Origin of the sequence: Rhizobium mongolense USDA 1844 (assembly GCF_000419765.1) — a bacterium.
GTDB classification, from domain to species: Bacteria; Pseudomonadota; Alphaproteobacteria; order Rhizobiales; family Rhizobiaceae; genus Rhizobium; species Rhizobium mongolense.
Window position 1 is genome coordinate 282,711 of the sequence record NZ_ATTQ01000008.1, and the last position, 57,130, is coordinate 339,840.

Here is a 57,130-nt window from a genome sequence, read left to right on the forward strand (position 1 = left end):
GCCAAGGAAGGCATCCTCACCTGGATATTCGCCAAATTGCATCTCTCGTGGCTGCTCGACGCCATTCTTACGCTGCCGGTCGTCGGCGGCAATTCCCTTTCGGTGAGCTATCTCGGCACTTTCGTCGTTTTCGTCTATATCTGGCTGCCCTACATGATCCTGCCGACGCAGGCCGCTCTCGAGCGCGTGCCTGCAAACCTGATCGAGGCCGCCTCCGATCTCGGCGCCACGCCGGGCCAGACCTTCCGCACGGTGCTGTTCCCGCTGGCGCTGCCCGGCATCGTCGCCGGCTCCATCTTCACCTTCTCGCTGACCCTCGGCGATTACATTATCCCGCAGATCATCGGTTCTTCCCGCCTCTTCATCGGCCAGGCGGTCTATGCGCAGCAGGGCACCGCCGGTAACGTGCCGCTCGCCGCCGCCTTCTCCGTCGTGCCGATCGCCATCATGGCCATCTATCTCTGGCTTGCAAAAAAACAGGGGGCTTTCGATGCGCTCTGACCGTGGACACGGCTCCCCTCTCGCCCTGAAGATCGCAGCCGCGAGCGGCCTGCTTTTCCTGCATCTGCCGATCCTGCTGATCTTCGTCTATGCCTTCACCACCGAGGAGAAGAGCTACCAGTGGCCGCCGCCGGGGCTGACGACGCAGTGGTTCAACGTGGCCTGGAACCGACCTGATGTCTGGGCAGCCCTCGGCCTTTCTGTGCAAGTCGCCTGCATCGCCACTGCTATCGCCCTGGTGCTCGGCACGCTTTGTGCTGCCGCCGTCAGCCAGACGAAGTTCTTCGGCCGCGAGGTCATCTCTTTGCTCGTCATTCTGCCGATCGCCCTTCCCGGTATCATCACCGGCATTGCGCTGCGCTCGGCCTTCAGCCTGTTCGACATCCCGTTCTCGGTCTGGACGATCGTGCTTGGCCACGCCACCTTCTGCGTCGTGGTCGTCTACAACAATGCGGTCGCCCGCTTCCGCCGTACCTCCGGCTCACTGATCGAAGCTTCGATGGACCTCGGCGCCGACGGCTTCCAGACTTTCCGGCACGTCATCCTGCCGAATATCGGCACTGCGCTACTTGCCGGCGGCATGCTTGCCTTCGCGCTCTCCTTCGACGAAGTCATCGTCACCACCTTCACCGGCGGCCAGCAATCGACGCTGCCGATCTGGATGCTCGAAGAACTCATCCGCCCGCGCCAGCGCCCGGTGACCAACGTGGTCGCCATGGCCGTCGTGCTCGTCACCTTCCTGCCAATCCTGGCAGCCTACTACCTCACCCGCGACGGCGACCAAATCGCCGGAGCCGGCAAATAAAAGGGAGAACGTCATGGACACCCAGATGCTGATTGGATCCCGCTTCGAAACGGGCACGGAAACGGAAGAGCGCATCCTGAACCCGAAGACGGGTGAGACGGTGCTGAATCTGCCGGAAGCCTCATTCGGCCAGATCGATGCCGCTGTGGAAGCCGCCGGGAAGGCTTTCAAGAGCTGGTCGCAGACGACACCTTCCGAACGCTCCGGCTATCTGCTGAGGATCGCCGATGCCATAGAGAAAGACGGTCAGGGCTTTGCCACGCTCGAAGCATTGAACTGCGGCAAGCCGATCAACGCCGTGCTCAACGATGAAATCCCGGCGATCGTCGATTGCTACCGTTTCTTCGCGGGCGCTGTCCGCAACCTGCACGGTCCGGTCTCCGGCGAATACCTGCCTGGTCACACCTCGATGATCCGCCGCGACGCAATCGGCATCGTCGGCTCGATCGCGCCTTGGAATTATCCACTAATGATGATGGCCTGGAAGCTGGCACCCGCGATCGCCGGCGGCAACACCGTCGTCTTCAAGCCTTCCGAACAAACGCCGCTGACGGCTCTGAAGATGGCGAAACTGCTCGCTGACATCCTGCCCGAGGGCGTCGTCAACGTCATCCTCGGTCGCGGAGAAAGTGTCGGCAATGCGCTGATCAACCACCCGAAGATCGCCATGGTCTCGATCACCGGCGATGTCGCGACCGGCAAGAAGGTGCTGCAGGCGGCCGCCAAGTCCGTCAAGCGCACGCATCTGGAACTTGGCGGCAAGGCCCCCGTCATCGTCTTCGACGACGCCGATATCGATGCAGTCGTCTCAGGCATCCGCACCTTTGGTTACTACAACGCCGGCCAGGACTGCACCGCCGCCTGCCGTATCTATGCTGACGCCAAGGTCTACGACAGGTTCGTCGCCGATCTCTCCTCGGCGGTTTCCTCGATTAAGTTCAACCAGGCCGAGGACACTGAAAACGAGATCGGCCCGTTGATCTCCAAGCGCCAGCGCGACCGCGTCGAAAGCTTCGTCACCCGCGCTGCCGAGCACAAGCACATGGAAATTACGACCGGCGGCAAGACCTCAGGCGACAAGGGTTTCTTCTTCACGCCAACCGTCATCGCCGGTGCCACGCAGGATGACGAGATCGTCCGCCGCGAAGTCTTCGGCCCGGTCGTCTCCGTGACGCGCTTCACCGACGTCGAGGATGCCGTCGCTTGGGCGAACGACAGCGACTATGGCCTTGCCTCCTCCGTGTGGACCAAGGACATCAGCTGCGGCATGAAGACGGCCGCGCGCCTGCAATATGGCTGCACTTGGATCAACACGCATTTCATGCTGGTCAACGAAATGCCGCATGGCGGTCTCAAGCAATCCGGCTACGGCAAGGATATGTCGGTCTATGCGCTTGAGGATTACACCGCCGTCCGGCACGTGATGATCAATCATGGTTGAGTAATTCCGACCAGCATCAGTTGTGATCAAGACCGTCGCAGACACCTGCGGCGGAACAATTTGGTGTTTCCTGCGTCCTCTTGTGTATCCAACGCAGAGGAAACATCCATGCTCAAATGGGCTCTCATATTTCTCGTCATTTCGCTGGTTGCCGGGTTCTTCGGTTTTTCCGGCATCTCAGCCGCCACCGCAACGATCGCGCGTGTTCTCTTCGGCATCGCCCTCGTCATCTTCCTGATCTTCCTGATCCTGGCGCTGATCGCCGGCCAAGCGGTTCTCTAACAACAGCGTGGCTTGCCTAGAGCAGGCTCGCTCCGACATTGATCGCGAGTGCCAGGATCGTCGTATTGAAGAGAAACGACAGCACTGCATGAAGCAGCGCGATCTTGCGCATCGTCATCGTGGAGACGGCAACATCAGCGGTCTGCGCCGCGACGCCGATCGTGAATGAGAAGTAGAGGAAGTCCCAATAGACAGGTTCTTCGATCCTGTCCGGAAAAATCAGGCCTTCGCCCTTGTCAGGTCCACCGTAAAATCGATGGGCGTAGTGGATGGTGAAGAGCGTGTGGAGGAAAACCCAGGAAACCAGGATCGTGACCACTGCCGCGCAGGCTCTGGCGAAGGCGACATTGGGTGGCGCTTCTTTCACGGAATGCAGCTCGAGCCCAATGCCAGCGATGCTTGCGAGCGCCGCCGCGATCGACAGGAAGAGTACGAACGTGTCGGAAAAATCCAGATCTTCCGCTCGCTTCCTGATATCCGCGACTGTCGCCCGAAGCATCCTTCGCCAACTGACACACGTAAAGACGATGGCCGTCACGTTCCAGCCGACCAGCACATTCTTGGCGTTCACATCCCGGGAGGTGAGAAGCAGGAAAACGACCAAGCCCGCGATGAAAGCAATGATGATGCTCATATGCCGGACGGCATAGGTCATTATCGAACTGCGCTGATCGTCACCCGCCATGTCTTTCCTCAGGCTTTATGCCATTGATATCAGCACGAAAAAGGCGCGGCCGCCATTGGCAACCGCGCCTTTCAACCGTTTCTATGAAGACGTCAGGCAGCAGCGAGCTGCAATTCCTTCTGGACCATCGTGCGAAGCGCCGTCAGGTCCTTGGCGAAGGCGCGAATGCCTTCGGCAAGCTTTTCGGTTGCCATCGCATCTTCGTTCATCATCCAGCGGAAGGTCTTCTCGTCGATTTCGATCCTCGGCTCGGCTTTCTTCGTCTCCGGCGAGAGCTTGCGGACCAGTGTGCCCTGATCGTTGGCGAGTTCGTCGAGCAGCGCCGGGCTGATGGTCAGGCGGTCGCAACCGGCCAGCGCTTCGATTTCACCGGCGTTGCGGAACGAGGCGCCCATGACGATCGTGTTGATGTCATGCGCCTTGTAGTAATTGTAGATGTCACGGACAGACTGAACGCCCGGATCCTCTTCCGCAGTGTAATCCTTGCCGGTCGACTTCTTGTACCAGTCGAGGATGCGGCCGACGAAGGGCGAGATCAGAAAAGCCTTCGCATCGGCGCAGGCAATGGCCTGGGCCTTGGAAAAGAGAAGCGTCAGGTTGCAGTCGATGCCCTCCTTCTGCAGTACTTCCGCGGCGCGGATGCCTTCCCAGGTCGAGGCGAGCTTGATCAGAATGCGGTCGCGCTCGATGCCGCGCTCCTTGTAGGAGGCGATGATGCCGCGCGCCTTGCCGATTGATGCTTCAGTGTCGAAAGAAAGGTCAGCATCGACCTCGGTCGATACGCGACCCGGCACGAGCTTCGACAAGGCGGCGCCAACGGAAATCGCAAGACGATCGGCAACAGCTGCGGCAACCGCATCGCTGTTTCCGCCCTGTTTCTTGCCCCAGGAGACGGCTTCCTTGATTGCATCGGCAAACATCGGCGTTCCGAGCGCCTTCAAAACGATGGTCGGATTGGTCGTGCAATCCACCGGCTTCAGGCGGGCGACAGCCTCGATATCGCCGGTATCGGCGACGACCGTGGTCATGTCGCGGAGTTGGTCAAGCTTGGTTGTCATTGGTCAAAATCCCTTGTGAACTCGAACTGCTAACTTGAGCTGCGGACCGGCGCGAGCTCCGCCCGGCAATGAGGTAGTCTACAGACAGATGAGTTTGCTGCAGGCGAAAACGCGTGCCTTCCCATGTACCCGCACATTGTCCTCCTCGGACAAACGACTGTGTCGGAAATGACTATCGCCATCCCGAAAAGAGAAAGTCAAGGACATTTGTGCATTTCAATTGACATAAGTGTCACGCCCGTCATTATCGCTAGGAACAAGGAAAGTTGCCCTGCTTTTTCCGCCTCCGGATGCAAGTAGGGTGAAACTCAAGCAGGAGAAGATGTGGTCAAGCTGAAACGCGGCACGCACACGGCTTATTCAGAAGCCTCGTCGCTGAGGCTACGCGCCGCGTGGCTCTACTACAATCAGGGCCTGACGCAGAAGGACGTCGCCGAGCAGCTCGGCATAAGCCGCACGACGGTCATCCGCTTGCTCGACGAGGCCATGAAGCGCAGCGAGGTGCAGATCTGGATCAACGATTCGATCGGCGACTGCGTCGAGCTTTCCGTGAAGCTGGAGCGCGCCTACGGGCTCGACGAGGCAATCGTTGTCCCCGCTCCCGTCAGTTCCGACGTCGATAGTCTCGCAAAGAGCGTCGGGCTCGCGCTCGGCCAGTTCCTGTCCGAGGCGATCCCCGACGACTATACGATCGGCGTCGGCTGGGGGCGCACGATGACGGCTTCGCTTTCGAGCTTCCGGCCGCCCCGCCGCACCAATTGTAAGGTCGTCTCGCTGCTCGGCGGCATCGTCGCCGTGCACCAGACAAACCCCATCGACTATACGTGGCGGCTGGCAAGCCAGCTTGGCGCCGAGTGCTACATGTTCCTCTCGCCCCTGCTCGTGGATTCGGTCGAGACGAAGCGCAATCTGATCGAGAAATGCGGACTGGACACGATCTACCGGCTGGCGGAAGACCTTGATCTTGCGATCGTCAGCTGCGGCGACATCGGCCCGCATTCGACATCTTTGTCGGAAGGCTGGATTTCCAAGGCGGAGTTGCAGCAGCTGATCGAGGCCGGCTGCGTCTGCGACACGATGTTCAATTTTCTGGACAAGGAAGGCAACACCGTCGATCACTCGATCAACAGCCGCGTGATGTCGGTCGATCTGGACACCCTGACGAAGGCACGGCACATCGTGCTCTCTTCAGGGGGCGCACACCGCGCCGTCGCGATCCGTGCCACCATCCGGCGCATCGGCTGCAACACGCTGATCACCGACGAGAGCGCCGCAAAGGCGCTGCTCGAACTAGCTGAAACTCATGCCTGACCGGCTTCCCACCCCAGTATCGCCCGTTTGCGGGTGAGACCCCAATGGTAGCCCGTCAAGTCGCCATTTTTCCCGAGCGCACGGTGGCATGGCACAACGAAGGAGATCGGATTGCGTCCAATCGCAGCACCGACTGCGCGCGATGCCGTCGGCTGGCCGATATCTTTAGCGATGTCCGAATATGTCATCGCTTTGCCCAGCGGAATCTTCAAAAGGCTCTCCCAGACGCGGACCTGAAAATCCGTGCCGATGAGCACGACGCGCAACGGCTGGTCTGCAGACCACTTTCCGGGCTCGAAAATGCGCTCTGCGTAAGGCGTGGTTGCCTGCCGATCTTCGACATATTGGGCATTCGGCCAGCGGCAGGTCATGTCTTCGAAACAGGCGGCCTCGTCACCGAGATCGCTGAAGGCAAGGCCTGCAAGGCCGCGATCGGTGGCCATGACCAGCGCGACGCCGAAGGGCGACTGGTGGAAGCCGTAGCGGATCGTCAGGCCGCCGCCCTTTGCCTTCCACTCACCGGGTGACATGGCCTCATGGGTGACGAAGAGATCGTGAAGACGGCTTGGACCGGAAAGACCCACCTCGATCGAAGTTTCAAGCAGCGGCATGTCTTCCTTGCGCAGCAACCGCTTGGCATGATCGAGCGTGACTGCCTGCAGGAAGGCCTTGGGCGAAAGTCCGGCCCAGCGGGTAAACGTCTTCTGGAGCTGCGTCGGCGACTGGTTGAGCCGCGCGGCAATCGCCTCCAGCGACGGCTGGTCGCGATAGTCCTCGGTGATAAGTTCGATGACCTGACGGACGGTCTCGTAGTCCGGACCCTCCGGCGTGGTGTCTCTGTTCAGATTGGCGATCATATTCATCGTTCTTCTCCTTGTAACAAGGAGATAGTCAAGGGGAGGACCGCAAGCCACCCGTTTCTTGCGCAACGTTTAAATACGCTGCTTGACTGTCGCAAGCGCGCCTTTGAAGGCCTTGGCAAAGCTTTCGCGATCATTCGGATTGAGGAAGGAGCCGATATCCGTCCGCCGGCCCTCGCCAAAAATATGCATGGAAAGAATGCCGATTTCCTGGTGGCGGCGGACGAGGAAACGCGCCCAGAAGGGATTGAAGTGATGCTCTACCATGCGTCCGGAAGGCGCGAACTTGCGGATCGCGACATCGGTGCGCGAAACGGTCACTTCCTCGCGCGCCCTGCCGGAGCGGTAGTTGAGCCAGAAGGCACCGTAGAGCAACGCGAAATCCAGCCCGAAGAAGAAGCCGATCGGCCAAGCGCCGGTAACGACGAAGAATATCCCATAGAGGAAACAGACGGCACCGGAAATCAGCAGCAGCACCCTGAAACCCTTGCGGCCGAGCGACCGGTAAGGGAAAAGTTCGGCTGCAAAAACAGGCTGTTCGTTCGCCCGCCCGGCGTTGCTTTCCGTCATGGCTGATGAGTATAGATTGTCGATGCCCGAACCGAAACTCAAATCCGTCCGCAAATCACCGCAAAACTCGAAAGTGATCACCCGCCGCAAGGCCGTCCCGGTGCGCACCGCGTATTCGCAAGCCGAGCGCGAGGAGATATTCCGCCGCTTCTCGATCCAGCGGCCGGAACCCAGAGGCGAACTGGCACACACCAATCCATTCACGCTCGTCGTTGCCGTGGCACTCTCCGCCCAGGCGACGGATGCCGGTGTCAACAAGGCGACGCGGGCGCTTTTCAAGGTGGCAGATACGCCGGAGAAGATGTTGGCGCTCGGCGAGGAACGCCTTCGCGACTACATCAGGACGATCGGCCTTTACCGCAACAAGGCGAAGAACGTCATGGCGCTTTCGCAAATGCTGGTCGATGAATTCGGCGGCGAGGTTCCGCAAAAGCGTGAGGAACTCGTGCGCCTGCCGGGCGTCGGCCGCAAAACAGCGAACGTGGTTCTATCAATGGCCTTCGGCCAGGCGACGATGGCGGTTGACACGCACATCTTCCGCATCGCCAATCGCATCAAGCTGGCGCCGGGAAAGACACCGGACGAGGTCGAGGACCGCCTGATGAAGGTGATCCCCAGTCACTACCTTTATCATGCCCACCACTGGCTGATCCTGCACGGCCGCTACACGTGCAAGGCGCGCCGCCCGGAATGCGAGCGCTGCGTGATCGCCGATCTCTGCAAATCGCCGGAAAAGAGCTGCGATATACCGGCGCCGCTGGTCGAGCTACCACCGCAGGTGATGGGCGAGGCCGTCGAATAGGCAAACCATCGGCCTCCTCAAACTGATTTACCGGTGAAAACCGAGATCCCGTTGGGAAATCAGCTTGTAGAGATGAACCATCATGCCCGCCGCAAAAAGCGGCGTCAGCAGATTGAGGAAGGGGATGGCCAGGAAAGCGGCGATCACCAAACCGCCGAGAAAGACGGTAGAAGCGTGCTTTGCCCTGAAGAGCCGGGCCTCCTCCGGCGAACGGAAGCGCATGGCGGCGAATTCGAAGAATTCCCGGCCAAGCAGATAACCGTTCACCAGGAAGAAGGCGATCAGGTTCACGCCCGGGATGAAGAGCAGGAGGAGGGCGACAATATTGCCGGCGATCACCACGCCCAGGAACTTGAGTGAACTCACGATTGCCGGGCCGATCGGCATTGCCGTTCCCGGGGTATCCTCGGGATAATCCCGCTTCTCCACCACGTCTGCCACGTCATCGAGAAAAAGCCCGGCAATCAGCGCCGTCACGGGCGACAGCATCAGCGCCAGGCCCAAGGCAAGACCGATGCTTGCGAGGATGACAAAGACGAAGCTCAGCCAGCCGGCCCAATCCGGAATTTCCGGAAAGAAGCCCGCGATCCACGGAAACAGCAAAGCCATGAACAGGCTTCGCAGCACGAACCAGAGCCCAATGAGAACCAGGATCGTAAGCCCCAGCACCTTCCAGAAAACCGACCGGGTTTCCCGTGCAAACAGGTTGAAAAACGCAAGGCGCGCGGCATCGAGGATCATTCTTCGCATCTCCAGGTTATATCTGCGCATGTAGGAATCTCAACGCCCGACGGCAAGTCGAAATAAAACTACATGCAACGATGGAAAACTTGTCTAAAATAACACACTAATATATAGTCTATAGTATTCGATATAAACTTGAGCCTAGGACGCAGCTTCCGGAAATAGTTGCAACGGCAAGTCTCGCCAATAGCGCATCCGCGAATTGCCTCTGGGAAGTCAGGGAGGCTGATGTGGAAGACTTTGTTCAGAAGCTCAGACACTATGTGAAGTCAGGCACGCCGGCCGAGCGCAGAATTGCGAAGTATTTTACCGAGCACCTGAACGACCTTCCCTTCGAGACCGCTGCCTCCGTGGCCGACAGGCTCGATCTAAGCCCGATGACGGTTGGCCGTTTTCTGCGCGCCCTCGGCTATCAGGGTCTCGACAGCGTCAAAGTCCATTTCCGTGAAACCGCAGTCACCTCTCCTGTCCAACTTCAAAATTCGCTCAACGAGTTGCAGACCGATGCCTCGGAAGGAAAATCGCTTGCCTTGCTCGTCACCGAGCAGATCCAGGCGCTGCACCACATCTACCATCTGACCGCACAGACGCACTGGGCCGAAGCCGTCGCGATGATTGGCATGGCGCGCGAAGTTTTCATTGCAACCCATGTACGGCTCGCGGGCTTCGCAACGCATTTCGCCCACCGGCTGACACGGTCCCGCGATGGCGTCCACGCACTGGACGGTTCGGCAAACCGCTTTGCCGAACTCTTCGCTCGCCCGAGCGGCGAAGGCGCCCTCCTGATCATCATCGATTGCCGACGCTTCGGCAAAGCGCGTCTGTTGGCGCGAACCGCGCGGCGCTATGGCTACAAGGTCGTGCTGATCACAACGGAAAACAGCGACTGGCTGCCCGACCAATCCAACGTCATGCTGGCGCTTCCGCCTGCCCGCTCGCCCGACGAGGACAACCTTCCTCCGTTGATCGCTCTTCTCGACTGTCTGTCGGAATCCGTCATTGCCGCCGCAGGCGAAGAGGCGCTCGAACGCCGGCGGCGAATGTCGGAATTCGGCACCATTCTCGGAGAAAGCGGCAATCGCTAGCTTATCGCGTCCAGTTCGGCGCGATGGCGATACATCGCGAGGAACCGCCGGTATTCGCGATCATACAGAGCCTGCTTCGTCGCGTCCGGCGCACGCTCTTCACCCCCGGGATACATTGCCACGCCGGCCGTCGGGAGATCCTTATGTAAGCCACAGGCAACAGAAGCTCCGATCGCAGTGCCCAGCAACACCGCCTCGTTCATCTTCGGAACGACGACCCTGCAGCCTGTCGCATCCGAATAAAGCTCCATCAGCACCGGGTTCTTCACATGCCCGCCCGCAACATGCAGCGTGTCCGGCACATAACCGAATTCCTTCATCTTTTCGAGAATATGCCGGATGCCGAGCGCAATGCCGACGGCCGTACGCCAGTAGAGCGCGCAAAGTCCGTCGAATGACGTATCGAGCGTCAGCCCGCTGATAGTGCCGACGGCGTGCGGATCGGCAAGAGGCGACCGGTTGCCGTGGAAATCCGGCAGCACGAAGATGCGCGAGCCGAGCGCGTCGCCTTCTTCGGCACGCAATTGCGCAATGCGGGAGACGATCTTCTGGTGCAATGCGGCGGTGGGCTCGCCCCCGGCAGCATGCATGCGCACGATATGCTCAAGCAACGCACCCGTCGCCGATTGACCGGCTTCAACAAGCCACGAATCCTGAAAGACGACCTCGTAGTAAGGTCCCCACATGCCATGACTTGGCTTTCGATCGCGGGAGAACGAAATGATGCAGCTCGAGGTTCCGGCAATGAGCGCCAACTGACGCTCAAGTTGCGCTGGGTCGGCCGCATAGCCGGCAAGCGTGCCGAGCGCGCCTGCATAGGCGTCGATCAGGCCCGCCGAAACGTGGCAATCCGTCGTCAGCCCGAGTGCCGATGCGGCCTCCTGGGTGAGCGTGCCGACGCTCGTGCCGACCTGTGCTGTCTCGTCGGGCAGACGGCCGCGCTCCTGGAGGTCTTCCAGGCCGATCTGCGCGAGAAAATCCCTCTGCCAGCCCTTTTCCTTGTGCGCCAGATAATTCCACTTCGCCGTCAGCGTGCTGCGCGAACGGGCAAGCGAGCCCGTCGCCTTCCATGTCATGAAGTCGGCAAGATCGAAGAAATAACCGGCATTCATCCAGGTGCCAGGCAGTTTCTTCTTCAGCCACATCAGCTTTGGCATCTCCATTTCCGGCGACATGAAATGCCCGCAATGATCGAGAACCGCATGGCCGGTTGCCGTGCAGAAATCAGCTTCGTTGAGCGCCCTGTGGTCGAGCCAGACGATCGTGTCGAAGCGCCTCTCGCCCCCCGTCGAGACGCTGATCTGCCCACCATCGACATCGCGGACGACGAGCGAGCATGTGCCGTCGAAGCCGATCGCACCGACAGACGCAGGAGCTGCACCCGATTGTTCCATCGCCTTTCGAACGACGATGCAGACCGCAGACCAGATATTTTCGGAATCATGTTCGGCATGATTTTCACGCGGTCTATTCATGATGATCGGATGTTCGGCCTTTCCGAGCAGGCGACCGCGGGCATCGAACACACCGGCACGCGCGCTGCCGGTGCCGACATCCACCGCAACCACATGATCATGCATCAAGGGTGAGCCCCATCCAGCTTTTGTTTCTGGATAAGGTGTATCAAATCCGGCATTGCGTCAAACACGCGTTCCGGCGAAAGCCGCTGAAGTTCTGCACGATAACCTGCAAAATTGGCATGTGAGCCGCCGGTAAAGGCAAAGACCGTCATGCCTGCGGCCTTGGCTGCCTCGATTCCTGCAGGGCTGTCTTCGATTACGACGCAGTTCTTCGGATCGACGTGCATTTCGCGGGCCGCATGCAGGAAGAGGTCTGGCGCCGGCTTTCCATTCTTCACCATCGAGGCGCTGAAGATGTTCGGTAGCTTGTCGATAAGGCCGGTGACGGTGAGCGACAGCCTGATGCGCTCGACCTGGCTCGACGAAGCGACGCAGCAAGGGATATCGAGCGCATCGATCGTCGCACCTATGCCTTCGATCGGTCTCAGTTCTTTCCTGAACCGCGCATAGAGATTGGTGCGGATGCGCTCGAGAAACTCGTCGCCGGCATGCACCTGATATTCGCTCTTCATCGTTTCGATGACGGTCGCGAGGCTCTTGCCGAGGAAGCGCCCATAGACCTCTTCCTCGGTGATCGGCACTCCGAGGTCGTTCATCGCCTCGACGAGCACGCTGACGGAGATCGGCTCGCTATCGACGAGGACACCGTCACAATCGAAAATGACCAGGCGTGTTTCAGAATCAGCCATGAAGACCAACCGGAGTTCGGTTCGGGGGGCGTTATCGGCTCGCGTATGGGCAAGCCGGATCAATGGCGGCAGGAATTGCCGCCATGTTGATTTCCTACACTGCAAGCTTGCCGTCGAGATAGAGCTGCAAGGTCGCGCGGGTCCCCTTTTCCCACAGTGTTTTCAGGGCATGTGCAAAACGCTTGCGGAACAACTCGGATTGCGACACCTCGCCGAAAATGTCGTCGAAGACGAGGAACGCCGCCGGATCGTCCTTTGCCTTCAGCGCGGCGGCATGGAGCCGGTCGGCACTAGCATCGTTGAAAACGATCTCCTTGCCGCTGTCGGTCGTGCCCGCGAAGTAACGGCACCAGAGAGCCGAAACCAGCGAAAGGCCGACGACATCCTTGCCCTGGCGCAGATTGTCGAGCGTGGATGGCAGGATGAATTTCGGCTGACGGTTCGAACCGTCCTGCGCCAGGCGCGGGATCGTGTCGGCGATCTTCGGGTTCAGAAGACGGTGTTCGATCAGCGCGAAATAATCCTTGAGCGACGTATTCGGCACCGGCGGCACGATCGGGATGATCTCGTCGTTTTCGAGCTTGGCGAGGAAGGCGCGGATCAGCGGCTCTTCCATCGCGTCATGCACGAAATGGATGTCCATCAACGCCGCCGGATACGCGATCGCCGCATGGCCGCCATTGAGGATGCGTATCTTCATATGCTCGTAAGGCGTGACATCCGGCACAAAGGTGACGCCGACTTTATCGAGCGCTGGCCGTCCGGCAGTAAACTTGTCTTCCAGCACCCACTGCTTGAACTCTTCACAATAGACGGGCCAGTTGTCTTCAATACCGAAAGTATCCGTCAGCAAATCGATCTCGCGCTGGCCCGTTGCCGGCGTAATGCGATCGACCATGGCATTCGGGAAGGCGACATTCGCCTTGATCCACACGGCAAACGCCGGATCGGAAAGCTCCGCCATACCCAAGACGGCGTTTCTGGTGACGGCACCGTTATGCGGAATGTTGTCGCAGGACATAACGGTGAAGGGCACGATGCCCTTTTCCTTGCGTGCCTTGAGACCGGCAACGATAAGGCCGAAAACGGTTTTCGGCTCGGACGGGTTTTTTCCGTCCGCAGCAATCGCCGGATGCGATGGATTGAATTTGCCGGACGCGTCGATGAAGTACCCGCCCTCGGTGATCGTCAGCGAGACAATGCGGATTGCAGGATCGGAGAGCTTGGCGACGATGGCTCCGGAATCGCCGACCGGCAGGATGTCGACCATCGGCCCCGTGACACGCGCCGCCGTCTTGTTGTTGTCCTGCTCCACGACCGTCGTCAGGAAGTCCTGCGCGGCAAGCTTCTCGCGCATTGCGGCGTCGGAAGGCAGCATGCCTGCGCCGATGATGGCCCAGTCGTGATCCTTTCCTTGATTGAAAAGATCATCGAGGTAGATGGCCTGGTGGGCGCGGTGGAAATTGCCAACGCCGAAGTGCACGATGCCGGCCGTAAGCGACGCTCGGTCATAAGCCGGGATTTCGGCCGTTTTAGCCGCATCGGTAAGCGTTGCCAGCGATAATTTGCACGTCATGTTTCAGTCCTCTTGAGGTCTTGCGAAGCGGATCGGCCGCTCTGCGCTCAGCAAACCGGACGCTTTGCCCGGCCTGCATTCTCACCCCGCCCGGCATTTGTCTCAGATGGCGAGACCGCCCTCGTTGAATTTATGGATACGCGTCTTGTCGGGCGTCAGGTAGACGGTGTCCCCGGCCTTGGCCGGGAAATCGCCGCCACCGCGTGCAGTAACCGAGCCGATACCATCGACGTCGATATGCAGGAACGTGTCGGAGCCGAGATGCTCGGCGACGATCACCCTGCCCTTCCAGTCGCCGCTTTCGGTCGAAAGCAGCACATGCTCCGGACGCACGCCGATCGTATGCGCATTCAGCGCAGCCGCATTCTGACCGGTGATGAAATTCATCTTCGGCGAGCCGATGAAACCGGCAACGAAGAGATTGCGCGGGCTCTTGTAGAGCTCCAGCGGCGAGCCCACCTGCTCGATGTTGCCGCGGTTCAGCACGACGATCTTGTCGGCCATTGTCATGGCTTCCACCTGGTCGTGGGTGACGTAGACCATCGTCGTCTTCAATTGCTGGTGCAGTTCGCTGATTTCGATGCGCATGTTGACGCGAAGTGCGGCATCGAGGTTCGATAACGGCTCGTCGAAGAGGAAGGCCGATGGCTGGCGCACGATGGCGCGACCGATCGCGACACGCTGCCGCTGGCCACCGGAAAGCTGGCGCGGCTTGCGCTCCAGGTAATCCGTCAGGTTCAGGACGCGTGCGGCATCGCTTACCTTCCTGTCGATCTCGGTCTTGTCCATGCCCGCCATCTTCAATGGGAAGGCGATATTGTTGCGCACGCTCATATGCGGATAAAGCGCATAGGATTGGAACACCATCGCAAGCCCGCGCTCGGATGGCGCCTTTTCGGTCGCGTCCTTGCCGTCGATGACGATCTTGCCGCCGGAAACGTCCTCCAGCCCGGCGATCAGCCTGAGCAACGTGGACTTGCCGCAGCCCGACGGGCCGACGAAGACGACGAATTCGCCGTCCCGGATGTCGAGATCGATCGAAGGGATGACCTTGGCTTCGCCGAAGACCTTCGAAACGCTCTGAAGGGTAATGCTGCCCATGTTTCTCTCCCTGATGTCTTATTTCACCGCGCCGAAGGTCAGGCCGCGGACGAGTTGTTTTTGTGAGAACCAGCCGAGGATCAGGATCGGCGCGATTGCCATTGTCGATGCTGCCGAAAGCTTGGCGTAGAACAGACCTTCGGGGCTGGAGTAGGAGGCGATGAATGCCGTCAGCGGCGCGGCTTTCGAGGCGCTGAGGTTCAGCGTCCAGAAGGCTTCGTTCCAGGCCAGTATGATGTTGAGGAGGAGCGTCGAGGCAATGCCCGGTATCGCCATCGGCGTCAGCACGTAGATGATTTCCTTGGCGAGCGATGCGCCGTCCATGCGCGCCGCCTCGAGGATTTCGCCAGGGATTTCCTTGAAGTAGGTGTAGAGCATCCAGACGATGATCGGCAAGTTGATCAGCGTCAGCACGATCACCAGTCCCATCCGGCTGTCGAGCAGGCCGAAATTGCGGAACATCAGGTAGATCGGAATCAGCGCGCCGACCGGCGGCATCATCTTCGTCGACAGCATCCACATCAGCACGTCCTTGGTCCGCTTGGTCGGCGAGAATGCCATGGCCCAGGCGGCAGGGATCGCGATGATGAGGCCGATCAGCGTCGAGCCGAAGGAAATGATCACCGAATTCATGAAGTGGCCGAGATAGTTCGACCGGCTCTGCACCTCCGCATAACTTTCCGTCGTCCAGTGGAAGAACAGGAACTGCGGCGGCGAGGCAATCGCGTCGGCCTCCGACTTGAAGCTCGTAAGAAACGTCCACAGGATCGGGAAGAAGATCAGGATTGCCAGCGTCCAGGCGATCGCCGTCATGATCACCTTGCGTTGCGTTGTGACTTTTCTAGCCATCTCAAGCCTCCAGATTCTTGCCGACAAGGCGGACAAGGAAGATCGCGACGATGTTGGCGAGGATGACCGCAATGATACCGCCCGCCGAAGCGCCGCCGATATCGAACTGAAGAAGCGCCTGCGCATAGACGAGGTAGGTCAGGTTCGTGCTCTGCGTGCCCGGGCCGCCATTGGTGGTAACCAGGATTTCGGCAAAGACCGAGAGCAGGAAGATCGTCTGGATCAGGATCACCACCGTGATGGCGCGCGCCATATGCGGCAGAATGATATAGATGAATCTCGATATCGCGCCGGCGCCATCCATTTCGGCAGCTTCCTTCTGCTCCTCGTCCAGCGACTGCAGAGACGTGAGCAGGATCAGCGTCGCAAACGGCAGCCACTGCCAGGCGACGATCAGAATGATCGAGAACAACGGTGCGTTTGCCAGCCAGTCATAGGGCTGCAGTCCGAGCGCCTTGGCAAGATGCGCAAAGAGCCCGTTGACCGGGTTCATGAACATGTTCTTCCAGACAAGCGCTGCCACCGTCGGCATGACGAAGAACGGTGCAATCACCAGGATGCGCACGATGCCCTGGCCATAGATGTCCTGGTCGAGCAGCAAGGCGAAGGCGATACCGCCGACCACGGTGATGATCAGCACGCCGAGCACCAAAAGCAGCGTATTGGTGAGCGCTGCGAAAAAGGCCGGATCGGACAGGAAGTAGCTGTAGTTCAAAAAGCCGACGAAGCTCTCCATTCCCGGGCTGAGAAGGTTGTAGTTCAACAGTGAGAAGTAGATCGTCATCGCAAGCGGGACGATCATCCAGGCGAAGAGAAGCACGACGGACGGTGCGATCATCATTCGCGCTGCGGAGCGGGTGTGTAACGTTGCCATGGCGATGACCGATCCTGTTTCGAGGGGCGTCTGGCTGCAGGGCAGCTAAGAAAAAGGGGCCGCCGACGCTATTCGGGCATTCGGCGGCCCAGAGGGGTGGGAGGTCAACAATCCCACCGTCTCAGGAGGTTATTATTTGATGTAACCAGCCTTGGTCATTTCGCGGGTCGTCAGTTGCTGCGCGCTCTGCAGCGCTTGGTCGACCGAGACCTGGCCGGCGAGAGCCGCGGAGAACTGCTGGCCGACGGCCGTGCCGATGCCCTGGAATTCCGGGATCGCCACAAACTGGACGCCGACATAGGGAACCGGCTTTACGGTGGGCTTTGTCGGGTCAGCCGCATTGATGGAGTCCAGCGTCATCTTCGCGAAAGCCGCAGCCTTCTGGTATTCCGCGTTCTCATAGAGCGAGGTACGCGTGCCGGGAGGTGCGTTCAGCCAGCCTTCCTTCTCGGCGACGAGCTTGGTGTAATCCTTGCTCGTTGCCCAGGCGACGAACTTCTCAGCTGCTTCGACCTTCTGCGAGCTCGCCGGGATGGCAAGGCTCCAGGCCCACAACCAGTTGCCACGCTTGCCGAGACCCTTGTCGGGCGCCAGTGCAAAACCGACCTTGTCGGCAACCTTCGATTCCTTCGGGTTGCTGACGAAGGAGGCCGCAACGGTGGCGTCGATCCACATGCCGCACTTGCCGGTCTGGAAGAGCGCCAGGTTTTCGTTGAAGCCGTTCGATGAAGCGCCGGGAGGGCCGGCTTCCTTCATCAGGTCGACGTAGAAGGTGAGCGTGTCCTTCCACTCCGGCTGGTCGAACTGGGGTTTCCAGCTCTCATCAAACCAGCGGGCGCCGAAGGAGTTCGACATCGCCGTCAGGAAGGCCATGTTTTCGCCCCAGCCGGCTTTGCCGCGCAGGCAGATGCCGTAGATTTCCTTATCCTTGTCGGTGATCTTCTTCGCAGCGTCGGCGATGAAGTCCCAGGTCGGCGCGTCGGGCATCTTCAAACCGGCGGCGTCGAAGAGGTCCTTCCGATACATGACCATCGAGCTTTCACCGTAAAACGGCGCCGCATAGAGCTTGCCGTCTACAGTCAGGCCGCTGCGAATGGCCGGCAGCAGGTCATCGGCGTCATAGTCGGCGCCCAGGTTGTCGAGCGGCTGGAGCCAGCTCTGCTTTGCCCAGATCGGGACCTCATAAGTGCCGATCGTCAGAACGTCGTACTGGCCGCCCTTGGTCGCGATGTCAGTCGTGACCTTCTGACGCAGAACGTTCTCTTCGAGGGTAACCCATTCAAGGTCGATGTCGGGATTCTTCGCCTTGAAGTCATCCGTCAGCTTCTGCATCCGGATCATGTCGCCGTTGTTGACGGTCGCGATCGTCAGCGTTTCCGCCGAAGCCATGCCCGCAAACGCCAATGCTGAGCAGGCGCCCAGCAGAATAGTTCTCAATGTCATATCTTCCTCCCAGAAGATGGGTATGAGCATTCGCTTTGCTCGTGAGCAATTACTCACGACAGAGCATGGAATGTCAATTAGAATCGTTGCTGCGATTGCGAAACGACAAGCTATCTCATTGATTTTAAATTTGATATTTTTTGCTCAAGACGTGAGCAAAAAATCGGCAGTCTGTTCATCTGTGATCAGACTGTTGATTTGACGGCCAACAATTGCGGCCCTTATCGCCTTGAATTTGCGCTTGCCTTTGGCGATTCCAATGACTGTCGAGGTTTCGCGTGAAGGAATCGAGGCCGACGCGACGCGCTCGTTGATCGGATTATCGAGAAGCCTGCCCTGCTCGTCGAAAATCCAGCCGCAGATTTCGCCGACGGCCCCCTCGCGCATCAGCTCCATCATCTCGTCCTTCTCCAGGAAGCCGTCGACGCAGAGTGGGCCGTCGATGCCCAGTTCGCCAATACCGACAAAGGTCACATCGGCTTGTGCGCTGATTGCAAGCGTGTAGCGCACCAGTTGCTGGCCATGGAGCAATTCACGCTCCTTGGCCGAAGTGACGAGCACCGGCAGCGGCATCGGGAAGTGCCGCGCCTTCACCGCATCCGCCATGCTGAAGATGACATTGTAATAGGCGGCTGATCCGTCCGGCGTGATGTTGCCCGTCAGCGAAACGATGCGATGATTCGGACATTCGATCGTCGGCAGCTGATCGACGGCAGCTTTCAGCGTGCGGCCGGTTCCAACCGCGAGCACGATCGGATCCGGCCGCTTGAGCCATCGCTCGATCTCAGCAGCCGCCGCTTCGGCGATGCCGACCGTCCTCGATGAAGACCCCGGATCGCTCGGCACGACCTCGACATGCTTGAGGTCGAATTTCTTGCGCAGCTGGTTGGCGAGCTCGAGGCAGGCAGCAATTGGATGATCGAGCCGCACTTTGATGAGTTTTTCGGCGACCGCCAGCGACACCAGGCGCTGAGCTGATTGCCGCGAGATACCCATCGCAGAGGCGATCTCGTCCTGCGTGCGCCCAGCCACGTAATAAAGCCAGCCCGCACGCGCTGCGTCGTCCAGCCGTCCAGGTGTCTCGGTTCTTTTCGCCATTGAGGTCTACCGCGCGTAAAATGGGCCGGCTTTCTGCCGGACGAATATCTTTGAGTCTGTGCCGCGCCAGATCAGAACAAAATTGAGCAAAAGTCGAGTGCATTGAGAAAATGCAACGCCGTATGAGCGAAAATTCGCTCAGGCGAACCAGTTTGTGACGAAGAAGATCGCAGCCTTGATAAGGCCGTAGATCACACCGCCAACGACGGTCAGTGAAATACCGGCCATGACCATTCCAAACGCCGAAAAGAGACCGTCCTTGCCCAATATGCCGAAGGAAAACAGGCAGATGGTAAAAGCCGGCAGGATGTTGCCGAGCGGGATCGGCAGCGTCAGGATGACCGCAAGAACTAGGCAGAGAAAGCCCACAAGGTATTCGGCAGGTGGCTCGACGAGGAAAGAAAGCCGCGGCTGCAGCATGCGCTCGGCAAAGGTGAGCCAACGGTGGATGCGCGAGACGATCGCTTCGAAATCCTCGCGCTTCATCGAGCGGCCGGCAATGACCTTCGGTAACCATGGCTTCAGCCCGAATGTCAGCTGCGCTGCGAGAAAGAGTAGTGGCGCACCGAGGATTGCGGAGGTTCCCGGCGGCGTCGGCACCAGATTGGGAATGGCAAAGACCAGCATGAGCGCACCGGTCGCACGGTCGCCCATCACCTCGAAAAGATCGCCGATCGAAATGCGCTCACGGCTCCTGTCGCCCGCAAGCTGCCTCAGGATGGCCGAGAGCCGTCGCCCCCTCGGGCGCGAACTCCTGATAAAACGCCTGCGTGATGTCTCCATTTCCTCGATTGTCATAGCGTCCCGGATCGTCGGCTTGCGACTAATACCATCCCAGTGTGAATCTTCTCTGTCGAATGCGCCGCCATCATGGCCGTGGGGGTTCTGGATCACGGCCATTACATGGCGATTTTTCGCCGGCACCCCTCGCTTGACCCTCAGCAAAAAGCAGCGCTACTGCTCTTGGCAAGGAGACATTGCGTGCGCATTCTTTTGGTTGAAGACGACGGGATGATTGGGGAAGCGGTGCGCGATCACGTTGCAGCGGCCGGTCATGCGATCGACTGGATGTGTACGATCGGCGATGCTGAAGCCGCTGCAGGCTCCGTCGACTACGGTCTGATCCTGCTTGATCTGCAGCTTCCCGACGGCAGAGGCATCGATTTCCTGAAACGGTTGCGTGACAACGGCATGGCAATGCCGGTGATAATCCTCACTGCGCGCGACCAGATTTCCGATCGCATCGAGGGACTGAACGCCGGCGCCGACGACTACCTCGTCAAGCCGTTCGATCTCGGAGAATTGCAGGCCCGCATCATGGCTGTCGCGCGCCGCTACGACGCCAATCCAAGGACTATCATCCGCATTGCCGATATCGAGATCGACCGGCCGCAGCACAGGCTTGCCATCGCCGGCGAGCCGGTCGTGCTGACGAGCCGCGAATGGGCTGTGCTCGATCTGCTCATCGCCCGTCCGGGCGCAATTGTGCCGAAGGACCGGATCGAGGAAGCCCTTTATGCCTTCGGCTCGGAGATCGAAAGCAATACGGTTGAGGTCTATGTCAGCCGGCTGCGCAAGAAGATCGGTCGCGACAGGATCAAGACCGCCCGCGGCATCGGCTACACGCTGGCGGAAGCATGAAACGCGAACCGAGCATCACGCGCCGGCTCATCCTGGCGCTCACAAGTGCCATGGTGATCTTCTGGCTCGCCGCGATCGGGCTCGGCATCCAGGTAATGCAGCACGAATTCGACGAGCTTTTCGACAGCGCCCAGCAGGAGACGGCCCAGCGCCTTTTGGCGCTGATCGTCGACGACCTGAACCCTCGCGCCGAAACGGACCCTTCCGGCGTCGCAATTTTGAATACGCCAGCCAGCCGCGAATATCTGACCTATCAGGTACGCGACAAGGACGGAAACGTCGTTCTGCGGTCCAATAACGCTTCGCCTGAACCTTTCGATGCGCCACTCGTCCGCGGTTTCCACAACAACGATCGCCAGCGCATCTATACCGAAGCGACCGCTGACGGCGCCCTGTTCATGCAGGTCGCCGATCGCCTCGGCAATCGCCGCGAAGCCGTGCGCGAAAGCGCCGTCACGCTGCTGCTTCCACTGATCGTGCTGATCCCGGCGAGTATCTTGGCCATCTGGCTCATCCTTGGTCGGGCGCTGAGACCGATCGAAATGCTACGCCGGGACATCGCCACCAAGGACAGCGGCAATATGGCAGCGGTTGAAGGCGACGAGTTGCCGAAAGAAATCAAGCCGATCGCTCGCTCGGTCAATCTTCTGCTCGCCCGTCTCCGGTCGGCCCTCGAAGCGGAACGCGAATTTACCGCTAACAGCGCTCACGAGCTCCGCACGCCGATTGCCGGCGCGCTGGCACAGACGCAGCGCTTGGCCGAAGAACTGTCGGCCGGTGCCGCCAGGACGCGGGCGCGGCAGGTCGAAAGCTCGCTCGTCGATCTCGGCCGCCTTGCCGAAAAACTGCTGCAGCTTTCACGCGCCGAAGCCGGCATCGGTGCCAGCGACAAAGCCGCCGACCTCAGCAAAGTGCTGGAGATGATCGTCAGCGACTACGAGCGCGACAGCCGCACCAAGGGGCGTATCAACTATATGCCCGACGCCGGAGCAACGCTTGTCCGTTATGCAGACATGGATGCCTTCGGCATCGTCATGCGCAACCTCATCGAAAACGCGCTGCTTCATGGCGACCAGGATCGGCCCGCCACGGTCAGCCTGGATAAGGCCGGGACCATCCGTGTCGTCAATGGCGGCCCTGCAATCCCGGAGGCCGATCTTACTGGTCTCAAGAAGCGCTTCCGGCGCGGCGCGACCAGCGCATCCGGTTCCGGCCTGGGCCTTGCGATCGCCGACCGCATTGTCTCCCAGATGGGCGGCACGCTGGAACTCCTCTCCCCGGCAAGCGACGAGACTTCCGGCTTCGAGGCGAAGGTGAACCTGCCGGCAAAGGACTTGCAAATCGGCCCGAAGGGTGCAAGCAGACGCGGAAACTTTCGGGGCAGAAAAGCATGATCATCTCACTCGACATCGGCGGTTCGGCGATCAAAGGCGGTATCGCACGCTCGGAAACGGATATCGTTCCTATGGGTCGCCGTCCGACGCCGAAGGATGATTTTGCTGCTTTCACCGAGACGATCCGTAGTTTCATAGCAGAGACTGGCGAAACACCTTCGTGCCTTGCCTTCTCGATTGCCGGCGTCGTCGATCCGGATACGCAACGTCTGACATGCGCCAACATTCCCTGCGTTCACGACCGCAGCCTTGCGGCTGATCTGGAGGCCGAACTTGGTTTTCCGGTGCTGATTGCCAACGACGCCGATTGCTTCGCCATGGCCGAAGCCGAACTCGGCGCCGGGCGCGGCCACCGCATCGTCTTCGGCGCGATCCTCGGCACTGGCGTCGGCGGCGGGCTCGTTTCCGACGGCCGGCTCGTCAACGCCTCGGGCGGTTTCGCCGGCGAATGGGGCCACGGCCCGATCCTCGCCTGCGAAGCCGGCAATCCCCCCGTGAAAATCCCAGCCCTTCCCTGCGGCTGCGGCCAGAAGGGCTGCGTCGATACAGTCGGCGGCGCCCGCGGCCTCGAGCGGCTTCACAAGACGCTGCACGACCTCGACTTCCCCAGCGAGGAAATCATCGCGCAATGGCAGCGGGGTGAGGAAAAGGCGACGAGCACAATCGACATCTATACCGATCTCGTCGCCTCGCCCTTGGCACTCACCGTCAATATCACCGGCGCGACCATCGTTCCGGTCGGCGGCGGACTTTCCAATGTCGAGCCGCTGCTTGCCGAACTCGACAGGGCCGTAAGAAGCCGCACGCTGCGCAGGTTCGACCNGCCGCTGATCGTGCGCAGCGAATGCCGTTTAGAGCCAGGCCTCATCGGCGCGGCTCTTCTGGGCCTGAAAGCGGAAGCGGTTTTAAGAGCATTTTGAGTGGGTTGATTGGAAAATGAAAATGGCGGGGCTTTCACCCGCCATTTTCACTCTGCTGCCAATGCCGGCGGATGATGGTCATCCGCCTCTTCCTGGTTGGCATTGGCATATTCGGTCTCCGTTTCCTTCGTCTTCGGCTCGCGGCCGAAGAAGAGGGCATAACCCGCTGGTAGCACGAGGATGGTCAGCACGGTCGCAACCAGAATGCCGCCCATCATCGCGTAGGCGAGCGGACCCCAGAAGACGCCGCGGGAGATCGGGATAAGGGCGAGAACTGCCGTCAGCGCCGTCAGCATGATCGGCCGGAAACGGCGCACGGCCGCACCCACGATCGCCTCCTCCCGGTGCATGCCCGCCTTGATATCCTGGTCGATCTGGTCGACGAGGATGATCGAGTTGCGGATGATGATGCCGAGCAGCGCAATCACGCCGAGGATCGCGACGAAGCCGAAGGGCGCGCCGCTGATCAGCAGTGCGGCAGAGGCACCGATGATGCCGAGCGGGCCGGTCGCCAGCACCAGCATCGCCTTGCCGAAATGCTGCAACTGCGCCATCAGCAGCAGGACGATGACGACGAGCATGATCGGCGCTTTGGCAGCGATCGAAGCCTGACTTTCAGCCGCATCTTCCGCACCGCCCTGGATTTCGATCTTGTAGCCGGCAGGCAGGCTGTCGCGCAGGCCCTTCATATCGGCATACATCTTCATCGCCACGTCGTTCGGCTGGATGCCGTCTGGCAGCGTCCCGCGGACGGTGATCGTCGGCAGGCGGTCACGCCGCCATTCGACGCCTTGTTCCATGACGGGGACGACCTTGGCGACCTGCGAGACCGGAACAAAGCCTCCGAAGTCGGTCGGGACATAGACCGAATTGACGGCCGACAGCAGCGAACGGCTGGAATCCGGCTCCCGGGCGACGATCGAGACCGTCTCTTCGCCGTCGCGGAAGTCGTCAAGCGACGTGCCGGACACGGCGGTCTGCAGCGTCTGGCGGACGCGCTGCGAAGTAACGCCGAGGGCGCGGGCACGATCCTGGTCGATCACCAGCTTCATGGCCGGCACCGGCTCCAGCCAATCGTCGTGGACGGCGCCGAGCTGCGGATTTTCGGCAAACTTCGCCTTCACCTGATCGGCGATACGGCGAACCTCCTGGCGATCCGGTCCCATGACGCGCATTTGCACGGGCCAGCCCGTCGGCGGACCGAGGAAGAGACGGTCGACCTTGCCGCGGATCGACGGAAAATCTTCCGCAAGGATGCTACGCAGCTTGACGATCAGCCGCTCCCGGGCAGGTTCGTCATTCGCGATGATCAGGAGCTGCGCGAAGTTTGGATTGCGAAGCTGCTGGTCGAGCGGCAAGAAGAAGCGCGGCGCGCCCTCGCCGATATAGGTGGCGATGAACTTCTTGTCCTTGTCATCCATCATCTTGGCTTCGAGCGCCTTTGCCTGCGTCTCGACTTCCTTGATGCTGGTCCCTTCCGGCAGCCAGAGATCGACGAGAATTTCCGGACGCGAAGATTGCGGGAAGAAGTTCTGCGGAATGAACTGGAACGCCCAGAGACTCGTCGCGAAGGTGAAGAGCGTGGCAGCCAGCACGATGATGCGATGGCGCACAGCCCATGCGACAGTGGTACGCAGGCGGCGGTAAAAGCGCGTGTCGAAGACATCATGATGCTCGCCGGCGTGCTTGCGCTGCTTGAGGATCATGTAACCCAGCCACGGCGTGAAATAGACCGCGACGAACCACGAGACGACGAGCGCGATGCCGACCACATAGAAAAGCGAGCGCACATATTCGCCGGCCGTCGATTCTGCAAAGCCAACGGGAATGAAGCCTGCCGTGGTGATCAGCGTACCGGTCAGCATCGGAAAGGCGGTCGAGGAATAGGCGAAGCTCGCCGCCTCGATCTTCACGAGGCCCTCTTCCAGTTTTCGTTCCATCATCTCGACGACGATCATCGCATCGTCGACCAAAAGCCCAAGCGCAATAATGAGCGCGCCGAGCGAGATGCGCTGCAGGTCGATGCCGAGTTCGTACATGATGGCGAAGGTCGCAGCCAGCACAAGCGGAATCGCTATCGCGATGACGAGGCCCGATCGCCAGCCGATCGATAGGAACGAGACGATCAGCACGATGACAAGCGCTTCGCCAAGCGCATGCATGAATTCGCTGATGGCGTCCGTCACCACATCCGGCTGATTGGATATCTGGTCGACGGAAACGCCGTAGGGAAGAGATTCATCGAAGCGCTGATAGGTCGCTTCGACATCCTTGCCGACATCCGTGACCTTGAAGCCCTTGGCCATGACCACGCCGACCTGCACGCTTTCGTGCCCGTTGAAACGGTATTTGCGTTGATAGGGGTCTTCGAGCCCAGAGGTAACGGTGGCAATATCACCGAGACGCGTCACCTGGTTGCCGGAACGCAGGCGTAGTTCGCGAATATCCTCGGCCTTCTTCACATCGCCTTCGACGGAAATACGCACCGAACGCAGCCCGGTATCGACAGAGCCGGCAGGATCGACTGTGTTCTGGCCTTTGATGGCATTTTGCAGGTCGAGGATCGTAAGCCCCCGTTCGGCAAGCGCCTTGGAGGAAACGTCGATGTAGATCTTTTCCGGCTGGTCACCGATGATGACGGCCTTCTCGACGCCCCGCGTCGAAAGCAGCATGTCGCGCGCCTGGATCGCGAATTTCTTCAGTTCCGGATAGGAGTAGCCGTCGCCGCTGATCGAATGAAGTGTGATGAAGGTATCGCCGAATTCGTCATTGAAATAGGGCCCGAGCAGGCCTTCCGGCAGCTCGTTCGAAATATCGCCGACCTTCTTGCGCACCTGATAGAAGGCATCCGCCACTTCCGCGGAGTTCGTGTCGCCCTTCACCTGCAGCGTAATGATTGCGCTGCCGGCACGGGTGTAAGAGCGAACGAAATCAAGGTGCGGCGTTTCCTGCAGCTTGCGCTCGATCTTGTTGACGACCTGATCCTCCATCTCCTGGATCGAGGCGCCGGGCCACATGGCTTGCACGACCATGACACGGAAGGTGAAATCCGGATCTTCCTTCTGCCCCATGCGCATCAGTCCGAGCGCACCGGTGATGATGATCAAACCGAAGAGGAAGCGTGCAATGCTGGGATGACCGATTGCCCAGCGCGACAGATTGAAGGAGCGCTTCTCGGTGGTCGAGTTGTCCATGACAGTATTCCCTCTCCTGGACAGCAATTATTGAACGGTGCCGGCGGGCTCGGCGGAAGCCGACTGCTCGCCCGGCACCGAGACCTTCAGGTTCTCGGTCATGAACTGCGTTCCGGCAGCAACAACGAGATCCCCGCTCTTCAAGCCATCGGTGACGTTGACGCCGTCGCCGGTGAAATCACCGACGTGGATTTGGCGTGCGTGCACGGTTGCCGCGCCGCGGTCGACGACCCAGACGATCTTCTTCCCATCCTTCTCGGCAAGTGCGCCCAACGGCACCGCGACATAGGGATCGGAGTTCGTAGCATCCGCCTCGATCGTCGCCGTCATACCGAGCAGAACACGCTGATCATTTGGCAGGCTGACGCGGACGGAAAAGGTCCGGGACTGCTGATCGGCGCTGCCTGAAACTTCGCGCACCTTGCCGTCAAGCACCAGCTTGTCATCTGACCAGAAGGTTGCCTTCACCGTCTTGCCCGGCTTGAATTCGGCAATATCGTTTTCCGACACCGCGATCTGAACTTCCTTCTCGCCGTCGATGGCAACGGCGACGACAGGCGTACCGGAGGCGACGACCTGACCCGTATCCGCGCTGACTGCGGTCACGATGCCGTTCTGATCGGCCTTCAGATCCGTGTAACTTACCTGGTTCTTCGCCTGATCGAGCGAGGAGATCGCAGCATCGCGCGTCGAAACAGCTTGGTCATAGGAAAGCGAAGCCTGCTCGAGCTGCGATTTCGGTGTGGCATTCTTGTCGAAGAGCTGCCCGGCACGCTTGTTTGCGAGATCTGCCGTCTGCACGCCCTTCTCGGCCGCCGCCAAGTTGGCTTCAGCCGTCTTCACCGCGAGCTGATAATCCGTCGAATCGATGCGCGCGAGCACATCTCCGGGCTTCACCCGATCGCCGATATTGACGAGTCGCTCCGTGATCTTGCCCGCAACACGGAAGCCGAGATTCATCTCGATGCGTGCTTTTACAGCGCCGGAATAGTCGAGGGCGCGCGTTTCGCCGGCCATGGCAATCTCCACGACCTTGACGGGGCGGACGATTTCCTTCGTCTCTGCCTTCTCCTCCTCGCTGCAGCCGGCAAGGCCGAGGCTGATGATGCCGACAAACGCGAGGCTGAAAATGGACGGCAGATTGCGTGTCTTGAGCGAAACCATCTTCGCACTCCTGATCGTTTCGTGTGTTTCTGGACGGCCTTGCCGTGCTGCTATTTCAATGCCTTGATCGAATACTCGATGAGTTCGTCAACGGTCGCGCGGTTGGTCTTGGCAAGACATTGCGCCACCATCTGCGGGTGGCAGAGCGTCACCGTGGCCGCACCGAAGCAGCGTGAAGCAACATCGGCATCTTGCTCGGCGAATTCACCGGCTGCGATCCCTTCGCGGATCACGCCGGCGATCAGTTCATGAGTGCTGTCGATATGCCGTTCAATGACATGCCAGTCGCGTTCGATCGCGACGACGACCATCTCGTGCACCTTCTGTTCATCAAGCATGGTGTCCAGTGTCATCTGATACTGGCCATACACAAATCGTCGCAGGCGCTCCGAGGCGCTGATCGGCAGGTGGCAGATGTCGTAGGCCTGCTTATAACTGGCAGCCAGCATGCGGCCGCAGATCGCCTGGTGGATTTCCACTTTCGAGGCGAAGAAGCGGTAGATATTGGCAGGCGACATGCCGAGGTCACGCGCCACATCGGCAACCGTCGTCTTGCCGTAGCCATAGTGGCGGAACAGGCGCTCTGCCGCATCGAGAATGCGCGTCACATTTTCCTGGCGCGTACTGTCCAGCATGTTTTCTGCGGTATCATTCATGCGTTTTCAGAAGCCTTACTTACGACTGACGAATTTTGAATTTCGTCATTCGTAAGACATCAGGCGTCATTTGTCAATATTCTGGTTACCACCAAAAAAATGCCGCGGCATCGGCTCGCGGCATTTAAAAATCAATAGTTGCGGAAATCAGTCCAGCTTGACCTCGAGTGTGATCGGCACGGCGGAAAGCGCCTTCGAAACCGGGCACCCCGCCTTCGCCTTATTGGCGAGCTCGGTGAAGGTCGCCTGGTCGGCGCCAGGAACCTTGCCGGTCAGCGACAGATGGATTGCGGTGATCGCGAAGCCACCTTCGACGCTCTCGAGCGTTACCTTTGCCGTAGTCTCCATCTCTTCGGCCGTAAGCCCCGCATCGCTGAGAATCAACGATAGCGCCATGGTGAAGCAGCCGGCATGGGCCGCGCCGATCAGTTCTTCCGGATTGGTGCCAGGAATACCTTCGAAGCGGCTCGCAAAACCATAGGGATACTCCTTCAACGCGCCGCTCTGTGTCGATATCCGTCCCTTGCCATCCCTGAGGCCGCCGGACCATTGAGCCGAACCTGTACGATTGATCTGCATGCCGTCCTCCTGTTTCGATTGGACTCATCCGGAAAGGACTTGTGCCGCTTCCCGCCGCAGAGAGGCCAAAGCCTCCCAAAACGGCAATATAAGGCTCTATCCGCAGAAGACGACAGCTATAAGAAAATCGGTCCCGATGGAGACCTGCGGCCGCCTGACTGCACGATGAATCATCATACCAAGAAATTGCCTTTGTATGATGATTGCAGCATAGGATTGTGCACATGCGCCGAGGAGACGTCGCATTGGCAAACCGAATTTCCAGTAGGATTCGCTCTGCTTTGCAGGTGAGAGGCGGAGAGGTCAGTGGACTCCATCGAGCAGCAGGGTGAGGGCGAAAAGCCGCGCGTCGAGCGCCGCCCGCGCGTTCGCCGAAACGTCACGGCCTCGATCGCGCAGGATATCTGTTGCGACCGTTATCCGGCAGGCCTGCCACTGCCGCGCGAAAACGACCTCTGCGAAATCTACTGCGTCAGCCGCACCGTCGTTCGCGAATCCCTGAAAATCCTGGAATCCAAAGGCCTCGTGCGCGGCAAGCCGCGTATCGGCACGACCGTCTGCGACAAGGACGACTGGAACATCCTCGATGCCGACGTGCTCGAATGGATGGGACCGCATCTCGAGGATTCCGACCTGCTCGGCTGCATCATCGAAGCCCGGCGCACCATCGAGCCTGCGGCCGCCGAATACGCAGCCGCACGTGCACGGCGCAGGAGATTGCCGATCTCGACAGCGCCTGGCGACAGATGCGCGATTGCGCCAACGATCCGGAAAGCTTCACCGATGCCGACATCATGTTCCATTCGGCGCTGCTAACCGCCAGCCACGACCAGGTGTTCCGGCGGCTTTCGAGCGCCATTCACGCCGCGGTGAAATATGCCCTGCACGCCTCGAATGTCGCGGTTAAAAACCGCGAGGACGCAGTTGCCTTTCACGGCGAACTGGTCGAGGCACTCAGGATGCGCGACCGAAAAAGGGCACGCGAATGCGCCAACCGGATGCTGGATCTTGCGGTGCGCGATCTTGCAGCCGTCAAGAAAGCGGCCAGCAGAACCAAATCATGACTGAAAATGGTGGCATCACCGAGTGCCGCAAGATCGCGGCAATGGCGGAAGCCTATGATGTGGAGGTTGCCCCGCATTGCCCGCTCGGGCCGATCGCGCTTGCCGCATGCCTGCAGGTCGATGCGGTTTCCTACAACGCCTTCATCCAGGAACAGAGCCTCGGCATTCACTACAACCAGGGCAACGATATCCTCGACTACATCTCCAACAAGGACGTCTTCAAGTACGCCGACGGCTTTGTCAGCATTCCCCAAGGGCCGAGTCTCGGTGTCGAGGTCGATGAGGCCCATGTCATCGAGCGCGCCAAGCAGGGCCACCGCTGGCGCAATCCCATCTGGCGTCATGCCGACGGCAGCTTCGCCGAGTGGTGAGAACCAACAAGAGTCGCGCCGAGCGGCCCTTTTTGTTGCACCGTGTAGGAGGCAGCACGCGCCATCCGTCATAGTGAAAGCTCACAGGAGGAGATTTCAAATGACCAGAGCAATTGCAGTGATCGTCGCACGCATTATCTTCAGCTTCATCTTCTTCATGGCGGCTGGCTTCAAGTTTGCCGACATGGGCGCCACGTCAACCTATATCGCCTCCGCCGGTTTTCCGATGGCCGGCTTCCTGGCATGGGTCGCGGCCTTCTTCGAGATGGCTTTGGCGCTAGCCTTGATAACCGGCGTCTTCTTTACGGAGGCAAGCCTGCTTGCCGGCACTTATGTCGTCTTCCTGGCATTCGCCTTTCATGGCCCGTCACGCTGGACGGATAACCAGGCGGAATTCGGCTTCTTTATCGACCACTTCAGCTTCCTCGCGGGACTTCTATTTGCCGCCGTGCACGGGCCTGAGAAGTGGGCGATCCGCCGCAGCCTGGTGAGGCTTTAAGGCCGCCAACCCGATAACTTCGCCCCCGCGCCGGAACCATGCCCCCCATTCGAACATTGCCCTAACGCAAAACCGAACGAGGGATTGGGAAAATGGAACTTCAGGGAAGAACTGCACTGGTCACCGGCGCGGGTTCCGGCATCGGAAAGGCGACCGCTCTGAAGCTCGCCGCAGAAGGCGCCAGGGTTGCCGTTTTGAGCCGCACCGGCCGCGAGGCGAAACAAACCCGCGACGAAATCCGCTCCGCAGGCGGGGAGGCGATCTCGCTGACGGCCGACACCAGCGACGAAGGCCTGATGCGCGACGCAATTGCAACGCTTCTCGGCAAGTTCGGAGGCATCGACATCGTCGTTGCCAATGCCGGCATCAATGGCGTCTGGGCGCCGATCGACGATCTGAAGCCGGAGGAGTGGGACAAGACCATGGCCGTCAACCTGCGCGGTACCTACCTCACCCTCCATCTCACCGTCCCGCATATGAAATCGAACGGCGGCTCCATCATCGTCGTCTCCTCGATTAACGGCACGCGGACTTTCACGACCCCTGGCGCGACCGCCTATACCGTCACGAAGGCCGGCCAGGTGGCGATGGTGCAGCAACTGGCACTGGAACTCGGCAAGCACGGAATCCGCGTCAATGCCGTCTGCCCGGGCGCCATCGACACCAATATCAGTGATAATACCAGGAGCCGCCACCGCGAGGAGACGGAAATCCCCGTCGTCTGGCCGGAAGGCGAAATTCCGATCAGCGGCGGCGAGGCAGGGCATAGCGCGGATGTCGCCGAAGCCATCCTCTTTCTTGCGACAGAGCGCTCACGTCACATTACCGGTACACCGATCTGGATCGATGGCGGCCAAGGCCTGCTGCGCTAGGGTCAGCCGCCGAGCCGCGCAGTTTCCAGCGTGTAAAGCTCCTGCGGCCGCTTGACGCCGCGCAGCGCATAACGGCCGATGCAGGCGAGGCCGCTGCGCTGAGCCTCAGGAATAGCAGCTGCAAAATCCGATGACATCAGTACGTTGAGATCGACCGACCGGCATATCGACGCGATGCGGCTGACCTCGTTGACCGCCGGACCAATGACGGTGAAGTCCAGCCGTTCCTGGCTGCCGATATTGCCGTAGAAGACATCACCGATATGCAGACCGAGATAAACGTCGGTCGTCGGCCTGCCATCGGCGGCGCGCTCTTGATTGAGCGTCGAAAGCCTCTTGCGCAACAGACCTTCGGCCCGCAATGCCGCGCGGCACGCTTCCGATTGCTCCTCATCCTTGAAAATCGCAAGCACACCGTCGCCGATAAGCTTCAACACGTCGCCACCTGCCTCATGGATCGCGGAGATCACCACTTCGCTATATGCGTTGAGCAGCGGCAGAATTTCTTCCGGTGGCGCGCTGTCCGATATCTTGGTGTAATTCAGAAGATCCGAAAACCAGAGTGCCGCCGAAATCCGCTCGGACTTGCCGCGCGTGATCTTGCCCTCCAGCACCTGCTTCGCTGCATCCTCGCCTAGATAGACCTCAGCGATCGTGCGCGCGATGCGGCCGAGCGCGATGCACTTGATTGCCAGCGCCAGGACCGGCACCAGCTTGCGCAGGATGGCAAGGTCGTGGTCGCAAAAGCCTTGCGGATGCCGGGTCGTAAAATGCGAGAAAAAGCAATCCATCTCGCCGATCGTACCAGCTTTGGCGAAGCGATGTACCATGGCGACGAAATCGGTGTGGCCCGCTTCGGCCATCTCGTCGAGCATGACGAAATCCGTCGGGTCGCCGAAGCCGATGCGGCGGCGCACCTCGCTCTCTTTGCCGGACCAGAGATAGTAGAAGGCCGAACGCTGCCAGTTATCCCGCGCACTGCCTTCGCCGGTCGGACCGTATTCGAATTCGGTCTCTATATCCTCCTGGCTGTCCCACCGGAAGGCACGGCCCTCATGCACCGGGTGCAGTGTATCCATAAGCGCCATGCCGCGATCGAGCGGCAGGCCGAATTCGCGGCAGGAAATGCAAAAGCCGGTCAGCAGCTCGACTTCGGAGGCACCCTTCAGTCCCTGTTCCGTCAGCCATGCGGCCACCGTTCCGACGTCGCTATATTCCATGTCGCCGATCCTCACTGTTGAAACCTGTACCCCGATTTCGTCGGCAAGGGAAAGACAAACTCAGCCGGGTACGGGCATATTGTAAGGTGTCACGATTTCGACGGTCGACAGCGAAGGCGCCGCGGGATGGCCCGAAAGCTGGCGGCCGATGATGGTCCGGAAGGCAGAGCGGGCGTCCATGCGCAAGTCGTGATGCAGCACGAAGCCGATCTTATGCGCAGCAAGCAGAGCCCGGTTATCGGCATCGAGATCATGCGCGACGAAGATCAGGATCCGCCGCTGCATCGCCTCGAAGGCCGCCAGAACCGCCTTGTTACCGCCGCCGATCGAATAGACGGCATTGATCGCCGGATCGTCTGCGATGGCGTGTGCCGTCTGCGTACCGGTCGCCGCATCGGTTCCGCGTCCCTCGCTGATTTCTGTAATGCCGATCTGCGGATAGCGGTCCCGGATGAGGCGGCGAAAGCCGATCTCCCGCTCTTCTTCGCCACGAAAGCGGCCGCTCGACAACGTCACCAGCACCTGGCCGGGGGCGCCGGAAAAGCGCTCGCCAATCAGATAGGCAGCCGTCTCTCCTGCTGCCCGGTTGTCCGCGCCCGCGTAAGCGGCGCGCAGCGAATTCGGCAGGTCCGTCACCAATGTGACAACGGGAATGCCCGCTTCGTCCGCGCGCGCTACGGCCGCGACGATCTCGGGGACATCGGGCGCCTTCAGCACGATCCCATGCGTTCCGCGAAGCCGAATGCGGTCGAGAAGCAGGACCAGCTCGGCCGGCTTCATCACCTCGGCAAAATGGAAGCGGCAGCGGAAAACCGTCGGCAGGAATGTCGCAACCTCGGCCTCGAACGCCGCCCGCACAGCAGTGCTGAAACGGTCCGGCGTCTCCATGACGATATCGATCGCGAACTTTCGTCCCGCCGTCTCGGCGCCGGTCTGCTGCTTCTCGAGTTCAACGATGGCAGCCCTGACACGCATCTCGGTCTGGCGCCGTACGCCGCCTCGTCCATTCAAGACGCGATCGACCGTTGCGGTGCTCAACCCCGCTTGAAAGGCAATATCCTTGACGAGGAATATATGCGCCATGCCCATACTGATGGTTTTTTGATGGATTTCTGATCTATAACACGCTCATCCTCGGCGTATAGTGCCATCATCAGAGATGGAGGAGCCGCCTGATGAAAACCGATAACCTACAGAAACTCCGTGCCGATCGCGTCTGGCTGACCGAGGATGCCTGCGATCTCGGCGATTTTCGTGCACTCGCCGAGAAGACCACGTTGCTCGCCGACTATCCGACGGCCGACAGGATCGACAAGAACGTGCTGATCTACGAGAGCCGCAAGGTTACCGCCGCGGTCGCCGATCCGCATGGCCGCCGCGCCGTTCTCGCCGAGATATGCGAAGCTTTCGGCGAAGGTCCAGGCGTGGTCGTCTTCAAGCACGCCTATGAGGACACGAGCGTTATTGATCGCGCCAGCAGGATCTTCGATGACCTTATCGAGGGGCAGCATCGCACCTCGACCGGCGGCGGTGACCATTTCGCCAAGCCCGGCGCCAATGACCGCATCTGGAATTCGCTGGAAAAGCATTGCCTCGCTGATCCGGCAAATTTCGCTAAATATTACGGCAATGCCATTGTCGCCATCGCCAGCGAAGCCTGGCTCGGACCGTGCTACCAGATGACGGCCCAGGTCAACCGCGTAAACCCGGGCGGTGCAGCGCAATCCGCCCACCGCGACTATCACCTCGGTTTCCAGGCTTCGAAAGTAATCGAGCAGTTCCCGGCGCATGTGCACCGGCTTTCTCCAGTGCTGACGTTGCAGGGCGCGGTCGCGCATTGCGACATGCCGCTCGAAAGCGGGCCGACGCTCTTCCTGCCGCACAGCCAGACCTATGTACCCGGCTACCTCGCGTTGAAACGGCAGGAGTTCAAGGACTATTTCGAGGAAAACCACGTCCAGCTGCCGCTCGAAAAGGGCGATGTGGTCTTCTTCAATCCCGCCCTTTTCCATGCCGCCGGCACCAACCGCTCGGCAAATATCAGGCGTGTCGCAAATCTTCTGCAGGTGTCGTCCGCCTTCGGCCGCGCGATGGAAACGGTAAACCGTGAACGGATGAGCGCGAAGTTGTTCCCGGCTCTAAAGGCGCTGAAGGGCAGGCTCTCCGACGCAGAGATCGCGAATGCCGTCGCCGCTTGCGCCGAGGGATACTCCTTCCCCACCAATCTTGACCGCGACCCGCCCCTCGGCGGCCTTGCCCCGAAAACGCAATCGCAGCTCATGCATGAGGCGTTGAGGCAAGGCTGGAGCGACGAGGCATTGGTGACGGCGCTGGCCGAACAGGCGGAGAGGAAGTTGAGCTAGGGAGGTTAGGCTGGAGCAAGCCGACCCTTCATCCGATCTTCCGGGCAAACCATCGCCGCCACACGTTTCTTCTGCCCACCGAGGAGAAGGTGCCGGCAGGCGATGAGGGGCGAGCGTCCGCACTGACAGCAAACGAGGCGCTCGCGCAGCGGGGGGCCATTCGCATATCATCGCCACACATCAAGGGAGGAACCATATGACCACAGACCATGGCCGTCTCGACGGCAGGATCGCGATCGTCACCGGCGGCACGCAGGGGCTCGGCGCGACGATCGCCCGGCTCTTTGCGGAACGCGGCGCAAAAGGCATCGTTATCTGCGGCCGCAATGAACAGAAGGGCAAGACGAAAGCGGAGGAGGTCTCCTCGAGAACCGGCTCCAAGGTCGTCTATGTCAAAGCCGATCTCGGCAAGGTCGAGGACGCGCGCAATGTCGTCCATGTCTGCGACCAGACCTTCGGCCGCGTCGATGCGCTGGTGAATGCAGCGGCGATTACCGATCGCGGAACGATCCTCGATACAAGCCCGGAACTCTTCGACGCCATGTTCGCCGTCAATGTCCGCGCGCCATTCTTTCTGATGCAGGAAACCGTCAAGGTCATGCGTCGCGAGAAAATCGAGGGCACGATCGTCAATATCGGCTCGATGTCTGCCAAGGCCGGCCAGCCCTTTATCGCCGCCTATTGCGCATCGAAGGGTGCGCTGGAAACATTGACGAAGAACACGGCCTATGCGCTGCTTCGAAACCGTATCCGCGTCAACGGTCTCAATATCGGCTGGATGGCGTCTGAGGGCGAGGACCGCATCCAGAGAGAATATCACGACGCGTCCGACGACTGGCTGGCGAAGGCCGCGGCAAGCCAGCCCTTCGGCCGCCTCGTCAATCCGGAAGAAGTTGCCCGCGCCTGCGCCTATCTCTCGTCTGCCGAATCCGGCCTGATGACTGGCTCGGTCATCTGCTTCGACCAGTCGATATGGGGCGCATATGACGGATCACCGCATCCGACGGCAGCCCTTTGAAGAATCGCCAGAGCCCGGTGCATTTGCCCTACGGGGCTCTGGCACGCATCGCCGTTTATGTTTACGAAGAACGCATATCGCTTTGGGGAGGAGCCAATCAGTGTCGCAAGATATCCTCTATGAAATCCGTGACGAGCGCTTCCGCAGCCTGATTGCAGGAAGCGCCAGGCTGGAGGAACTTTATACCGGCTGCCGCTGGGCGGAAGGCCCTGTCTGGTTCTCTGATCTCAATTGCCTGATCTGGAGCGATATCCCGAACGAGCGCATGCTGCGCTGGGTGCCGGATGGCGGCGTCTCGGTTTTCCGCTCGCCATCGAACTACGTCAACGGCAACACCCGTGATCGTCAGGGGCGCCTGATCTCCTGCGAACACGGCGGCCGTCGCGTCACGCGTACGGAGCCCGACGGCAAGATCACGGTGCTGGCCGACAGCTATCAGGGCAAGCGTCTCAACTCGCCAAACGACGTCGTCGTCGCGTCCGACGGCTCGATCTGGTTCACGGACCCGAGCTACGGGATCAAATCGGACTACGAGGGCCACAAGTCGGAGCCGGAGCAGGAGACGCGCAACGTCTACCGCATCGACGCGCAGAGCGGCGTTGTCGAAGCGATGGTTACCGACTTCATCCAGCCGAACGGCCTTGCATTCACTTCCGACGAAAAGCAGCTCTACATTGCCGATTCCGGCTCTGCCGATCATGACGTGCCGCGCCATATCCGCGCCTTCGACGTCATCGACGGCAAGAAGCTCGCCAATAGCCGTTATTTCTGCTCAATCGACAACGGCATACCGGATGGCTTCCGCTTCGACATCAGCGGAAATCTCTGGAGCAGCGCGGCTGATGGCGTGCATTGCTTTGCCCCGGACGGTACCTTGCTCGGCAAGATCAAGGTGCCGCAGACCGTCTCCAACCTCACCTTCGGCGGCCAGAAGAAAAACCGCCTGTTTATCACCGCAACACAGTCGCTCTATTCGATCTACACGACGACGAATGGCGCACAATATCCGTAAGCGGCTTTGCCGGCCGCGCCAATCAGACATGCTTTAAAGAGGAGTCCGGGATGCGGTCCGTCGTCTCGTTCAATGAATCCTGGAGTTTCCACGAAGGCTTCGGCCAGCAGCTTCTCGACGCTTTCGACGGCACGACGAGCGTCAGCCTGCCGCACACCGCCGTCGAGCTGCCCTTCAACTATTTCGACGAGAAGCTCTATCAGCGCGCCTTTACTTATCAGAAAATCTTGCGCTGGCTGCCGGAATTCGAAGGCCGCGAAGTATCGATCGTCTTCGATGGCGCCATGGCCGATAGCGTCGTCTATCTGAACGGCGAAGAGATCATTGCTCATAAGGACGGCTACACGCCCTTCGAGGCCCGCCTCACCGGTAAGCTTGTTAAGGGTGACAACCTGATCACCGTGAAGATTGACGGCAGCGAGAATCCCGCAATCCCGCCGTTCGGCGGCCGTATCGATTACCTCACTTATGCCGGCATCTATCGCGATGCCTGGCTTAAAGTCACCGGCGCGGTTTCGATCCGCAACATCAAGATCGAAACCGCAAATGTACTCTCCGACGTCAAAACCGTTCGCGTCCGCTGCGATCTCGCCAACCCGCAAAATGCCGCGTTTCTTGGCACCGTTACGGCTTCGCTGAAGGACACATCCGGCACAGTCATCGCGACCGCGAGCGGCGATACGACGGGCGAAGACGTGACGCTTTCCTTCGAAGGCCTCACAGACATTTCGCTTTGGGACATTTCCAGCCCCGCGCGCTATGAGATCACCGTCGACCTGAAAACCAGCCACGGCTCGGATCGGCTGTCGTCGCATTTCGGCTTCCGCACCGCCGAGTTCAGGCCGGATGGTTTTCTGCTCAATGGCAAGCCGCTGAAACTGCGCGGCCTGAACCGCCACCAGGCATTTCCTTATGTCGGCTACGCGGCCGGGCGCTCGGCGCAGGAGCGTGATGCCGATATCATGAAATCGGTGCTGAAATGCAATATCGTCCGCACCTCGCACTATCCGCAGTCGAAATGGTTCCTGGACCAGTGCGACCGCATCGGCTTGCTGGTTTTCGAGGAGATCCCCGGCTGGCAGCATATCGGCGACGTGGAATGGCAGCAGGAGTCGATCCGCAACGTCCGCCGCATGATCGAACGCGACTGGAACCACCCGTCGATCGTCATCTGGGGCGTGCGCATCAACGAATCGCAGGATAGCCACGACTTCTACGCCGAGACCAACCGGCTCGCGCGCGAGCTCGACCCGACCCGCAAGACCGGTGGCGTGCGCTACATCACCGAAAGCGAGTTGCTCGAAGACGTCTACACGATGAACGATTTCATCCTCGGCAACGAGGAACTGCCCGGCGCCAATCGCCCACGCACGGCGCTTCGCAGCCAGCAGGAAAACACCGGTCTTGATCGAAAGGTGCCGTACCTCATCACCGAGTTCAATGGCCACATGCATCCGACCAAGATCTACGATCAGGAAGCGCGCCAGGCAGAGCATGTGCGTCGTCACCTTGAGGTGCTGAACGGCGCCTACGGCGATCCGGAAATCGCCGGCGCGATCGGCTGGTGCATGTTCGACTACAACACCCATAAGGATTTCGGCTCCGGGGACCGCATCTGCTATCACGGTGTGCTCGACATGTTCCGCGAGCCGAAATTCGCCGCCTATGCCTATTCCAGCCAGTGCGATCCGTCTGACGAGATCGTCATGAAACCGGTGACCTTCTGGGCGCGCGGGGAGCGCAACATCGGCGGCGTTCTGCCTCTGATCATTCTTACGAACTGCGATGAGGTCGAACTGAAATACGGCTCGATCACCAAGCGCATCGGTCCGGATCGTGAAAATTTCCCCCACCTACCCCACCCGCCCGTCGTTCTGGACCATCGGCATTTCACGGCCGATGAGCTTGGCACGTGGGGTTTTGAGTGGCTCGACGGCGAGTTTACGGGTTATATCGACAGCCAGCCCGTAGCCAGATTGCGACTTGCTGCCGATCCGCTGCCGACGACGCTCGACGTGGTGGCCGACAGCGGATCGCTGAAAGCCCGCGAGCGCGACACGACGCGCGTCATCATTCGCGCGCTTGACCAATATGGCCAGCGACTTCCGTTTCTGCATGATAGCGTGACACTGCGCGTCGATGGTCCGGCCAAGATCGTCGGCCCGTCCACTATTCCGCTGCAGGGCGGCACGGCTGGTTTCTGGCTGGAAGCAACTGGACTGACCGGCAACATTACGGTCGAGGCAGTGTCGTCCCGCTTTGCACCTGTCACCGTGCATGTAACGGCCGTCTGACAGACGCTATGCGATCCGGAGCTGGCTCTCCGGATCGAAGAACACCGCCTTGTCGAGATTGAAGGCAAGGCGCGTGCTCTGACCAGGCTGAATACCGGCATCGGCGCGCAGCCGCGCAATGACCGACTTGCCGCCGAGCTTCGTCACGGCGAAAGTGTCCGACCCTGCGGGCTCGACCACCTCGATCGCACAGTCGCCTTCCGCCAGCGACTTTGCCTTGCGGTCGGCGCCGTCCGGATCGGTCAGCGCCTCCGGGCGAATGCCGAAGATCACCTTCTTACCGGCATAGGAGGCCAGGCTGTTGCTTGCGGCCGGAACCGGCAGCTTTAAGGCTTCGGCGTTCGGCCGGTCGAGTGAAACCTGAAGGCCGCCGGCGCTGTTTTCCAGCGTCGCGTTGAGGAGATTCATCGCCGGCGATCCCATGAAGTCGGCAACGAAGATGTTGGACGGGATATTGTAGATTTCGGCGGGTGTGCCGAACTGCTGCAGCACGCCATCCTTCAGTACGGCGATCTTGGTTGCCAGCGTCATAGCCTCGATCTGGTCGTGCGTGACATAGACGATCGTCGTTTTCATACGCTGATGCAGGCGCTTGATCTCGGTGCGCATATCGACGCGAAGCTTCGCATCGAGGTTCGACAGCGGCTCGTCGAAGAGGAAGACCTGCGGATTGCGCACCAGCGCGCGGCCCATCGCGACGCGCTGGCGCTGACCGCCCGAAAGCTGGCTTGGCTTGCGGTCGAGCAGATGGCCAATCTGCAGCATGTCGGCCACTTCCTTGATCGCCTTTGCACGCGCGTCCTTCGGAACGCCGCGAATCTCCATGCCGAAGGAAATGTTTCCCGCCACCGTCATGTTCGGATAGAGCGCGTAGGACTGGAACACCATGGCAATGTCGCGCTTGGAGGGATGAAGACCGTTGATGGTGCGGCCATCGATGCGGATATCGCCCGACGTAATCGACTCCAAGCCGGCAATGGTGTTGAGCAAAGTGGACTTGCCGCAGCCGGATGGACCGACCAGCACGAGGAAGCCGCCTTTTTCAAGCTCCAGATCGATCCCCTTGAGGATGTCGACGGCGCCGAAGCGCTTTTTAAGACCGGATATTTCAAGGAAAGCCATGGATTACCCTTTGACGGCGCCCGCCATCAGACCGCGCACGAAATAGCGGCCGGCGAGGACATAGACGATGAGCGTGGGCACGGCGGCGATCATCGCAGCGGCCATGTTGACATTGTATTCGACCACACCGGTCGAGGTATTCACGACATTGTTGAGCGCCACCGTCATCGGCATGGATTCACCGGTGCCGGCATAGGCGGAAGCGAACAGGAAGTCGTTCCAGATATTGGTGAATTGGTAGATCACAGTGACGACGATGATCGGCAGCGAATTTGGCAGCATGATGCGACGGAAAATCTGGAAGAAGCTGGCGCCGTCAACTTGCGCTGCCCTCACCAGTTCAGTCGGAAAGGCCTCGTAGAAATTGCGGAAGAACAGCGTCGTGAAGCCCAAGCCGTAAACGACATGCACGAAGACCAGATTGACGGTCGGATTGCCGAACCCGAAGCTCATGCCCGTGGCGTTCTGGAGCGTGGCACCGAAGCGACCGAGTGCACCAAGGATCGTCGCCATCGGCAGCAGCACCGACTGGAACGGAATGAAGCAGGCAAACAGCATCAGCCCGAACACAAGCTTGTCGCCGGGAAAGCGCCATTTGGTCAGCACATAGCCGTTGAGCGCGCCCATGATGGTGGAGATCGCAACGGCAGGAACGACCATCTTGATCGAGTTCCAGAAATAGCCCTTGATGCCGGCGCAGGTCAGGCCGACGCAGGTCTCGCCCCAGGCCCGCAACCAAGGCTCGAAGGTTGGAGACTGAGGCAACGCTAGCATGTTGCCGTTCTGGATCTCGTCCATGGTCTTGAACGAGGTGACCAGCATCACGAAGAGGGGCATCAGATAAAGGATCGCGAAGATCACCAGCAGGCCGTAGATGACGGTGCGAGTGATCCACCGGCGGCCATTGCCGCCTTGCGATATGGCAGTTGCTGAAGAGGCAACGGTACTCATCGCGCCTTCTCCCGAAGTTCGGAGTAGAGATAGGGCACGATGATCGCCGAGATCGTCATCAGCATGATGATTGCGCTCGCCGAACCGACGGCCATTTCGTTTCGCTTGAAGGTGTATTCATACATGAAATTGGAAGGCAGCCAGGCCGAGCCACCGGGACCGCCGCTCGTCAACGCGACGACCAGGTCATAGGACTTGATCGCCATATGGGCGAGCACGATGAAAGCCGACAGGAAGACCGGCCGCAGCATCGGGATGACGATGCGCCTGTAGAGCTGAAAGGTCGTTGCCCCGTCGATCTGGGCGGCTTTCATGATCTCGCCGTCGATGCCACGCAGACCCGCGAGAAACATCGCCATGACGAAACCGGAAGCCTGCCAGACGCCGGCGATCACCACGGTGTAGATGACGAAATCCTTGTTCTTGATCCAATCGAAATGGAAGCTCGTCCAGCCCCACTGATGCAGTGTCTGCTCAAGGCCGAGGCCCGGATCAAGAAACCACTTCCAGGCAACGCCCGTGACAATGAAGGAAAGTGCCATCGGATAGAGGTAGATTGGCCGCAGCAACCCCTCGCCGCGGATCTTCTGGTCAAGCAGGATTGCCAGGAACAGGCCGAGCGCCAGACAGATTCCGACATAGAGAAAGCCGAAAATTCCCATGTTGGTAATCGAGGTGTACCAGCTCGACGGCGGATCGGTCTCAAACGTCCAGCGCCATAGCCTTTGATAGGCGCGCGGTCCCGTCAGCACATAGGATGGGAAAGTCTTCGAATTGGTGAAGGACAGATAGGCGGTCCAGACGATGAAACCATAAACAAAGATCACAGTGACGGCGAAACTCGGCGCCAGCACGATCTTCGGCAGGACATCCTGCAGGCGGGAGCGGATGGAATTGCCTATTTTGCGTTCCGACGTCAGGTTGATCTCGGGGGTCGCGACAGTGTTCATGAAATCGTCCCCTCCCAGGGCCGCATCTGTGGCAAAACGCCTCCCCCGCCTGCGCGGGGAAGGATCCTATTTGATCGATGGCAAGTTACTTGGCGTCGTCGATTGCCTTGACGAGCTCTTCCACGGCCTGATCAGAGGTCTTGATCTGTCCATGAACGAACTTGGACACGACGTCCTTGTAAGCATTGGCGACCGCTGGAGGAGCGCCATAGCCCTGGGCCAGCGAGCCGAACAGCGTGCCCCCTTCATTGGCAGCCTTGAGGTCGGCAATACCCTTCTTGCCGCAAGCATCGAAGTCGGTATCGGGGACGTCGGTGCGCGCAGGCACCGAGCCCTTGACGACGTTGAAGGCCGACTGGAAGCTCTTGGAGAGCGTGGCCGTGGCAAGCGCGACCTGCGCGGCCTTGCGGTCATCCGGCACATTGAACATGCCGAACATGTCGGAGTTGTAAATCACGCTGCCGTCCGTGCCCGGGAAGCGGTAGCAAAGGAAATCGGTATCCGGCGTCTTCTTCGCCGCCACGAATTCGCCCTTGGCCCAATCGCCCATGACCTGAACAAGTGCATCGCCCTTGATTACCATGGCGGTCGCCAGGTTCCAGTCACGGCCGGAGAAGTTCGGGTCGACATATTCCTTGATCTTGGCAAGGTTGTCGAAGGACTTCTTCATCGTGTCTGATTTCAACGACTCTTCGTCGAGGTCGTTGAAGGCCTTCTTGTAGAATTCCGGCCCGCCAGTGGAGAGCACGATCGAATCGAACATCGTCGCTTCCTGCCAGTTCTGACCACCAAGCGCCAGCGGAATGACGCCTGCAGCCTTGGCTTTTTCGAGCAGTGCGATCAGGTCGTCGAAGGTCTTGGGCTCCGTGCCGCCGATCTTTTCCATGACGGCCTTGTTGATCCAAAGCCAGTTGACCGAGTGTACGTTGACCGGAGCAGCAACCCATTTGCCGTCATAGACGGAGAATTTCTGAAGAGCCGCGGGCACAGACTTGTCCCACCCTTCCTTCGTCGCGGTCTCGGTGAGATCGCCCATGACACCTGCTTGCGCGTAGTCAAGCACCGTATAACCGAGCATCTGCGAGGCGGTCGGATAGGTACCGGCAGCAACCATGGCCTTGAGCGCGGTCATGGCAGCATCGCCGCCACCGCCGGCCACCGGCACGTCCTTCCAAGCAAAGCCTTCCTTGGAGAGGTCTTCCTTCAACACGTTGAGCGCCGCAGCTTCACCGCCGGACGTCCACCAGTGCAGCATCTGGACTTCCTTCACGTCGGCCGCGTAGGCCGCAGTACCTGCCATCATCACGGCAGCAACGGCTGCCGAGCCCAAAAACTTGCGCATGATATTCCTCCCGTTCGCAAGTAAAGCGGCGAGACCCTCCTCGTCCGCCGATGTCTCCCGCAGTCGAAGCGGCAAACATGCCCCGCAACTCTCCCAGTCACGGTTGATAATTTAAAGCGTTATAAAACGAGCGGCGTCAAGTCTTTCTCGACTCGTGAGAAAAATCAGCCTTTACTGTATAAATTATTGAAAATATTTAACTTCGGCAGCCGCTTCCAGTGACCGCTTAGAACGAGATTTCCTTTCGCGTGATTGCCGCACCCGGCAATATGGTAGCCAGCAGCGGCAGGTGATCGGAGGCCCGGCGCACGAGCGGTGTTGCGGTGACCGTCGCAGATGTCACGCCAATCCCGTCCGATACGAAAATATGGTCGATCCGCAGGATCGGCAGCCGGGAGGGATAGGTCGGGCGGGGACGCCGCGCGGCAAGCAACTGCGTATCGCGGAAATGCCGCGCCAGCAGTTTGTAAGCCGGCGATGACGGGACAGCATTGAGATCGCCGCAGATGATCGCGGGAGCCGCCTGGAATTTCTGGCTTCCAATCCATTCCCTGCCGAGCAGCGTCGTCACCTGCCGAACCCGATCGATGCCGCGCAGGCCAAGATGCGTGTTCAGCAAGTTCAGATGAATTCCCGCCATTTCGATCTGCACCCATATCGCCCCCCGCATCTCGCCTACGGAGGGTAACGGCCCGGCTTTCATCAACCGGGTCGGCATGGCTGTCAGGATGGCATCGCCGTACTGCTCCTCCTCGACATGCAGCGCCGGATGAAAGTGGGCCTGCATCTTCAGGAGCGAAGCGATCGCATGTGCCTGGTCGATGCCGCCCGTACGCTTGCGGCCGACATCCAGTTCCTGCAGCGCAATGATGTCCGCACCGGTTTGCGCGATCACATCGGCGATACGCGCCGGTTCGATCCGCCGGTCGGTGCCGATGCAGCTATGCACATTGTAGGTCAGGATTTTCAGTTCGCTGCCGGTTGATTGCGGCGGAACGGGAGAGAATGTGCTCATCCCGGGGGAACTAGCTTTCAGCCCGTTTCGTTCCATCTGCGGAACTCCAACGAAACGGGGCATTTATGTCCATCAAACGCGTGATTATCAATCTGGCGCTCGGTCTCGGCATGATGCTTGCGGCCTTTCTTCTCTACAGGGTCTTCAGCCGTTACACCTTGAGCGACGTCATGGAATCGATTGGCACGATACCGGGAGCCCGCATTCTCAGCGGCCTCGGCTTTGCGGCCGCCTCCTACCTCTGCCTGACCGGCTTCGACTGGCTGGCGCTGCGCTACGCCGGCAAGCCGCTGAGCTATCCGAGGGCCGCCATTGCCTCGTTCACCAGCCTCTCGATCGGCCATAATCTTGGCTTTGCTGCGCTGAGCAGCGGCGCTGTGCGCTACCGCTTCTATTCACGCTGGGGCTTGGATGCCGAAGAGGTTGCAAAGGTCATTCTGTTTTGCGGCGTGACCGTGAGCATCGGCCTTTCGGCCCTTGCGGGCATCGCCCTGCTCATCAATCCGCAGGATGCCGCAAATCTCTTGAAACTCGGCCCGGCCAGTCTGTTTGCCCTCGGCTGCGCCTGTCTCAGTCTGCCCGTAGTCTATGTCATTCTGTCCGCCATCGTCCGCGCGCCGCTGCATCTTTGGAAATGGTCTTTCGAAATGCCCCGCCTGAAGCTTGCATTGGGCCAGGTCGTCATCGGCACGGTGAACTTCATCTTCGTCGCGGCCTGCCTGCATCAGATGCTAGCCGTCCAAGGCCAGGCGAGCTACGTGCAAACGGCCACGGCATACGTGCTCGCCAATATCGCTGTCCTCGCTACCCACGTGCCTGGCGGTCTGGGCGTCATCGAGGCCACGGTCAGCTATGTCCTGCCCGGCGCCGCCTCGATAGGGGCACTGGTGGCCTTCAGGGTGATCTATTTTCTGATCCCGCTGCTGATCGGGCTGCCGGTCTTCGCAATCAGCGAAGTCGTCATTCCGAAGCCAAGGCAGCTGCCGTCAGAAGATCGCTCTCAACAGTCGGCTCATGCGCAGACGCAGCTTCTGTAGCGGCCGGTAAGGTCGCCGGGGGTCCACGAAAGCAGTTCCGATCATCGGCGATGTCTCGCCTCGTGCAATATCGATCGCAAAGTGGCGAAGGCCGCGCTTGCGGATGTTCAGCGCCTCTATGGCGTTGAGCAAGGACCGCTTCGCCGTCTCCATGCCTTTGACAGCTTCGCTCGTCGCATCGAGATGCTCGGCAATCAGCCGGTGGCGAAACGACGTTATCGCCCGCCGGTGAGCAGCACTTTCCGCCTCGATCGCCAGGTCGCACTCCGTATCGAGCCCCTCCGAACGATTGTTGAGATTCGAAGAGCCGATGCGAATAAAACGGTCGTCGACGATGATAAGCTTCGAATGGATGACAACCTCCTGCTCGCCGCCCTTCCCGTCCGGGATCACCGGGTACATCACGCGCAGCCGGTCATAGCGATCGATGCGCTTCAGCCTGCGGATCAGCCGGTCGCGGTTGTGGCCCATTGCCAGCCTTTCGATCAGTCCGTGCGAACTCTTCGTAACCAGAACAGCAATCTCCGGGCCATCGGCCTCCTTGAGGCGTTTCGCGATGACCCGCGCCACGCCGAAGGAGGCAAGATATTGGGTCTCGATATAGATGTATTTCCTTGCCGCGTTTATGGCATCGCGCGTCAGCCGAAAGGCTTCAAACCGCCCGCGTTTGCCGATCCATCCTGGCTCGGTCAGTGCAATGGCCGCCGTCACATTCTCCATTTCCGGCGGGAGCGTATGCGGCCATGCCACGCCGCCCTGCGGAGCTATTTCGACCGGCTTGCCGGTCGCCTGCTTCCACCGCCGCCGACACACGTCGCCGATCAGCCGCGCAGCGCTGCCTGAGACCATCGACTGCATATCGTGCACAGGATCGTATGGCACACCGTCCGGAGCCCTTCGAAGCGGATTGTCGGCCCGATGATCCGGCTCATCCCAGCGCCGGGCGGTCAAATCTACACCGCCGAGGAAACCGATGCTGTCGTCGATGGAAACCAGTTTCTGATGGTGGCAGCCACGCAGAGGATGGCGCAGATCGAAACGCAGGCTGATCTGCGGATGTGTGGAGAAGCCGTTTTCCTTGAAAAGCTTCAAGGATTTGCCGGAGTAGACCGGCCCCATGCCCCAGATCAATATCCGGATCTGCAGCCATGGATTTTCATCTGCCAGCGCCAGCAGAAGTTCGCCGAGCGTTTCCGAGCTTTGATGTGGCCTCAGCCGGATATCGGGATCGAAATCCCAGCCGATGATCCAGATCGAATGTCTTGCCTGTCGCAGAACCTCATCAAGCGCGGCGAAATAGGCAGCACCGTCAACCAGAAAAGCCGCCTTATCCGCTTTCCCAGTTCGCCAGACGTTTCGTCCGTTGCGGATAATGCCGCCCGGAATGACCGAAAGAGCGTTGCGGCGGCGGCGCGCGACCGTGGTGATATAATCAATTGCTTTTGTGGTCTTACGGCTATCGGAAACGGCTCGAAAATCGGTCATTCGTTGTCCAGCGCCCTTGAATATTATGCACAGGAAACGCCCAAAATGCGCGGCTTGTTCCCGGATGGAGAAAAAGGACCGGTTGTTTGTCGTGATGCCGCCGCAATCTGCTCGACCGATGAAAGTCGTGAAATCCGCATTTGCCGCCTGCAGGCATTTGACGCGTTGCTAAGGCACCCGGGAGGAACCATCATGCGCCAATACTCAGCCTGCATCGAATGGCTGTTCGCCGAACCCGGTGACCGTTTCGAAGACCGCATCTACCGCGCCAGCAAGGCAGGGTTGCCGGCAATCGAATTCTGGCGTTGGACGGACAAGGATCTCGGCGCGATTTCCGCTGCCCTCGGGCAGACCGGCCTGGCCGTATCCAGCATCGTGACAGAGCCGATGATTCCGTTGACAGATGCCACTAACAAGCAAATGTGGCTGGAAGGACTGGCCGCTTCGGTAAAGGTCGCCCAGAGGCTCGCCGCTCCTATCCTCATTGCACAGGCAGGTGACGATCTCCCCGGCCGCTCGCGGCAGGAGCAGCGCCTTGCTCTGACGGCTGCGCTGCGCGCCGGCGCCGATGTCCTGAAGGGCACGGGCGTGCGCCTCGGCGTCGAGCCACTGAACACCCGCATCGACCATATCGGTTATTTTCTGGAATCCACCCGCGAAGGCCTCGACATCGCTGACGAGATCGATCGCCCCGAAATCGGAATCGTCTACGATCTCTACCATTCGGCGGTAATGGATGAGCGAACGGAGGACGTGATCGGTGACCGGATTTCGCGCGTGTTTCATGTACACCTCGCAGACCATCCCGGTCGCAACGAACCCGGCTCCGGCCGCATCGATCTGGCGCACCGCCTCGACTGGCTGTTTGAGAGAGGATACGCAGGAAGCGTTGGACTGGAGTATAGGCCGCTCACGCAAGGCGTTGCGGCGGTCAAAAATGCGATTGGCGTGCTTTGATAGAGATCCGCTTGCAAGCTGCAATGACGCCGCGCATATCGGAAGCATATGGGTCGCGGCGGCCATGCAGAGCGGGCCGGAAGCCTCGTTACTTCCGACCCGCCTCGATGGCGATCAGTTCGACTGCCAGCTCTTGACCAGTTCGTCGTAATTGACCGTTACCGGCTTCTCTTTCTCGTTCTCGACCTTCAATTGCGGAGCGAGGTTGCCCTTTGCGACGGCATCCTTGTTCCAGTATTCGAGATCTTGCTCCTCAGCGAGCTTCGGTCCGATGTCGCCCTGAACGCCTGCGCGTTCCAGGCGCTGCAGGACCTTTTCCTGCTCGGCGCAAAGCGAATCCATGGCTTCCTGCGCGGTCTTTGCTCCCGACGACGCATCGCCGATCGCCTGCCACCAAAGCTGTGCCAGCTTCGGATAGTCCGGAACGTTCGTACCGGTCGGCGACCACTGCACGCGGGCCGGCGAGCGGTAGAACTCGACCAGACCGCCGAGCTTCGGAGCGCGTTCGGTGAAGCTCTTGTCACGAATGGTGGACTCGCGAATGAACGTCAGCCCGACGTGGCTCTTCTTCACGTCGACCGTCTTCGACGTGACGAACTGAGCATAGAGCCAGGCAGCCTTGGCACGATCGTCCGGGGTCGACTTCATCAGCGTCCAGGAGCCGGCATCCTGGTACCCGAGCTTCATGCCGTCCTTCCAGTAGACGCCGTGCGGCGACGGGGCGAAGCGCCACTTCGGCGTGCCGTCCTCGTTCACGACCGGCAGGCCCTGCTTCACGAAGTCGGCGGTGAAGGCCGTGTAGGTAAACATCTGCTGGGCGATCTCACCCTGCGACGGAACCGGGCCAGATTCGGAGAAGGTCATGCCCTGGGCTGCCGCCGGGGCGTAGGCCTTCATCCAATCCAGATACTTCTGGATCGAATAGACGGCTGCAGGACCGTTGGTGTCGCCGCCGCGTGCGACGCAAGAGCCGACTGGACGCGAGTTCTCGTCGACCTTGATGCCCCATTCGTCAACCGGCTTGCCATTCGGAATGCCTTTGTCGCCGTTGCCGGCCATGGAGAGCCAGGCGTCGGTAAAGCGCCAGCCGAGCGACGGATCCTTCTTGCCGTAGTCCATGTGGCCATAGACCTTCTTACCGCCGACCTCACGTCCGGTGAAGAATTCAGCGATGTCCTCATAGGCCGACCAGTTGACCGGCACGCCGAGATCGTAGCCGTACTTCGCCTTGAAGTCTGCCTTGTTCTTCTCGTCGTTGAACCAGTCGTAGCGGAACCAGTAGAGGTTCGCGAACTGCTGGTCGGGCAGCTGATAGAGCTTGCCGTCCGGCGCCGTCGTGAAGGACTTGCCGATGAAGTCGTCGATGTCGAGGTTGGGATTGGTGACGTCCTTCCCCTCGTTTGCCATGAAGTCGGTCAGACTGCGTGCCTGCTGATAGCGCCAGTGCGTACCGATGAGGTCCGAGTCGTTGATGTAGGCGTCGTAGATGTTTTCGCCTGACTGCATCTGCGTCTGCAGTTTTTCAACGACGTCGCCTTCGCCGATCAGATCGTGGGCGATCTTGATGCCGGTGATCGCGGTAAAGGCTGGTGCCAGAACCTTCGATTCATATTCGTGCGTGGTGATCGTTTCGGAGACAACCTTGATGTCCATGCCGGCGAAAGGCTTTGCCGCATCGACGAACCACTGCATTTCCTTTTCCTGGTCCGCACGGGAAATCGTCGAGAGATCGCCGACTTCCTTGTCCAGAAACGCTTTCGCCTCATCCATGCCGGCATAGGCGGAACCCGCCATGGCCAGTAAGATGCCTGCTGTTGTCGCTAGTAAATGCCGTCGCATAATATCCTCCCAGGGTTTGCGATTGCAGTCTTCACGTTTCAGGCGGCCAGTCCCCCGGCCATCTGTATTACCCTGCCGTCACACATAGCGGAACACGCCGATGGCGTAGACTACAGCGAGGGCAAGTGCCCACCACAGGTTGGGCCCGACAAGGCCCAGCCATGCGAGATGAATGAATGCTGCACCGAGCAGCGAAATGAAAAGCCGATCCCCGCGCGTCGTTTCGAAACGCAGCGCGCCGACCCGCGGCGAGCCCCCCGGCGCGAAATATTCCCACACGCTCATGCCGATCAGCAGCACGAGGATCGTCAGGAAGAACAGTGCCGTGGGCAGCGTCCACGCCATCCAGGAAAAGTTCATATCGATCTCCCTCAAACGCGTCCAAGAGCAAAGCCCTTGGCGATGTAGTTCCTGACGAAATAAATGACGAGGGCGCCCGGCACGATCGTCAGGACGCCGGCAGCAGCCAGTACACCCCAATCCATGCCGGCCGCCGAAACGGTGCGCGTCATGATCGCCGAGATCGGCTTTGCAGCCGTGGTCGTCAGCGTACGGGCAAGCAGCAGTTCGACCCACGAAAACATGAAGCAGAAGAAGGCTGCGACGCCGATGCCGCTTGCGATCAACGGCATGAAGATCTTCACGAAGAAGCGCGGGAACGAATAGCCGTCGATATACGCAGTCTCGTCGATTTCCTTCGGCACACCCGACATGAAGCCTTCCAGAATCCACACGGCCAACGGCACGTTGAAAAGGCAATGCGCCAGAGCAACGGCAACATGCGTGTCGATGAGGCCGAACGCCGAATAGAGCTGGAAGAAAGGAAGTGCGAAGACGGCCGGCGGTGCCATCCTGTTCGTCAGCAGCCAGAAGAACAGGTGTTTGTCGCCGAGAAACCGGTAGCGCGAGAAGGCGTAGGCCGCCGGCAGCGCCGCAAGCACCGAGATCACCGTGTTCATCACGACGTAGATGATGGAATTGATATAGCCATTATACCAGGAGGGATCGGTGAAGATCACCCTGTAGTTCCTGAGTGTCGCATTCTGCGGCCAGAGCGAGAAGGCGCCGGTGATCTCGGCATTCTCCTTGAAGCTCATATTGATCAGCCAATAGATCGGCAGCAGCAGAAAGACGATATAGATCGTCGAGACGACCCAGGAGAAGTTGCCGGCGGGTTTGTATTTCATCGTGGTTTCCATGACCCTCTCCTCATGAATTCGCGTCGCTGCTGGTCATGACCGTGTAGAATATCCACGAGAGCAGCAGGATGATCAGGAAGTAGACGATCGACATGGCGGCTGCAGGACCGAGGTCGAACTGGCCGACCGCCATCTTCACGAGATCGATGGAAAGGAATGTCGTGGAATTGCCCGGTCCGCCGCCGGTGACAACGAAGGGTTCTGTATAGATCATGAAGCTGTCCATGAAACGCAGGAGCACCGCAATCAGCAGCACGCGCTTCATTTTCGGCAACTGGATATAGCGGAAGACGGACCAACGCGAAGCGCCGTCTATCTTCGCAGCTTGATAGTACGCCTCCGGGATCGAAACGAGACCGGCATAGCACAACAGCACGACAAGGCTCGTCCAATGCCAGACATCCATGATGATGATCGTGATCCACGCATCGATAGGGTCGCGGACATAGTTGTAGTCGAGCCCCATCGCTTCCAGGCTGTGGCCGAGCAGGCCGATATCGACACGGCCGAAGACCTGCCAGATCGTGCCGACCACATTCCACGGGATGAGGAGGGGAAGCGCCATCAGCACGAGGCAGACGGGAACGCCAATGCCTTTTTTGGGCATGTTGAGCGCGATGAAGATGCCAAGCGGGATTTCAAGCGCCAGGATGATGAAGGAGAATAGCAGGTTTCGCTGCAGGGCCTCCCAGAAGCGGTCGGAATGCAGGATGTCGTCGAACCAGTCGGTGCCGGCCCAAAAGAACTCGTTGTTGCCGAAGGTGTCCTGAACGGAATAGTTCACGACCGTCATCAGCGGAATGGCCGCCGAAAACGCGACGAGCAGCAATACCGGGAGGACGAGAAACCAGGCCTTGTTGTTCCAGGTCTTTTCCATGATCAACCCTCCCTGCCGACCCGCCACGAACCGGCGTAGATGCTGATCGCATCCGGATCGAAGCTGACGCGCGCATCCGCTGGAATTTCCACATCTTCCGGCACGACGATGGCGATCGGCTGATCCGCAAACCGTGCGCGAACGATTTTTTGCCTGCCAATATCCTCGACCTTCGAAATCGAGACGGGCATGCCGTCACGGCCGAGGCGGATGAATTCGGGACGGATGCCAAGTTCGATCTTGGCCGCACCATTCGTTTTCGGCGCGTAGCCGAGATTGATCGTCTCACTGCCAATCTTGACGGTATTGCCGGCAACGTCCGCCGGCATGACATTCATCCCCGGCGAGCCAATGAAATAACCCACAAAGGTGTGGCTCGGGCGTTCGAATAGTTCCGCCGGCGTGCCGATCTGCACGATTTCTCCCTCATACATGACGACGACCTTCTCAGCGAAGGTCAGCGCCTCCGTCTGGTCGTGGGTCACATAGACCATCGTGAAACCGAACTGCTTGTGCAGCCGCTTCAGCTGCGACCGCAGCACCCATTTCATGTGCGGATCGATAACGGTCAGCGGTTCATCGAAGAGAATCGCGTTGACGTCGTTTCGCACCAGACCGCGGCCAAGTGAAATTTTCTGTTTCTGATCGGCCGTAAGCCGCTGCGCCTTGCGCTTGGCCCAGTCCGCAAGATCGATCATCTCGAGAATTTCGCGAACGCGCCGATCGACGTCGGGCTCCGAAACACCCCGGTTGCGAAGCGGAAAAGCGAGATTGTCGTAGACCGTCATCGTGTCGTAGATGACGGGGAACTGGAAAACCTGCGCGATGTTGCGGGCTTGCGTCGATAGCATCGTTACGTCCTGGCCGCCGAACAGGATGCGCCCATGCGAAGGCTGAAGCAGACCGGAGATGATGTTGAGAAGCGTTGTCTTTCCGCATCCTGACGGACCAAGAAGCGCATATGCGCCGCCGTCGGTCCACTCATGATCGACTTCCTTCAGGGCATAGTCCTTGTCCGTCTTCGGATTGGGTCCGTAGGCGTGGCGGATATGGTCGAGCGTGATCCGTGCCATTCTGTCCCCCTATGCCGCTAGCCGCGTGGCGGCGATGGCGCGGCCATTCTCGCCGAACGCCATCAGGTGACGCGTGTCCAGGAACACGTCGACATCCGTATCCGGCTCGATATCATGAATGCCGTGCGCTAGCATAACCCAGCGCACCCCTCCGTAATCCAGATGCACGAAGCTCTCGGAGCCGGTGATTTCGGAAATCTGCGTTCTGGCGCGAAGCTTGGGCGCATCAGCGGTCTGTGGTTCCAGCGCAAGATGATGCGGATGAAACGCGATGGTGACCGGACCGTCCGCGATTGCCGCAAGATGTGCCGGCACCGGAATACCGATTAGGCCACTATGGCGAAAGCTCGCGCCTGCCTTCGAAACCGAAATGAAATTCAGCGGTGGGTCCGCAAAGGTCTTGGCCGTCACCAGATCGGCGGGCCGGCGATAGACGGAAATCGTCGGACCGAATTGCGTCACGCTTCCCTGATTGAGGGTCGCGGTATTGCCGCCGAGCAGCAAGGCTTCCGAAGGTTCCGTCGTCGCATAGACGAAAATCGCGCCCGACTGGGAAAATATCCTCGGCAGTTCCTGGCGCAGTTCCTCGCGCAGCTTGTAGTCGAGATTGGCAAGCGGTTCGTCGAGCAGCACCAGCCCTGCATTCTTGACAAGGGCGCGCGCAAGCGCGGTCCGCTGCTGCTGCCCGCCCGACAGGTTGAGCGGAGTACGCTCGAGATAAGGTGTCAGCTTCAGGAGTTCTGCCGCCTTGCGCACTTCCACATCGATCGCCTTCGCGTCCCGGCCAGCGATCCTGAGCGGCGAGGCGATATTCTCATAGACGGACAATGCGGGGTAATTGATGAATTGCTGGTAGACCATCGCGACTTTGCGCTTCTGCACCGGCACGCCGGTCACATCGGAGCCATCGAAATGGATGGAGCCGCTGGTTGGACGGTCAAGTCCAGCCATGAGGCGCATCAACGACGTCTTGCCGGAGAGCGTCGGTCCCAGCAGGACGTTCAGCGTACCCCGTTCGAGTATCAGATCGGTCGGGTGAATATGATATTCACCACCGACCATCTTAGCGGCATTCCGCAATTCAAGCATTCCGGTTCCCGTGCCTCCTCACGACGGGGACGACATGGCGCTTCATCCCGCAAGTTGCGCAGGGATCGCGGCCATGTACTCCTCCAATTTCTGTACTTCATCCATTTGCAGATATAGCCCGTTCTTGGTCCTTCGCCACAGGATGTCTTGAGCGGTGACGGCCCATTCGTTTCGCACGAGATAGCGGACTTCGGCCTCGTAGAGATCGGAACCGAAGCAGTGGCCGAGATCGGCGATAGATTTAGCCTCTGCGAGCAGGCTTGCGGCACGCGTGCCGTAGCGGCGCACCAGCCGGCGGGCATGGGCCTCGGCAAGGAACGGATAGTGCGCTTTCAGCTTGCTCACCTCGGCCGCGTAGCCCTTGACCGGGAAATCGCCGCCCGGCAGATGGCTCCTCGCCGTCCACGGGCCGCCCTTCTTGCCGATCGCCTCGCCGATCTTTTCCAGCGCATGCTCCGACAGCCGCCGGTAGGTGGTCAGCTTGCCGCCGAAGACATTGAGCAGGGGTGCCTCGCCACCTTTGCCTTCGAGCTGCAGCACATAGTCGCGCGTCGCCTCCTGTGCCTTCGAGGCGCCGTCGTCATAGAGCGGCCGCACCGCCGAATAGCTCCAGACGATGTCGTCCGGGGTCACCGGCTCGTTGAAATATTCGCTGGCGGCGGCGCAAAGATAGCCGGTCTCCTCCGCGGAGATGCGCACGTCCTTGGGATCGCCGCTATAGTCACGGTCGGTAGTGCCGATCAGCGTGAAGTCGTCCTCGTAGGGGATGGCAAAGATGATGCGGTTGTCGGGGTTCTGGAAGAAATAGGCGCGCGGACCCTCGAACTTCTTCTTGACGACGATGTGGCTGCCCTGCACCAACCGCACATGGCGGGCCTCGGTCTCGCCAAGGGCTGCACGCAGCACCTGGTCGACCCAGGGGCCGGCGGCATTGACCAGCATGCGGGCCTGATGCCGGCGCCTTTCGCCGGTCAGCATATCGCAGCTGTCGATTTCCCACAGGCCGTTCTCGCGCCGCGCCGCCACCACCTTGGTGCGCGGCATGATCAGCGCACCGCGGTCGGCGGCATCGCGGGCGTTGAGCACCACCAGGCGGGCATCGTCGACCCAGCCGTCGGAATATTCGAAGGCCTTGGCAAACACCGGCTTCAGCGGCCGGCCCGCCGGATCGCGGCGCAGGTTCAGCACCGCGGTCGGCGGCAAAAGCCTGCGGCCGCCAAGATGGTCGTAGAAAAACAGTCCCAGCCTGATCAGCCAGGCCGGCCGGATGCCGCCCTTGTGATAGGGCAGCACGAAGCGCAGCGGCCAGATGATGTGCGGCGCCATCGCCCACAGCATCTCGCGCTCCATCAGCGATTCGCGCACCAACCGGAACTCGTAATGCTCCAGATAGCGCAAGCCCCCATGGATCAGCTTCGTCGCCCCGGACGACGTGCCAGAGGCAAAGTCGCCCATCTCCGCCAGCGCCACCGAATAGCCGCGTCCAACAGCATCCCGGCAAATGCCGCAGCCGTTGATCCCGCCGCCAATCACGAAAAGGTCGTGATGTGTTTGGCCCACTTTACCCCTCCCCGTGCGCCGTCGTCGATTTGCGCAACAGCACAAATCGAAACTTTTTGAAGTAAAAACGAAAACCATTCGCGTGTCAAACGAATGTTTCTCGCATCAAGGAAGGATAAGAAAAAGCCGCCACCCGATCGGGCAGCGGCGCACTATGAAGCGGATGAAAGTGCAGGAAACCCGGCACGAACCAGGCTGATTTCCTAGCCCTCCAGCCACTTTACCTGTTCGGCAGTAAGCTCGATGTCGAGGGCCGAAAGACTATCTTCCAGTTCGGCGATCGTGCGCGGGCCGATCAGCGGAATGACTGGGAACGGCTGGGCGATCACATAGGCGAGCGCGATATGGATCGGGTTTCGGCCGAGCTTATTTGCCAGTTCATTCGCCCGGTCGCGGCGTCCGAAATTGCGATCGGAATACCAGCACCGGACGATTTCCTCATCGTCGTGCTTGTCGCGTCCTGCCCGGTCGGTGAAGAAGCCGCGGCCCTGGCTGGACCATGCGAAGTTCGGAATCTGCTTTTCGTTCAGCCATTTCTTCCATTCGTCGTCCGAGGCCGCGACGCATCCAGCCCAGATCGGATCGAGCATTTCGGCCAGCGAAAAGTTATTGGAAAGCGCCGCAGGCGCTTTCTTGCCGGTCTTTGCCGCATAGGCCATTGCCTCGTCCATCCGCTCACGGGTCCAGTTCGAGCCGCCAAAAATCCCGCGGATGCGGCCGCGATTGACTTCGGCATCCATGGCATCGACGAACTCTCCCACCGGAATACCGGTATTGTCCCGATGCATGAAGTAGATATCGACATAGTCCGTCTTCAACCGCTCGAGCGACTGATCGAGTTGCTTGGCGATCATGTCCGGGTAGCAGAGCGGCGAATGCGCCCCCTTGCCGATCAGCACGATCTCGTCACGCGGAACGTTGCGGCTCGTGTGCCAATCGCCGAAGATACTCTCTGTCTTGCCGTTTCCGTAAACATAGGCCGTGTCGAAGACGTTGCCGCCCGCCTCGTAGAAGGCATC

At 59.9% G+C, this 57,130-nt stretch carries 52 protein-coding genes and 2 pseudogenes (2 of these 54 only partly in view); 20 read left to right on the top strand and 34 right to left on the bottom strand.

Going from position 1 to position 57,130, the window contains the following annotated elements:
* The 4 genes from A3C3_RS0117900 to A3C3_RS43765 form a co-directional block, all read left to right on the top strand.
* On the top strand, positions 1-501 hold the 3' portion of the coding sequence (locus tag A3C3_RS0117900; protein WP_022715953.1) for an ABC transporter permease. The gene continues 468 nt to the left of window position 1, outside the view; 501 of the gene's 969 nt are visible here — the last part of the coding sequence; its start codon lies beyond the left edge, outside the window; the stop codon is at positions 499-501.
* A complete protein-coding gene (locus A3C3_RS0117905) occupies positions 491-1,306 on the top strand; it encodes an ABC transporter permease (protein WP_022715954.1) in 816 nt (271 codons plus the stop codon). The genes A3C3_RS0117900 and A3C3_RS0117905 overlap by 11 nt, the downstream gene beginning before the upstream one ends.
* A 13-nt stretch (positions 1,307-1,319) precedes the next feature.
* A complete protein-coding gene (locus tag A3C3_RS0117910) occupies positions 1,320-2,747 on the top strand; it encodes a gamma-aminobutyraldehyde dehydrogenase (RefSeq protein ID WP_022715955.1) in 1,428 nt (475 codons plus the stop codon).
* Positions 2,748-2,855: 108 nt separating this feature from the next.
* Entirely contained in the window at positions 2,856-3,029 is a 174-nt protein-coding gene (locus A3C3_RS43765; protein WP_022715956.1) for a DUF1328 domain-containing protein, read from the top strand.
* A 16-nt stretch (positions 3,030-3,045) separates the two neighbouring features.
* Here A3C3_RS43765 and A3C3_RS0117920 read toward each other — a convergent pair whose 3' ends face one another.
* Together A3C3_RS0117920 and tal are read right to left on the bottom strand one after the other, a co-directional pair.
* Entirely contained in the window at positions 3,046-3,714 is a 669-nt protein-coding gene (locus tag A3C3_RS0117920) for a DUF1345 domain-containing protein (RefSeq protein WP_022715957.1), read from the bottom strand.
* A 92-nt stretch (positions 3,715-3,806) separates the two neighbouring features.
* Positions 3,807-4,772, bottom strand: a complete 966-nt coding sequence (gene tal, locus A3C3_RS0117925; RefSeq protein WP_022715958.1) for a transaldolase — start codon at positions 4,770-4,772, stop codon at positions 3,807-3,809.
* Positions 4,773-5,096: 324 nt separating this feature from the next.
* On the opposite strand from tal, the gene A3C3_RS0117930 reads away from it, so the two are divergent.
* A complete protein-coding gene (locus A3C3_RS0117930) occupies positions 5,097-6,083 on the top strand; it encodes a sugar-binding transcriptional regulator (RefSeq protein WP_022715959.1) in 987 nt (328 codons plus the stop codon).
* Here A3C3_RS0117930 and A3C3_RS0117935 read toward each other — a convergent pair.
* Both A3C3_RS0117935 and A3C3_RS0117940 read right to left on the bottom strand, forming a co-directional pair.
* Positions 6,074-6,946 carry a methylated-DNA--[protein]-cysteine S-methyltransferase gene (locus A3C3_RS0117935; RefSeq protein WP_022715960.1) on the bottom strand — a complete coding sequence of 291 codons (873 nt, stop codon included), beginning with the start codon at positions 6,944-6,946 and terminating at the stop codon, positions 6,074-6,076. The genes A3C3_RS0117930 and A3C3_RS0117935 overlap by 10 nt on opposite strands.
* 69 nt (positions 6,947-7,015) lie before the next feature.
* Positions 7,016-7,513 (bottom strand): DUF2244 domain-containing protein, encoded by a 498-nt coding sequence (locus tag A3C3_RS0117940; protein WP_028739751.1) that lies wholly within the window; start codon positions 7,511-7,513, stop codon positions 7,016-7,018.
* On the opposite strand from A3C3_RS0117940, the gene nth reads away from it, so the two are divergent.
* A complete protein-coding gene (gene nth, locus A3C3_RS0117945) occupies positions 7,512-8,315 on the top strand; it encodes an endonuclease III (RefSeq protein WP_028739752.1) in 804 nt (267 codons plus the stop codon). The two genes, A3C3_RS0117940 and nth, sit on opposite strands and share 2 nt — an antisense overlap.
* Positions 8,316-8,342: 27 nt before the next feature.
* On the opposite strand, the gene A3C3_RS0117950 is transcribed toward nth, so the two are convergent.
* A complete protein-coding gene (locus tag A3C3_RS0117950; RefSeq protein ID WP_022715963.1) occupies positions 8,343-9,056 on the bottom strand; it encodes a sulfate transporter family protein in 714 nt (237 codons plus the stop codon).
* A gap of 233 nt (positions 9,057-9,289) precedes the next feature.
* Here A3C3_RS0117950 and A3C3_RS0117955 point away from each other — a divergent pair, with 233 nt between their 5' ends.
* The gene (locus A3C3_RS0117955; RefSeq protein WP_022715964.1) at positions 9,290-10,144 is read left to right on the top strand and encodes a MurR/RpiR family transcriptional regulator; all 855 of its coding nucleotides are present in this window, start codon (positions 9,290-9,292) and stop codon (positions 10,142-10,144) included.
* Here the strand turns inward: A3C3_RS0117955 and A3C3_RS0117960 are convergent.
* The 9 genes from A3C3_RS0117960 to A3C3_RS0118000 form a co-directional block, all read right to left on the bottom strand.
* Positions 10,141-11,724, bottom strand: a complete 1,584-nt coding sequence (locus A3C3_RS0117960) for an FGGY-family carbohydrate kinase (RefSeq protein ID WP_022715965.1) — start codon at positions 11,722-11,724, stop codon at positions 10,141-10,143. The two genes, A3C3_RS0117955 and A3C3_RS0117960, sit on opposite strands and share 4 nt — an antisense overlap.
* Positions 11,724-12,413: an HAD family hydrolase gene (locus tag A3C3_RS0117965; RefSeq protein ID WP_028739753.1), complete on the bottom strand. Its 690-nt coding sequence runs from the start codon at positions 12,411-12,413 to the stop codon at positions 11,724-11,726. Before A3C3_RS0117965 ends, A3C3_RS0117960 begins: the two co-directional genes overlap by 1 nt.
* 94 nt (positions 12,414-12,507) lie before the next feature.
* Complete coding sequence (locus A3C3_RS0117970) at positions 12,508-13,989, bottom strand: mannitol dehydrogenase family protein (protein WP_022715967.1); 1,482 nt, start codon at positions 13,987-13,989, stop codon at positions 12,508-12,510.
* Between the two features lie 102 nt (positions 13,990-14,091).
* Complete coding sequence (locus A3C3_RS0117975; RefSeq protein WP_022715968.1) at positions 14,092-15,090, bottom strand: ABC transporter ATP-binding protein; 999 nt, start codon at positions 15,088-15,090, stop codon at positions 14,092-14,094.
* Positions 15,091-15,108: 18 nt separating this feature from the next.
* Entirely contained in the window at positions 15,109-15,939 is an 831-nt protein-coding gene (locus tag A3C3_RS0117980) for a carbohydrate ABC transporter permease (RefSeq protein ID WP_022715969.1), read from the bottom strand.
* Position 15,940: 1 nt separating this feature from the next.
* Positions 15,941-16,813: a carbohydrate ABC transporter permease gene (locus A3C3_RS0117985; protein WP_028739754.1), complete on the bottom strand. Its 873-nt coding sequence runs from the start codon at positions 16,811-16,813 to the stop codon at positions 15,941-15,943.
* 132 nt (positions 16,814-16,945) lie between these two features.
* Positions 16,946-18,256 (bottom strand): ABC transporter substrate-binding protein, encoded by a 1,311-nt coding sequence (locus tag A3C3_RS0117990; protein ID WP_028739755.1) that lies wholly within the window; start codon positions 18,254-18,256, stop codon positions 16,946-16,948.
* 144 nt (positions 18,257-18,400) lie between these two features.
* Positions 18,401-19,354: a sugar-binding transcriptional regulator gene (locus A3C3_RS0117995; protein WP_022715972.1), complete on the bottom strand. Its 954-nt coding sequence runs from the start codon at positions 19,352-19,354 to the stop codon at positions 18,401-18,403.
* 138 nt (positions 19,355-19,492) lie between these two features.
* Positions 19,493-20,071 carry an exopolysaccharide biosynthesis protein gene (locus tag A3C3_RS0118000; RefSeq protein WP_028739756.1) on the bottom strand — a complete coding sequence of 193 codons (579 nt, stop codon included), beginning with the start codon at positions 20,069-20,071 and terminating at the stop codon, positions 19,493-19,495.
* A gap of 264 nt (positions 20,072-20,335) precedes the next feature.
* Between A3C3_RS0118000 and A3C3_RS0118005 the strand changes: the two genes are divergently transcribed.
* From A3C3_RS0118005 to A3C3_RS0118015, 3 genes are read left to right on the top strand one after another with little or no spacing between them, the layout of a single operon-like run.
* Positions 20,336-20,995, top strand: coding sequence for a response regulator (locus tag A3C3_RS0118005; RefSeq protein ID WP_022715974.1), 660 nt, complete (start codon positions 20,336-20,338; stop codon positions 20,993-20,995).
* Positions 20,992-22,389 (top strand): sensor histidine kinase, encoded by a 1,398-nt coding sequence (locus A3C3_RS38645; protein WP_022715975.1) that lies wholly within the window; start codon positions 20,992-20,994, stop codon positions 22,387-22,389. The genes A3C3_RS0118005 and A3C3_RS38645 overlap by 4 nt, the downstream gene beginning before the upstream one ends.
* Complete coding sequence (locus A3C3_RS0118015) at positions 22,386-23,309, top strand: ROK family protein (protein WP_022715976.1); 924 nt, start codon at positions 22,386-22,388, stop codon at positions 23,307-23,309. The genes A3C3_RS38645 and A3C3_RS0118015 overlap by 4 nt, the downstream gene beginning before the upstream one ends.
* Before the next feature lie 47 nt (positions 23,310-23,356).
* Here the strand turns inward: A3C3_RS0118015 and A3C3_RS0118020 are convergent, their stop codons facing one another.
* From A3C3_RS0118020 to A3C3_RS0118035, 4 genes are all read right to left on the bottom strand, one after another.
* Positions 23,357-26,503 carry an efflux RND transporter permease subunit gene (locus A3C3_RS0118020; protein ID WP_022715977.1) on the bottom strand — a complete coding sequence of 1,049 codons (3,147 nt, stop codon included), beginning with the start codon at positions 26,501-26,503 and terminating at the stop codon, positions 23,357-23,359.
* Between the two features lie 27 nt (positions 26,504-26,530).
* Positions 26,531-27,667, bottom strand: coding sequence for an efflux RND transporter periplasmic adaptor subunit (locus tag A3C3_RS0118025; RefSeq protein WP_022715978.1), 1,137 nt, complete (start codon positions 27,665-27,667; stop codon positions 26,531-26,533).
* Between the two features lie 50 nt (positions 27,668-27,717).
* The gene (locus A3C3_RS0118030) at positions 27,718-28,323 is read right to left on the bottom strand and encodes a TetR/AcrR family transcriptional regulator (RefSeq protein WP_022715979.1); all 606 of its coding nucleotides are present in this window, start codon (positions 28,321-28,323) and stop codon (positions 27,718-27,720) included.
* A 147-nt stretch (positions 28,324-28,470) separates the two neighbouring features.
* Complete coding sequence (locus A3C3_RS0118035; RefSeq protein ID WP_022715980.1) at positions 28,471-28,902, bottom strand: OsmC family protein; 432 nt, start codon at positions 28,900-28,902, stop codon at positions 28,471-28,473.
* A 306-nt stretch (positions 28,903-29,208) separates the two neighbouring features.
* On the opposite strand from A3C3_RS0118035, the pseudogene A3C3_RS41630 reads away from it, so the two are divergent.
* The 4 genes and pseudogenes from A3C3_RS41630 (at position 29,209) to A3C3_RS0118055 (ending at position 31,708) form a co-directional block, all read left to right on the top strand.
* Positions 29,209-29,966, top strand: a pseudogene (locus A3C3_RS41630) (FadR/GntR family transcriptional regulator).
* Positions 29,963-30,337: pseudogene (locus tag A3C3_RS38655) on the top strand (enolase C-terminal domain-like protein); the annotation flags it as partial. The pseudogenes A3C3_RS41630 and A3C3_RS38655, both read left to right, overlap by 4 nt.
* 100 nt (positions 30,338-30,437) lie before the next feature.
* The gene (locus tag A3C3_RS0118050; RefSeq protein WP_022715982.1) at positions 30,438-30,836 is read left to right on the top strand and encodes a DoxX family protein; all 399 of its coding nucleotides are present in this window, start codon (positions 30,438-30,440) and stop codon (positions 30,834-30,836) included.
* A gap of 92 nt (positions 30,837-30,928) precedes the next feature.
* Positions 30,929-31,708, top strand: a complete 780-nt coding sequence (locus A3C3_RS0118055) for an SDR family oxidoreductase (RefSeq protein ID WP_022715983.1) — start codon at positions 30,929-30,931, stop codon at positions 31,706-31,708.
* 2 nt (positions 31,709-31,710) lie between these two features.
* Here the strand turns inward: A3C3_RS0118055 and A3C3_RS0118060 are convergent, their stop codons facing one another.
* On the bottom strand, positions 31,711-32,928 hold the full coding sequence (locus A3C3_RS0118060; protein WP_022715984.1) for an adenylate/guanylate cyclase domain-containing protein: 1,218 nt from the start codon (positions 32,926-32,928) through the stop codon (positions 31,711-31,713).
* 60 nt (positions 32,929-32,988) lie between these two features.
* On the bottom strand, positions 32,989-34,011 hold the full coding sequence (locus A3C3_RS0118065) for a LacI family DNA-binding transcriptional regulator (RefSeq protein WP_028739757.1): 1,023 nt from the start codon (positions 34,009-34,011) through the stop codon (positions 32,989-32,991).
* Positions 34,012-34,103: 92 nt separating this feature from the next.
* On the opposite strand from A3C3_RS0118065, the gene A3C3_RS0118070 reads away from it, so the two are divergent.
* The 4 genes from A3C3_RS0118070 (at position 34,104) to A3C3_RS0118085 (ending at position 39,615) form a co-directional block, all read left to right on the top strand.
* Complete coding sequence (locus A3C3_RS0118070; protein WP_022715986.1) at positions 34,104-35,291, top strand: phytanoyl-CoA dioxygenase family protein; 1,188 nt, start codon at positions 34,104-34,106, stop codon at positions 35,289-35,291.
* A 196-nt stretch (positions 35,292-35,487) separates the two neighbouring features.
* The gene (locus A3C3_RS0118075) at positions 35,488-36,309 is read left to right on the top strand and encodes an SDR family oxidoreductase (protein ID WP_022715987.1); all 822 of its coding nucleotides are present in this window, start codon (positions 35,488-35,490) and stop codon (positions 36,307-36,309) included.
* Positions 36,310-36,409: 100 nt separating this feature from the next.
* Entirely contained in the window at positions 36,410-37,321 is a 912-nt protein-coding gene (locus A3C3_RS0118080; protein WP_022715988.1) for an SMP-30/gluconolactonase/LRE family protein, read from the top strand.
* Between the two features lie 50 nt (positions 37,322-37,371).
* Entirely contained in the window at positions 37,372-39,615 is a 2,244-nt protein-coding gene (locus tag A3C3_RS0118085) for a glycoside hydrolase family 2 protein (protein WP_022715989.1), read from the top strand.
* 6 nt (positions 39,616-39,621) lie between these two features.
* Here A3C3_RS0118085 and A3C3_RS0118090 read toward each other — a convergent pair whose 3' ends face one another.
* From A3C3_RS0118090 to A3C3_RS38660, 5 genes are all read right to left on the bottom strand, one after another.
* Positions 39,622-40,737, bottom strand: coding sequence for an ABC transporter ATP-binding protein (locus tag A3C3_RS0118090; RefSeq protein WP_022715990.1), 1,116 nt, complete (start codon positions 40,735-40,737; stop codon positions 39,622-39,624).
* Positions 40,738-40,740: 3 nt separating this feature from the next.
* Positions 40,741-41,688 (bottom strand): carbohydrate ABC transporter permease, encoded by a 948-nt coding sequence (locus A3C3_RS0118095; protein ID WP_022715991.1) that lies wholly within the window; start codon positions 41,686-41,688, stop codon positions 40,741-40,743.
* Positions 41,685-42,638 carry a carbohydrate ABC transporter permease gene (locus A3C3_RS0118100; protein ID WP_022715992.1) on the bottom strand — a complete coding sequence of 318 codons (954 nt, stop codon included), beginning with the start codon at positions 42,636-42,638 and terminating at the stop codon, positions 41,685-41,687. The genes A3C3_RS0118095 and A3C3_RS0118100 overlap by 4 nt, the downstream gene beginning before the upstream one ends.
* An 85-nt stretch (positions 42,639-42,723) precedes the next feature.
* Positions 42,724-43,980, bottom strand: coding sequence for an ABC transporter substrate-binding protein (locus A3C3_RS0118105; RefSeq protein ID WP_022715993.1), 1,257 nt, complete (start codon positions 43,978-43,980; stop codon positions 42,724-42,726).
* A 226-nt stretch (positions 43,981-44,206) separates the two neighbouring features.
* Entirely contained in the window at positions 44,207-44,995 is a 789-nt protein-coding gene (locus A3C3_RS38660) for an endonuclease/exonuclease/phosphatase family protein (RefSeq protein ID WP_022715994.1), read from the bottom strand.
* Positions 44,996-45,060: 65 nt separating this feature from the next.
* On the opposite strand from A3C3_RS38660, the gene A3C3_RS0118115 reads away from it, so the two are divergent.
* Positions 45,061-46,032, top strand: coding sequence for a lysylphosphatidylglycerol synthase domain-containing protein (locus tag A3C3_RS0118115; protein WP_022715995.1), 972 nt, complete (start codon positions 45,061-45,063; stop codon positions 46,030-46,032).
* Here A3C3_RS0118115 and A3C3_RS0118120 read toward each other — a convergent pair.
* Positions 45,982-47,517 carry a phospholipase D-like domain-containing protein gene (locus A3C3_RS0118120; RefSeq protein ID WP_022715996.1) on the bottom strand — a complete coding sequence of 512 codons (1,536 nt, stop codon included), beginning with the start codon at positions 47,515-47,517 and terminating at the stop codon, positions 45,982-45,984. The two genes, A3C3_RS0118115 and A3C3_RS0118120, sit on opposite strands and share 51 nt — an antisense overlap.
* 192 nt (positions 47,518-47,709) lie before the next feature.
* On the opposite strand from A3C3_RS0118120, the gene A3C3_RS0118125 reads away from it, so the two are divergent.
* Positions 47,710-48,474 carry a TIM barrel protein gene (locus tag A3C3_RS0118125; protein WP_028739758.1) on the top strand — a complete coding sequence of 255 codons (765 nt, stop codon included), beginning with the start codon at positions 47,710-47,712 and terminating at the stop codon, positions 48,472-48,474.
* 114 nt (positions 48,475-48,588) lie between these two features.
* Here A3C3_RS0118125 and A3C3_RS0118130 read toward each other — a convergent pair whose 3' ends face one another.
* From A3C3_RS0118130 to A3C3_RS0118165, 8 genes are all read right to left on the bottom strand, one after another.
* Positions 48,589-50,313, bottom strand: coding sequence for an ABC transporter substrate-binding protein (locus tag A3C3_RS0118130; RefSeq protein ID WP_022715998.1), 1,725 nt, complete (start codon positions 50,311-50,313; stop codon positions 48,589-48,591).
* A gap of 78 nt (positions 50,314-50,391) precedes the next feature.
* On the bottom strand, positions 50,392-50,673 hold the full coding sequence (locus A3C3_RS0118135; protein WP_022715999.1) for a DUF2160 domain-containing protein: 282 nt from the start codon (positions 50,671-50,673) through the stop codon (positions 50,392-50,394).
* Positions 50,674-50,684: 11 nt separating this feature from the next.
* Positions 50,685-51,512 carry a carbohydrate ABC transporter permease gene (locus A3C3_RS0118140; protein WP_022716000.1) on the bottom strand — a complete coding sequence of 276 codons (828 nt, stop codon included), beginning with the start codon at positions 51,510-51,512 and terminating at the stop codon, positions 50,685-50,687.
* 10 nt (positions 51,513-51,522) lie between these two features.
* Complete coding sequence (locus A3C3_RS0118145; protein WP_022716001.1) at positions 51,523-52,389, bottom strand: carbohydrate ABC transporter permease; 867 nt, start codon at positions 52,387-52,389, stop codon at positions 51,523-51,525.
* 2 nt (positions 52,390-52,391) lie between these two features.
* A complete protein-coding gene (locus A3C3_RS0118150) occupies positions 52,392-53,462 on the bottom strand; it encodes an ABC transporter ATP-binding protein (RefSeq protein ID WP_022716002.1) in 1,071 nt (356 codons plus the stop codon).
* Positions 53,463-53,471: 9 nt separating this feature from the next.
* The gene (locus A3C3_RS0118155; RefSeq protein ID WP_022716003.1) at positions 53,472-54,551 is read right to left on the bottom strand and encodes an ABC transporter ATP-binding protein; all 1,080 of its coding nucleotides are present in this window, start codon (positions 54,549-54,551) and stop codon (positions 53,472-53,474) included.
* Positions 54,552-54,593: 42 nt separating this feature from the next.
* Positions 54,594-56,111, bottom strand: a complete 1,518-nt coding sequence (glpD, locus tag A3C3_RS0118160) for a glycerol-3-phosphate dehydrogenase (protein WP_022716004.1) — start codon at positions 56,109-56,111, stop codon at positions 54,594-54,596.
* Between the two features lie 203 nt (positions 56,112-56,314).
* A protein-coding gene (locus A3C3_RS0118165) for an aldo/keto reductase (RefSeq protein WP_022716005.1) crosses the window boundary here: on the bottom strand, positions 56,315-57,130 show its 3' portion. The gene runs 1,188 nt beyond the window's last position; 816 of the gene's 2,004 nt are visible here — the last part of the coding sequence; its start codon lies beyond the right edge, outside the window — the gene reads right to left on this strand; it ends in the stop codon at positions 56,315-56,317.

What these genes read in the sequence shown, in the direction of transcription:
- A3C3_RS0118090 (WP_022715990.1), bottom strand. Translation starts at nt 40,737, where the DNA reads ATGGCTTTCCTTGAAATATCCGGTCTTAAAAAGCGCTTCGGCGCCGTC.
- A3C3_RS0117970 (WP_022715967.1), bottom strand. Translation starts at nt 13,989, where the DNA reads ATGACGTGCAAATTATCGCTGGCAACGCTTACCGATGCGGCTAAAACG.
- A3C3_RS0118050 (WP_022715982.1), top strand. Translation starts at nt 30,438, where the DNA reads ATGACCAGAGCAATTGCAGTGATCGTCGCACGCATTATCTTCAGCTTC.
- A3C3_RS0118035 (WP_022715980.1), bottom strand. Translation starts at nt 28,902, where the DNA reads ATGCAGATCAATCGTACAGGTTCGGCTCAATGGTCCGGCGGCCTCAGG.
- A3C3_RS0117995 (WP_022715972.1), bottom strand. Translation starts at nt 19,354, where the DNA reads ATGGCGAAAAGAACCGAGACACCTGGACGGCTGGACGACGCAGCGCGT.
- A3C3_RS0117920 (WP_022715957.1), bottom strand. Translation starts at nt 3,714, where the DNA reads ATGGCGGGTGACGATCAGCGCAGTTCGATAATGACCTATGCCGTCCGG.
- A3C3_RS0118125 (WP_028739758.1), top strand. Translation starts at nt 47,710, where the DNA reads ATGCGCCAATACTCAGCCTGCATCGAATGGCTGTTCGCCGAACCCGGT.
- A3C3_RS0118025 (WP_022715978.1), bottom strand. Translation starts at nt 27,667, where the DNA reads ATGGTTTCGCTCAAGACACGCAATCTGCCGTCCATTTTCAGCCTCGCG.
- A3C3_RS0118135 (WP_022715999.1), bottom strand. Translation starts at nt 50,673, where the DNA reads ATGAACTTTTCCTGGATGGCGTGGACGCTGCCCACGGCACTGTTCTTC.
- A3C3_RS0118075 (WP_022715987.1), top strand. Translation starts at nt 35,488, where the DNA reads ATGACCACAGACCATGGCCGTCTCGACGGCAGGATCGCGATCGTCACC.
- A3C3_RS0118115 (WP_022715995.1), top strand. Translation starts at nt 45,061, where the DNA reads ATGTCCATCAAACGCGTGATTATCAATCTGGCGCTCGGTCTCGGCATG.
- A3C3_RS0118105 (WP_022715993.1), bottom strand. Translation starts at nt 43,980, where the DNA reads ATGCGCAAGTTTTTGGGCTCGGCAGCCGTTGCTGCCGTGATGATGGCA.
- A3C3_RS0117910 (WP_022715955.1), top strand. Translation starts at nt 1,320, where the DNA reads ATGGACACCCAGATGCTGATTGGATCCCGCTTCGAAACGGGCACGGAA.
- A3C3_RS0118055 (WP_022715983.1), top strand. Translation starts at nt 30,929, where the DNA reads ATGGAACTTCAGGGAAGAACTGCACTGGTCACCGGCGCGGGTTCCGGC.
- A3C3_RS43765 (WP_022715956.1), top strand. Translation starts at nt 2,856, where the DNA reads ATGCTCAAATGGGCTCTCATATTTCTCGTCATTTCGCTGGTTGCCGGG.
- A3C3_RS0118085 (WP_022715989.1), top strand. Translation starts at nt 37,372, where the DNA reads ATGCGGTCCGTCGTCTCGTTCAATGAATCCTGGAGTTTCCACGAAGGC.
- A3C3_RS0117935 (WP_022715960.1), bottom strand. Translation starts at nt 6,946, where the DNA reads ATGAATATGATCGCCAATCTGAACAGAGACACCACGCCGGAGGGTCCG.
- A3C3_RS0117990 (WP_028739755.1), bottom strand. Translation starts at nt 18,256, where the DNA reads ATGACATTGAGAACTATTCTGCTGGGCGCCTGCTCAGCATTGGCGTTT.
- A3C3_RS38660 (WP_022715994.1), bottom strand. Translation starts at nt 44,995, where the DNA reads ATGAGCACATTCTCTCCCGTTCCGCCGCAATCAACCGGCAGCGAACTG.
- A3C3_RS0118130 (WP_022715998.1), bottom strand. Translation starts at nt 50,313, where the DNA reads ATGCGACGGCATTTACTAGCGACAACAGCAGGCATCTTACTGGCCATG.
- A3C3_RS0118065 (WP_028739757.1), bottom strand. Translation starts at nt 34,011, where the DNA reads ATGGCGCATATATTCCTCGTCAAGGATATTGCCTTTCAAGCGGGGTTG.
- A3C3_RS0118150 (WP_022716002.1), bottom strand. Translation starts at nt 53,462, where the DNA reads ATGGCACGGATCACGCTCGACCATATCCGCCACGCCTACGGACCCAAT.
- A3C3_RS0117965 (WP_028739753.1), bottom strand. Translation starts at nt 12,413, where the DNA reads ATGGCTGATTCTGAAACACGCCTGGTCATTTTCGATTGTGACGGTGTC.
- A3C3_RS0118095 (WP_022715991.1), bottom strand. Translation starts at nt 41,688, where the DNA reads ATGAGTACCGTTGCCTCTTCAGCAACTGCCATATCGCAAGGCGGCAAT.
- A3C3_RS0117950 (WP_022715963.1), bottom strand. Translation starts at nt 9,056, where the DNA reads ATGATCCTCGATGCCGCGCGCCTTGCGTTTTTCAACCTGTTTGCACGG.
- A3C3_RS0118145 (WP_022716001.1), bottom strand. Translation starts at nt 52,389, where the DNA reads ATGGAAAAGACCTGGAACAACAAGGCCTGGTTTCTCGTCCTCCCGGTA.
- A3C3_RS0118030 (WP_022715979.1), bottom strand. Translation starts at nt 28,323, where the DNA reads ATGAATGATACCGCAGAAAACATGCTGGACAGTACGCGCCAGGAAAAT.
- A3C3_RS0118155 (WP_022716003.1), bottom strand. Translation starts at nt 54,551, where the DNA reads ATGCTTGAATTGCGGAATGCCGCTAAGATGGTCGGTGGTGAATATCAT.
- A3C3_RS0118100 (WP_022715992.1), bottom strand. Translation starts at nt 42,638, where the DNA reads ATGAACACTGTCGCGACCCCCGAGATCAACCTGACGTCGGAACGCAAA.
- A3C3_RS0117940 (WP_028739751.1), bottom strand. Translation starts at nt 7,513, where the DNA reads ATGACGGAAAGCAACGCCGGGCGGGCGAACGAACAGCCTGTTTTTGCA.
- A3C3_RS0118120 (WP_022715996.1), bottom strand. Translation starts at nt 47,517, where the DNA reads ATGACCGATTTTCGAGCCGTTTCCGATAGCCGTAAGACCACAAAAGCA.
- A3C3_RS0118140 (WP_022716000.1), bottom strand. Translation starts at nt 51,512, where the DNA reads ATGGAAACCACGATGAAATACAAACCCGCCGGCAACTTCTCCTGGGTC.
- A3C3_RS0117975 (WP_022715968.1), bottom strand. Translation starts at nt 15,090, where the DNA reads ATGGGCAGCATTACCCTTCAGAGCGTTTCGAAGGTCTTCGGCGAAGCC.
- A3C3_RS0117985 (WP_028739754.1), bottom strand. Translation starts at nt 16,813, where the DNA reads ATGGCAACGTTACACACCCGCTCCGCAGCGCGAATGATGATCGCACCG.
- A3C3_RS0118070 (WP_022715986.1), top strand. Translation starts at nt 34,104, where the DNA reads ATGAAAACCGATAACCTACAGAAACTCCGTGCCGATCGCGTCTGGCTG.
- A3C3_RS0118020 (WP_022715977.1), bottom strand. Translation starts at nt 26,503, where the DNA reads ATGGACAACTCGACCACCGAGAAGCGCTCCTTCAATCTGTCGCGCTGG.
- nth (WP_028739752.1), top strand. Translation starts at nt 7,512, where the DNA reads ATGGCTGATGAGTATAGATTGTCGATGCCCGAACCGAAACTCAAATCC.
- A3C3_RS0118060 (WP_022715984.1), bottom strand. Translation starts at nt 32,928, where the DNA reads ATGGAATATAGCGACGTCGGAACGGTGGCCGCATGGCTGACGGAACAG.
- A3C3_RS38645 (WP_022715975.1), top strand. Translation starts at nt 20,992, where the DNA reads ATGAAACGCGAACCGAGCATCACGCGCCGGCTCATCCTGGCGCTCACA.
- A3C3_RS0117980 (WP_022715969.1), bottom strand. Translation starts at nt 15,939, where the DNA reads ATGGCTAGAAAAGTCACAACGCAACGCAAGGTGATCATGACGGCGATC.
- A3C3_RS0117905 (WP_022715954.1), top strand. Translation starts at nt 491, where the DNA reads ATGCGCTCTGACCGTGGACACGGCTCCCCTCTCGCCCTGAAGATCGCA.
- tal (WP_022715958.1), bottom strand. Translation starts at nt 4,772, where the DNA reads ATGACAACCAAGCTTGACCAACTCCGCGACATGACCACGGTCGTCGCC.
- A3C3_RS0117960 (WP_022715965.1), bottom strand. Translation starts at nt 11,724, where the DNA reads ATGCATGATCATGTGGTTGCGGTGGATGTCGGCACCGGCAGCGCGCGT.